Genomic DNA, 54,795 nt, shown 5'->3' with positions numbered 1-54,795 from the left:
AACATCACCGAGGCGAGCCAACAACTCCAAAAAGCGAGGCTGCGCATTCGGCAACTTTTCTTCCTCACCTGCGCGGGTACGCAGCATCTCACGATAATTCCAAAGAGCCTTGAGCGCCTTTATCGCCAATGCGTTGTCTTCGGTCCGAAAAAAGTAACGCAGGCGCTTACCCTTCGAGCCGCCCTCCGCGTAGTATTTCTCAGCGTTGATATTTACGTTCAACTCTTCCGCAAAGAACCGCGCGAATGTAGCGTCGGAAAAATTGAGTACATAGCCATCCTTGATGAAGAGGTCATCGACTGTCATCATATCAAGACTTCGGATCGTAGCCATGGTGTTGCGCTTTGCCGGAAGGTTACGTCACGCTTCGGTACGTCAATCGAATTTAGACTGAAACAGGATTTCAGGAGCTTTGGCGGGATTAAAACGCTTCGCTTCTACCGAGTAACCCTTATCCAGAAGCCTAATGACATTGTAGGAATTATCTCGCATCTCATCCGACAGACGAGTTGCGCCCGCACTTCCCGCGGCGAGAACGACCATCCCGCCATCCTCAGATAGCTTTACCTTGCCACCGACCGGAGAACCGCGATCAATTCGCGCAATGGCAGGCACATGCTGATGACCATGCAGGGCCAGCTTAAACCCGTTAGATTGCAGGCCTTCCACAACTGCGCCCGCATCCAGCGTCACGCTTATTGCAGCCTCTTTATAGTTCGGATCGGTCCGCTCTTCCCGTGAGGCTGGAATGAGGTGGTGATGCAGAACCGCAATGCGGAAATCGTCCGGATTTCTTTCGGTGAGCCGAAGGGCGTCATCGTACAAGCGCCACTGGACATAGCCAAATTGGCTCTCGGCCTTGTGCCGCAAGCGCACGGAGTTCATAGCCAGAAGCTCAACCGACCGCCCGTTAGGAAATCCAAATCTCCGCAACTCCGGGCACTTCATCTCACGCCCGAAGAACTCCTTGGTGAACAAATTGTATGCTGCTTCGTGCGAATAATCCGTCGGAGCATAATTCTGAAGAGCAATGTCATGATTTCCTGGAACGATAACGAAGCACTCCTTAGGCACCTTCAGAGCATCGGAGAGCGCCCTAAGAAACCGCAACCCCTCGTTTTGCAAAACATTAGCATCGGCTCGACTTGTGATGTCCCCCGAAACGACGATTAAGCCGGGAGGATCGTCCCTCAAGTCACGCTCAATAACGTCGAGCAATGGTGTCTGGCCGGGCCCAGACCGTTGCGGGAAACCGAAATCCGTCCCGAAGTGTATGTCGGACAGATGCAATATCGACGGTCGGCTTGCTTTGATCGGGTCAGAAAGTTTTAGAGACGCCCGCGAACGGTCTCTCCAGATGGGGAAGAATGTACCATCTCCACTTGGAGGCGGACCAAAGCGCTCTTCAAATTCTGCGGCCGTAATTTCCTCAATCGCCGCGAACCGAAACCAAGCAGGGCAACGCTTCTCGGAAGCATACTTAGGCGTCTGCCGCGCATCCGGCGACAACACCCTCTCACCCTTTGTCCCTACGCAATCGACCATGTTGGCGACAAAGAAACTCGCAGTGGAATAATCAAACAATCCAACCGAAAGCGCTTCCTTGCGAGCCTTCCCTTGCAGCTCTTCTATCTCCCGCCAACGATCAGGCTCGGCGAGCTTCTTCCACCACCCCCACCATACAGAGCCGGACGCACTTATTAGCTGCCGGTGCTTTTGGACGGTTTCATCACCTTCAATGTCACGAAAGCGCAGGACGCAAGTATCGGGCACGGCTATCTCCGGAATTGAAAACCTAAGTCTCTTGCAAGCTGGGACGCGGCCTGTAGGTCGGATTGCTCAACCGGGACTTCCCCTGATCTTTCGAGGATCGCAGCGAGCCTCTTCGTACCTCTGACAACTGCAGCGTAACTTCTTGAGGTCCATACTGTGTAAAGCGACCGCGCTGGATCACGCTGGCTCACAGTTTTGATGCATGATGGAAATTCGCTTGAGACTTGGATTTTTCCTTCGTCATCCGGGATATCCTGCACGGCAATGATCTGACCATCAAAACTATAGCGCTTCCACTTATGCGTAGGCCATTCGACCGGGTCGAAGACCGAGAGCTCCGGTTGCCGATGCAGGGTGATTTTGTAGATATCTGCGGCCCGCCAGCTCGGCAAATTTGGGAGCCCGAGACGGAGCAACACTTCCTGTTCGAACGGAGGAGTTGAATACACTGCTTCGAATGGCACGCCACTAACACGGCCAAGCTTTTCAAAGCGCTCAAGCAACTGAGCCCGTTCTTCCAGCGCTCCCGGCCGAGTGAACCCACGGAACATCGTCACAAATATTTCGGCACCAGCGCGCAACAATGGCTGCGTACGCGCAAGCCAAAGCCCGTAAGCCTCCGGATGCCACGGCGGATCGATTATAGCCGCATCAAACTTGTGGCCGAATTGCAGGTCCAGCATCTCTTCGGTCGAGACGTCTGCGATACAATATGTTCCGGGAGCGAGATTTCTGGCGAGCAATGGGTTGCGGTCTACCAGAAAGCCTTTTCCTCCGAGCGATCGGATTGCACCGTAAACCGTTGGTGCGCCAACGCAGAGAATTTCACGATTGCTTCGTCCTATCAGGGTCTCTGCCAAACGAAGTGCCGTTCGCTGATCAAACCGCCAGTCAAAGTCCACGGGACTGGGCTCAGGACCGCAAATGTCGAATTCGGCCCGCGAAGAAGAACTCGTAGCAGCACCGCCATGTTCGACTACGCCATTAAGGCTTCTTTGTACCAAGTCTGGAAAAGCGCCCTGCATGTCGCGACATAGCGCTTGAAACTGTTCCGCAGAAAGGACGGGGAGCTTCCCCAGCGAATGCGCGGCCACAGAAGCGAGGAGAGCTTCGTCCGGGACATCCCTATCGGTTCGTTTCATGCGATTTCCAGCTTGCTTGCGAACAACCACTATATGCGGACACGGGTCGAAGCAACTTTCATGAAGGCGAACACAACTGATCGTCGGTCAGTGATGCCCAGTAGACCGCGCTGCATCATGCCGCTTTAGCGCAGACCCATGATGAGAGCTGCTCCGGGGTGCTGACGCCAGCTGGGCGGCGGCCGCAGCCCTTTAAGCTCAGTTTCAAAACTGGTGGGTGTCCTGGTTTTCGATAGAGGCCCCCGGGATACAAGGGGGCCCATTGCGACAGCGCAGGGAGCGGTGAGGGTAGTCCAAAGTCGCCCTTTGCTCTGTTCGTAAATCGGCAGGTACGCGAACAGTTCTTCTGCGAGGAGGCCGAACACCTTGGCCTAAGCCCAGCTCCGCGATCCCGCCCAGCTAGTGATAAGAGAACAGCTACACTCAAGCGCAGCCCGAACGCCGGCCCGCGTGCCCCGGGAGTATCTGACGGAGGTGGCGCTGGAGCGTATGCGAATGGCCACGTCTGGTCCTGTATAAAACCTATCCGTCCATATTCCGCAGTGTTCGTGGTTCCGCGGAGAGCCGGGGCAGCTTCCGGAGCGTCACCGACTAGTCTGCGCATGGCCCGATGAATGTCGGCCCAGGCCCAAGGCGCGAGCCCCGGAATGACGGGGGAGTTCGGCCGTTTCCCCTTGAGCCCCACCCCGATTCGTGCGACCTCCGCCCCCAGCAAAACCCCTCATTCTGAGCCCTCGATGCACATTCTCCTGCTCGGTTCCGGCGGCCGCGAACATGCGCTGGCATGGAAAATCGCGGCCTCGCCCCTGGTGACCAAATTCTGGTGCGCGCCCGGCAATGCCGGCATCGCGCGGGAGGCGGAATGCGTGGCGCTCGACGTCGCCGACCACGCCGCGGTGATCGATTTCTGCAAGATGAATGCGGTCGAGCTGGTGGTGGTCGGCCCGGAGACACCGCTGGCGGCCGGCATCGTCGACGACCTCGCGGCCGCCGGCATCAAGGCGTTCGGTCCGAGCAAGATCCCTGCCCAACTCGAGAGCTCCAAGGGCTTTACCAAGGCGCTGTGCACCGAGTTCGGTATTCCCACCGGCGCCTACAAGCGCTTCACCAATGCCGGGGATGCCCGCGACTACGTCAACAGCCAGGGTGCGCCGATCGTCGTGAAGGCCGATGGGCTCGCCGCCGGCAAGGGCGTCGTCGTCGCCAAGACCGTGCGCGAGGCCGAGGACGCCATCGCCATGATGTTCGAGGGCGCCTTCGGCGAAGCCGGCGCCGAGGTCGTGATCGAGGAGTTTCTGCCGGGCCGCGAGATCAGCTTCTTCGCGCTCTGCGACGGCGACACGGCCATTCCGCTCGCCTCGGCCCAGGACCACAAGCGGGTGTTCGACCACGACGTCGGCCCGAACACCGGCGGCATGGGTGCCTATTCGCCGACGCCGCTGGTGACATCAGCGATCCACGACGCGATCATGGCGAAGATCATTTTGCCGACGGTGGCCGGCATGAAACAGCGCGGCACGCCGTTCCGCGGCATTCTCTATGCCGGGATCATGCTGACGACGCAGGGTCCAAAGCTGTTCGAGTTCAACGTGCGTTTCGGCGACCCCGAGTGCCAGGTCCTGATGCTGCGCATGATGTCCGACATCGTGCCGGCGTTCCTCGCCGCCTGCGACGGGCAATTGAAGAACTTCGATCTGCGCTGGCATCCGGAATCCGCGCTCACCGTGGTGATGGCCGCGAAGGGCTATCCCGGCGACTACCAGAAAGGCACGCGCATCGGCGGGCTAGAGGAGGCCGCGAAGGTGGACACCGTCGAGATCTTCCACGCCGGCACGGTGGCGAAGGATGGTGCGATCCTGGCCAATGGCGGCCGCGTGCTCAATGTCTGCGCGCTGGGCAAGACCGTGACGGAGGCGCAAGGCCGCGCCTACCAGGCCGTCGACCGCATCAGCTGGCCCGAAGGCTTCTGCCGCCGCGACATTGGTTGGCAGGCGGTGGAGGCGGAGAAGGCCAAGGCTTAGGCTTAGGCCGTGCTTCCGGACGGCGCGCAAAGTGCGCCAATCCGACATCCCGGGGTATCGGTGTCACCGCGCCGCCACATCTCCATTCCAGAATATGCAACAAGCCGTTGGGGTTAGTCGCCCCGCCGATAATACCGCTACTGTGCATGGGGTTGTTTTCCGACTTTTTGTTTGTCGGGACGACCTTTGGACTGACCATAAGGATGCAAAAAGATGTCCGATCTCGCCGACCTCTATCCGGGCTTTGCCGCTGAATGGATCGACACCTCCTTCGGCCGCATCTTCGCCCGCGTCGGCGGCAGCGGCCCGCCGCTATTGCTGTTGCACGGCTTCTCCGAGACCAACGTGATGTGGCACCAGGTGGCGCCGCAACTCGCCGATAAGTTCACGCTGATCATCGCCGATTTGCCGGGCTACGGCTGGTCCGACATGCCCGAGAGCGATGCGCTGCATATCCCCTACAGCAAGCGCGCGATGGCGAAGGCGATGGTGGAAGTGATGGAGCGCCTGGGTCACGTGCACTTCGCGCTGGCCGGCCACGACCGCGGCGGCCGCGTCTCCTATCGCCTCGCGCTCGACCATCCCGGCCGGCTGTCGAAGCTCGCCGTGCTCGATATCCTGCCGACCTATAATTACTGGGAGCGTATGAACCGCGCCTACGCGCTGAAGATCTATCACTGGACCTTCCTGGCGCAGCCTTATCCGCTGCCGGAGACGCTGATCTCGAGCAATGGCGAGTTCTTCCTGCGCTTCAAGATGGCGAGCCAGACCAGGTCGAAGACGCTGGATGCGATCGACCCGCGCGCGCTGGAGCACTACCTCGCCCCGTTCCGCGATCCCGCCCGTGTGCATGCGATGTGCGAGGATTACCGCGCCGGCGCCTATTTCGACTACGACCTCGACAAGGCCGATTTCGAAGCCGGCAAGAAGATCACCATCCCGATGCTGGCGCTGTGGGGCAATGCCGGCGTGGCACAAGCCGCGGCGACGCCGCTCGATACCTGGCGGCAATGGGCGACGAACGTGGTGGGCATGCCGGTGGATTCCGGCCACTTCCTCACCGAGGAGAATCCGGACGTCACCGCGAGCGCGCTACGCGAGTTCTTCCTCGCGGATTAGCGCCGCTCCCGAAAGAACTCCCGCAGCAGCCGCGCCGCCTCGCTCTCCCCGACGCCGGAATAGACGTCCGGCGCGTGATGGCAGGTCGGCGAGGCAAAGAACCGCACGCCGGACTCGACCGCGCCGCCCTTGGGATCGGCCGCGCCGTAATAGAGGCGCCTGACCCTTGCAAACGAGATGGCGCCCGCACACATGGTGCAGGGCTCCAGCGTCACGTAGAGGTCGCAGCCCACCAGGCGCTCGCTGCCGATCTTTTTCGCCGCCTCGCGCAGCGCGATGATCTCGGCGTGGGCGGTCGGGTCGTGGTCGGTCAGCGTCCGATTGGCGGCGGTGGCGATCACCTCGTGATCGCGGACCACCACGCATCCGATCGGAACTTCGCCCGATTTTCCGGCATTTTCGGCCGCCCGAAGCGCCAAATCCATGAAAGAAGGGGCTTTCATGCCTCGTATCATCGCCAGAAACCTGCTACTAGCTCCGCCTTCAGCAAGAGTGGATACCGATTTTGCCTGAGCACGCGGCTCGGAACGAGCGCGCACAATGCTTTCCGGCTACCCCACGTAAGTGAGATTATTCATGCCTCGCGACAGCGACAAAGACAACGATTCCCGCGGCCGGCGAGGCCCTCCCAAGGGACCGCCCAAAGGACGGTCCGGCAAGCCGCGTGGTCCTGAGAAGAAATTCGCCAAGCGCGGCCCTGAGGGCAGGAGCGACGCCCGCCCGCCTCGTGGCGACCGCGACAGCCGCCCGCCTCGCGCCGACCGCGGGGATCGTCCGTTCCGCCGTCGCGAGGAGGGCGATGCCCCGCGCCGCGATTTCAGCGACCGTCCGAAATTCAAGCGCGATGACCGTGGTGGTGAGGGGCGCGGCGAGCGCAGCTTCAAGCCGCGTGGCGACCGTCCGTTCTCCGATCGCTCCTCGCGCGACGGCGAGAAGCGGCCCTTCAAGCCGCGTGGTGATCGCCCGTCTTTTGGCCGTGACGACCGTCCGCCGCGTCGGGATCGCGATGATTCCCGCCCCGCCGGCCGGAGCAGTGATCGAAAGTTTGGCGACAAGAAGCCCTACGCGCCGCGCGGCGATCGGCCGGAGCGCAAGTTCGACGGTGAGCGGAAGTTTTCGCGGGGCGGTCCCGATCGCGGGCCGCGTGAGGATCGTGGCGAGCGCAGCTTCAAGCCGCGCGGCGACCGTCCGAATTTCGATCGCGGTGATCGCGCGCCGCGCAGCGATCGCCCGGAGCGCAAGTTCGACGGCGAGCGAAAGTTTTCGCGTGGTGCACCGGATCGCGAACGCGACCGTGGGGATCGTGGGCCGCGCAAGGATTTTGGTGGTCGTGACCGAGGCGAGGACAAGCCCTGGCAGAAGCGCGACGACCGTCGCGATGGTGGCCGCAGCGAGGACCGTCCGCGCTTTTCGCGCTCGCGCGACGACCGTCCGTCGGGTGATCGTCCGTTCCGTGACCGTCCGAAATTCGATCGTCCGCGCGAGCGATCGGAAGGCCGCTCCGACTGGCACGAGCATCCGCGCAGCGAGGGCCGTTTCGGTGATCGCCCGCGTCGTGAAAACGAGGACGACAGCAGGATCTTCGAGAAGCGTCCCGCCTTCGGCGGCCGCGGCGCCTATCGCGAGCGCGATCGTGATTTCGACCGGCGGCCGCGCCGGGAAGAAGAGCCGAAGCCGAAGAAGGCCGGCGAGCGCATTGCCAAGGCGCTGGCGCGTGCGGGGCTTGCCTCGCGCCGCGATGCCGAGGAAATGGTCACGCAGGGCCGCGTCACCGTCAATGGTCGCGTCATCAACTCGCCCGCGCTCGACATCACCAAGAACGACGTCGTCCTGGTCGACGGCAAGCCGTTGCCGGAGCGCGAGCGCACGCGGTTGTTCCTCTATCACAAGCCGCGCGGGCTGATGACCACGCATGACGACCCCGAGGGGCGTCCGACCGTGTTCGACAATCTGCCGGAAGGCCTGCCGCGGCTGATCAGCGTCGGCCGGCTCGACTTCAACACCGAAGGCTTGCTGCTGCTCACCAACGATGGCGGGCTCGCGCGCACGCTCGAGCTCCCCGATACCGGCTGGCTGCGCCGCTACCGCGTTCGCGCCCATGGCGATGTCACGCAGGCGCAGCTCGACGAACTCAAGAATGGCATCGAGGTCGAGGGCGTCAAATACGGTCCGATCGAAGCGACGCTGGAGCGCGATCAGGGCGCCAATGTCTGGCTGGTGTTTGCGATCCGCGAAGGCAAGAACCGCGAGGTACGCAATGTCTGCGCCCATCTCGGGCTCGAGGTGAACCGGCTGATCCGCGTCTCCTATGGCCCGTTCCAGCTCGGCGAAGTCCCCGAAGGCCAGGTCGAGGAGATCAAGTCGCGGGTGCTGCGCGACCAGCTTGGCGACAAGGTGATCGAGAAGTCGGGTGCGCAGTTTGACGTGCCGCAGAAGTCTGCTTCGAGTGATGACGATGCGCCGCGTGAGAAGAAGCCCGCCAGCAAGCGCGGCGTGATCAACGATCGCAAGGGCCGCCGTGTGCTGGTGCAGCGCACGGGGAGCGAGGAGGCGCGCGAGCGCAACGAGGAAGAGGCCAACGGCTACGGCCCGCCGCGCCGTCCCAAGCGCGGCTATCACGGCAAGCGCGATCTGACGCCGCGGGAGGACTGACGTTGCGCGTCGTCGGCGGCAGGTTGAGGGGGCGCAATCTCGCCTCGCCGTCCTCGCGCGACATCCGCCCCACGGCGGACCGGCTGCGCGAGTCCGTGTTCAACATCCTCATGCACGCCTATGACGATCCGATTGAAGACGCGCGCGTGCTCGATCTCTTCGCCGGCACCGGCGCCCTCGGCATCGAGGCGTCATCGCGGGGCGCGAAGTTCACGCTGTTCGTGGACAACGGCGCTGAGGCCCGGGCGCTGCTGCGCAACAATGTCGAATCACTGGGCTTGGGTGGCGTCACCAAGGTCTATCGCCGCGATGCGACCGATCTCGGCCCCGCGCATCCCGTCGAGCCGTTTTCGCTGGTGTTCCTTGATCCGCCCTATGCCCAGGGCTTTGCGGAGAAGGCGCTCGTGAGCTTGCGCGATGGCGGCTGGCTCGCGCCCGGGGCGTTGCTCGTGGTGGAAGAGGCGAGGGCCGCGCAGTTCGTCACGCCTGAGGGTTACGAGGAATTGGAGCGGCGGGCGTATGACGACACGGAGTTCGTGTTTTTGAAGAGGCCGTAGTCCAGCTCTCGTAGTGCTGCCGTAGGGTGGGCAAAGGCGCAACGCGCCGTGCCCACGTTCTCTGCATGATCGAGAGAGGTGGTGGGCACGCTTCCGCCTTCGCTCTTCGAGCTACGGCGGACAAGTCGCTTTGCCCACCCTACGGTACCTTCACTACCGCACCGTCACCTCCGCCCGAACAGCTTCTCCACATCGCTCAGCTTCAGCTCGACATAGGTCGGCCGGCCGTGGTTGCACTGGCCGGAGTTCGGGGTGTCCTCCATCTCGCGGAGCAGGGCGTTCATCTCCTCGGGCCGCAAGCGGCGGCCGGCGCGCACCGAGCCGTGGCAGGCCATGGTGGCGGCGACGTGCATCAGGCGGCGCTCTAGCGGCAGCGCCTCGTCCCACTCGGCCATGTGCTCGGAGAGATCGCGCAACAGCCCGCCCGCATTGGTCTTGCCCAGTAGCGACGGTGTCTCACGCACCGCGACCGCGCCAGGGCCGAAGGATTCGATCGCGAGGCCGAACGAGGCCAGCTCCTCGCTGCGCTCCAGCAGGCGCTCGACCGTCGCTTCGTCCATCTCGACGATCTCGGGAATGAGGAGGATTTGCCGCTGCACGCCGTTCGCAGCCAGCGAGGCCTTCAGCCGTTCATAGACAATGCGCTCATGCGCGGCATGCTGGTCGACGATGATCAACCCGTCGCGGGTCTGCGAGACGATATAGGTTTCGTGGATCTGCGTCCGCGCCGCGCCAAGCGGGCGATCGACGAGATCCCCGGCGGGCTGCGCCTCGAACCGCACGTCAGCACTGGGCGCGCCGACGTCGAAGGCGGCTTGAGCGCGCTCGGCGAAGGCGGGCGCGGCGGCGCCATCGAATGACGGCATCGGCGTAACCGGGGCGGCCGGCGAGGCTCGCCAGTCCCAGCTCGCGGGACGCGGCGTGAAGGCGGGACGGAACGCGGACAGCGCGCTCTCGCCACTGTTGGCGGCGGTGCGGCGGCCCTCGCGTGCGAGCGCCTCCTTCAATCCGTGCACGATCAGCGCGCGCACCAGGCCGGCATTGCGGAAGCGGACCTCGGTCTTGGCCGGATGCACGTTGGCGTCGACCTCGCGCGGATCAAGCGTGACGAACAGCGCCAGCACCGGATGGCGGTCGCGCGGTAGATAGTCGGAATAGGCCCCGCGCACGGCGCCTAAGATCAGCTTGTCGCGCACCGGGCGGCCGTTGACGAAGAGATATTGCCCGAGTGCGTTGGCCTTGGTCAGCGCTGGCGCCGCGGCATAGCCGGCGACGACGATGCCGTCGCGCTCGGCATGGACCTCGATGGCGTGGCTGCGGAATTCTGCCCCCAGGATGTCGCCGAGCCGCGTCAGGCGTCCCGCGGCGCCGGGCAGCGCGGCGGCCCAGGTCACCGGCGCGCGCTCCTCGCCGGCGAGCGTGAAAGCGATATCGGGCCGCGCCATGGCGAGCCGCCGCACCACCTCGCGGATCGCTTCGGCCTCGGTGCGGTCGGTCTTCAGGAATTTCAGCCGCGCCGGCGTCGCATAAAAGAGATCGCCAACCTCGACCCGCGTGCCATGCGCCAGCGCCGCCGGCATGATCTCGGATTTCTCGCCGCCCTCGACTGACAGCGCCCAAGCATGCGGCTCGCTGGCATGACGCGTGGTGATCGACAGACGCGCCACCGAGCCGATCGAGGGCAGCGCCTCGCCGCGGAACCCGAGGGTGCGGATCTGGAGCAGGTCTTCGTCGTCGAGCTTGGATGTGGCGTGACGCTCGACCGCGAGCGCGAGATCTTTCGCCGTCATCCCGCCGCCGTCGTCGGTGATGCCGATCCGGCGCCGCCCGCCGCCATCGGTGAAGACGTCGATTCGGCTGGCGCCGGCGTCGATCGCGTTCTCGACCAGTTCCTTGACCACGCTCGCCGGGCGCTCGACCACCTCGCCGGCGGCGATGCGGTTGACGACCTGTTCTGGCAATTGGCGGACGGGCATGAGGCTCTGACTTGGGCTTACGATCTGGATTCGCTGACAGCGCTATTCTAGGCCGTGTTGCGTCAAAAGCATGTGTTGGGCAACAGTGGCGTGAGGGCCTGGGGAAGAAGGCCTCCTATCACATTGAAGACATTGGGCGTTCGATAAAATCCCGCGGCGTCGATGGGCCGCCTTTCCGCCGTGGTCGTGATTGTGAGGCGCCGGGCAGCGGTGTAGCATCGTGAAAAAACGGCAACAGGACGGGAGGACGCCATGTGCCATCTCTTCGCGCATCAGCCCCAACGCGACTACGAATCCCAGACCCGCTCCTTGCGGATCGACGGCCATTGCACCTCGATCCGGCTGGAAATGGCGTTCTGGGACACGCTGGAGGAGATCGCGGCCAAGGAGGGCATGAGCGTGGGCAAGTTCCTGACCACCCTCTATAACGAGGTGCTCGACCATCACGGCGAGGTCAACAATTTCGCCTCGCTGTTGCGCTGCTCGTGTTTGATCTATCGCTCCAGGAGCATGGCGCCGGTGCAGGAGTTCAAGGTGGCGCCGATTCTCGACGCTGCCGAGTAGCGGCTCCAATAGCCCGGATGGAGCGCAGCGCAATCCGGGAATTCGTGCCACAAGTGACAGCCGCCCGGATTACGCTGCGCTGCATCCGGGCTACGGGACACCATCCACCGTCATTGCGAGCGCAGCGAAGCAATCCAGAGTCTTTCCGCAGAGGCAGTCTGGATTGCTTCGTCGCATCAGCGCAAAATTGCTACGCAATTTTGTCGCGAGCTCCTCGCAATGACGAGGAGGCAGCCTACCCTCAAATCTCCTTCTTCTGCATCGCACCCGCAATGTGGTCCGCCTGCCGGATCGCCAGCGCGACGATGGTCAGCGTTGGGTTGCAGGCCGCGCCGCTGGTGAACTGGCTGCCGTCGGAGACGAACAGATTCTTGACGTCGTGGCTCTGTCCGAACTTGTTGACCACGCCGTCTCGCGGCTTCTCGCTCATTCGGTTGGTGCCGAGATTGTGGGTGCTCGGATAAGGCGGCGTCGGATAGGTCACGGTGGCGCCGACAGCGTCGTAGACCGCGGCGCCCTGCTTGTAGGCGTGGGCGCGCATCGCGAGATCGTTGGGATGGTCGTCGAAATGCACGCTCGCGACCGGCTGTCCGAACTTGTCCTTGACGACAGGATCGAGCGTGATCCGGTTGGTCTCCTGCGGCATGTCTTCGCCGACCAGCCACATTCCGGCCATCCTGGGATAGCCGTCGAGCGCTGCCGTGAACGGACGCCCCCAGGCGCCGGGGTTGAGGAACGCCGCCATGAACGGCAAGCCGATCGACAGCGTCTCCATCTCGTAACCGCCGACGAAGCCGCGCTTCGGGTTATTGGCGGCCTCGTCGCGGATGATGCCGGCCATGGTGGTGCCGCGATACATGTGCACGGACTTTTCGAACACGGCGTAGACGCTGCCCGTCATGTGGCGCATGTAGTTGCGGCCGACCTGGCCCGACGAATTGCCAAGGCCGTCGGGGAACATGGTCGAGGCGCTGTTGAGCAGCAGCCGCGGGCTTTCGATCGAGTTGCCGGCGACCGCGACGATGCGCGCCTTCTGGCGCTGCATCGCGCCGCTCTCGTCGGCGTAGACGACGCCGGTCACCTTGCCGCCGGCATCGTGCTCGATCTTGACCGCCATGCTGCCGGGGCGGACTTCCAGATTGCCGGTCGCCTCGCCCTTGGGGATCTCGGTGTAGAGCGTCGACCATTTCGCGCCGGATTTGCAGCCCTGGAAGCAGAAGCCGATCTGCTGGCAGGCGCCGCGTCCGTCGCGCGGCTGGCTGTTGATCGCCATGTTGCCGGTGTGCACGGTCTTGTAGCCCAGTTTCTTCGCGCCGGCCTCGAGCACCTTGAAGTTATTGTTGCCGGGAAGTCCGGGAATGCCGTTGGTGCGGGTCACGCCCATCTTGTTCTCGGCCTTGGCGTACCACGGCTCCATCTCGGCGAGCGTGACCGGCCAGTCCAGCAGATTGGCGCCGGGAAGGTTGCCGTAGGTGCTCTTGACCCTGAACTCGTGCTCGTCGAAACGCAGCGAAGCGCCGGCCCAATGGGTCGTGGAGCCACCGACCGCCTTGACGATCCATGCAGGCAGCCCCGAAAAATCCTTGGCGACGCGCCATGTTCCCGACGTGGTGCGCGCATCGGTCCAGGCGAGTTGCGAGAAGCTCTCCCACTCGTCGTTGACGAAGTCGTGGTTCTCGATGCGGGGACCCGCCTCGAGGATGACCACCTTGACGCCCTTCTGCGCGAGCTCGTTGCCAAGCGTGCCGCCGCCGGCACCGGAGCCGACGATCACCACAACGCTGGAATCGTTCAGATCGAATTTTGCCATATGCGTTCTCCTGAACCGTTGGGGTGGTGATCTAAGCCTTCGGCAGCCAGTCGATGTCGGCGAAGCCACGGTTGATGTAGCCGCCGTGCTCGGCCGAGGAGCCCTCGTAGCCGAACCGCGGCCAAACCTCTTTCTGGTTGTAGAGCGAGACAATGAGATCGCCGCGGACCTTCTGGAAGAAGTCGCTCTGCTCGATCTCTTTCAGCAGCACCACGCGATCTGCCTCCCAGGGCACTTGGGCGTAAGCCACCTTGTGACGATCCCGCGCGTTCTGATCGAGCCGCGTGATGCCGTCGCTGATCAGCGATTTGACGGCGGGATCCTTGGCCGCCTTGCCGTCCCACGGCTTGATCGCGGTGATGTAGTAGCTGTCACCGAGAACGTCGTGCGGATAGATGTCGCGTGCGACCTTCAGCAGCGTCTTCATCGTCGCGGGCGAGAGCGCGCTCGCATCATCGGCCCACGCATCTTCGATGCTGACGGCGACGCTTGTCGCGACTGCTACGACCGGCACAGCGGTCGCCGCGCCCTTGAGAAAGACACGGCGGCTGTGCTTGCTTCGACGATCGACTTCTCTCATGGCATCCTCCGTCAATTTTGGTTTTATGATTGAATCAGTTGAAACGTCCGCCCCGCTGGATCACCTCGATCTTGTAGCCATCGGGATCACTGACGAAGAAGAAGCGCGCCAGCGTCCTGCCGTCATGCTTGAAGTCGCGTAAGGGTCCTGGTGCGAGCTTCTCGCGCTCGAAGCGGGCATGCTCGGTATCGAGATCGTCCACCACCACGGCGAGATGACCGTAGCCGTCGCCGAGCGCGTACGGCTCCTTGCGATCGAAATTCACCGTCAGCTCGACTTCGAAAGGTGAGGAGGGGTGACGCAGGTAGATCAAGGCAAAGTCTGCGAATTTCAGATGGTCGGCGACTTCGAGGCCGAAGGCGTGCCGGTAGAAGTCGAGCGAGCGCGCTTCATCCAGCACCCGGATCATGGAATGGACGGCCTTTGCCATTCAGTTTTGCTCCTTCAGATAAGCGATGATGGCAGCGCGCGTTTCCGGCTTGGCCTGTCGATAGGCCATGACCACGCCGGGAATGACGGCTTGTGGATTGGTCAGCCAGGCGTCGAGCCGGGCATCGTCCCAGGCGAAGTCTGCGTTCGCGAGGCCTTGCGAATACCGAAAGCCTTCGACCTTGCCGGCGGGCCGGCCCACGAGCTTGAACAGCGGCGGCCCCTGTCGTGCCGGCTCTGACAGGCTTGTGGTGTGGCACACCGCGCATTGCTGCTTGAAGAGCGTCGCGCCATCCGGCGGCTTTGCGGCCGGCAAAGGCATTTGCGCGTCCGCCATCCGCCCCACCAGCACCATCGCGGTGCACAATCCCAGCACGACTGTGCGCATCACCGAGAGCCCGCCCATCCGCATCAAAGTAACCTGCGCAAACTCTAGGCGGCGTCAGATGGGCGGTGGTAGTAGCGGGCTGTTTCGCCGCGCGCGGAGATGCCTGCGGCGTGTGGCGTTCCGCGCTGCCTTATATGCGGAGCACAATTCCGCGAAACCGCCGTCAAATCCCTAAACGTTCACCACACCATGCGCATTGCATGAGGATTGCGCCGCTTGATTTCTTTACGCGATGCGATGGGTCGGCGCAGGCAAGCGGCGTCGGGAACGGCCGGGCCATGCATCGCGGAAAAATCCAGGAGAAATGGATGAAGTTGGTGAAGACCTCGATGATCGCATGCGCTCTGTCGGCTCTCATTGCCACGCCCCTTCTTGCGCAAAGTGCGCCCCCCACCGCGAAGTCAGGCGGCACCGTGCAGAGCAAACCCATGCAAGGCAGCACGATGGGCAGCGGCGATGACGAGATGAACGCTCAGCCGGGCGCAGCGGGCGAGAAGACCGGCATGAAGTCAACCAAGGGCACTAAAGGCACGGTCGGCACCACGGGCAGCGCTGCGCACAAGGGAACGGCCGACGATCCCACGACGGGCGGTGCAGCTCCATCCAAGCGTTACTAGTCCCGCCGGGAGAACGGCAAGACTCCGGTCGCTTGGCGACCGGAGTTTTTTCGGCTGTGTTTGCTAGTCGTCGAAGCGGCCGCCGCGTCCGGCCTTGACGTCGCCGCGGCGCTTCTTGCCGTCGAGCCTGCGCTGCTTGGAGGCAAAGGTCGGCCGCGTCGCACGCCGCGGCGTCGGCCTTATCATGGCCTCGCTCAGGATGTCGACCAGCCGGTCAATGGCGTCCTGTCGATTGCGCTCCTGAGTGCGGAAGCGCTGGGCGTGGATCACGATCACGCCATCCTTGGTCATGCGCTGGCCGGCGATGCGGGCGAGCCGGATCGCCGCATCCTCGGGCAGGGTCAGCTTGCGCGTGTCGAAGCGCAGCTGGGCCGAGGTCGAGACCTTGTTGACATTCTGCCCGCCCGGGCCGGAGGCGCGGACAAAGCCGATCTCGATATCGTCCTCGTCGATGACGAGATCGCGGGATATCCGCAGCATGGCAGCACCATTCGTGATGTCCGGACATATCGCGGACGTCTACGTTCGGCAATGGTGCTTCTGAAACGCAAATGGCCGGGCGAGCCCGGCCATTTCAGCAAACGAGAGCGGAACGTCAGTTCGACTTCGGTGCCGCCGCGGCCGGCTGCGCCGCGGCCTGCGGGGCGCGGCCGACGACGACGGTCAGCAGCCCCTGGCCCCAGAGGCGCTTGGCGGCGGCTTTGGCGTCGTCCAGCGTCACGGCATCGACGATGGCGTTGCGCTTCTCGATATAGTCGATCGGCAGCTTGTCCTGCTGGTACTGCAGCAGCGCTTGCGCCAGCTTCGAGGAGGTGTCGAGCGCAAGCATCTGCGAGCCCTTCAGGTAGGACTTGGCCTCGTCGAGCTCCTTCTGCGTCGGGCCTTCCTCGGCGATGCGGCGTACCTCCTTGTCGATGGCATCGATGGTGTCGCCGGCGCGGTCGGCGCGGGTGCCGGTATTGCCGATGAACACCGCCGAATGCTCCATCCAGAGCAGCGATTCGAACACCGAATAGGCCAGCCCGCGCTTCTCGCGTACATCGCGATAGAGCCTGGAGGATAATCCGCCGCCGCCGAGGATGTGATTGACGACATAGGCCGCCATGAAGTTCGGGTCGCTACGCTTCACGCCGGGGCCGCCGAACGTGATCACGGTCTGCGGCACGTCGAGCGTGACGAAGGCGCGCTGCGGCGGCTTGGCGGCCTCGACATCGGGGACCGGCGTGAGGTTGGCCTTGGCGGGCAGGCTACCGAAGGTGTGGTCGAGCAGCTTGCCGAGGGTTGCCGGATCGACGTCGCCGACGACTGCGACCTTCAGCCCATCCTTCGCAAGCACGCGGCCGACATAATCCTTCATATCGGGAACCGTGATGGTCGGCACGCTATCGAGGTTGCCGTTGCTCTGCCGGCTGTAGGGGTGATCGCCAAAGGCGACCTCCAGGAATTTGCGGCTCGCCAGCGATGTCGGGTTGGTGGTCTCGCGGCGCAGGCCCGAGATGACCTGCGAACGAATGCGCTCGACATCGGTGGGGTCGAAATGCGGCGAGGTCAGCGCGCTCCGCAAGAGATCGAAGGCCTCGTCCTTGTTGTCGCGCAGCATGCGCAGGCTGCCGCGGAACGTGTCGCGGGTGGCGCTGAAGGAGAGCTCGATGGCGCGGCGGTCGAGCCGCTCATGGAAGGTCTTGGAGTCGAGATCGCCGGAGCCTTCGTCGAGGAGGTCGCCGACCAGATTGGCGACGCCCGGCTTGTCCTTGGGATCCTGGGCCGAGCCGCCGGCGAAGGAATATTCCATGGCGATCAGCGGCACGGTTGCGTCCTGCACGAACCAGGCCTCGATGCCGCCCGGCGAGACCAGGTGCTGGATCTTTGCCGCTGCCTGCGAGGGCGAGACCGCGGCAAGCGTGAGTGCCGCGCCGGTGGCGAGGGAGAATGCAACGCGTCGAAGGAAAGGATAGGTCACGAACGCTTCTCCTCGCGCTTGGTGGTCGCGGTGTCCTTGATCAGATAACCCGTCACCGAGCGTTTCTTCTCGAGCCATTTCTGCGCGACTGCGCGGACCTGCTCGGCGGTGACCGCGCGGATGCGGTCGGGCCAGCTTCTGATGTCTTCGATCGACAGGCCCGTGGTCAGCGCGCCGCCATACCAGCGTGCCAGCACCGCTTGGTTATCCTGGGCGTAAATCGCTTCCGCGATGAGCTGGGTCTTCACGCGTTCCAGATCCTCGGCGCGGATCGGGTTCTGCGCGACATTGGCGATGACGCCGTCGACCGCCTGCTCGACCTCAGCGAAGCTGACGCCGGGTTTCGGCGCGGCCGAGATCGCGAACTGCGTCGGGTCGAGCGAGATGCTGGAATAACTGGCGTTGGCGGAGACCGCGAGCGGCTTGTCGACGACGAGGGCGCGGTAGAGATAGGAATTGCTGCCGCTGCCCATCAGCTGCGCAAGTACGTCGAGGGCCGCGCTTTCACCGGCCGCAGCCGTGGTCGCCGAGGGCACCAGATAATAGCGCCGCATGCTCGGCTGCTCGACGCGCGGATCGGCCAGCGTGACGGTGCGCGGCGCGGCCGGCTCAGGCTCCTGCGGACGGACGCGCCGCGCCGGGATCGCGGATTGCGCCGGGATCGAGCCGAAATTGCGCTCGACCAGCGGGCGTATGTCGGCGGCCTCGACATCGCCGGCGATCACCAGGATCGCGTTGTTCGGCGCATAGAAGCGGCGATAGAAGGCGAGCGCATCCTCGCGATCGAGCTTCTCGATCTCCTGATGCCAGCCGATTACCGGCCGGCCGTAGGGATGATTGAGATAGAGCGCGGCCATGATCTGCTCGTTCAGCCGCGCGTCCGGGTTGTTGGCGACGCGCATATTGTATTCTTCGAGCACCACGTCGCGCTCGGGCAGCACGTTCTCGTCCTTGAGGATGAGGCCGGTCATGCGGTCGGCCTCGAACTCCATCATGGTCGGCAGCTGCTCTTTCGGCACACGCTGGTAGTAATTCGTGTAGTCGATCGAGGTCGAGGCGTTCTCATTGCCGCCGACGCGGAGCACGGTCTGGGAGAATTCGCCGACGGGATGCTTCGAGGTGCCCTTGAACATGAGGTGCTCGAGGAAGTGGGCGAGGCCGGACTTGCCCGGCGTCTCGTCGGCCGAGCCGACCTTGTACCAGATCATCTCCGTCACCACGGGCGTGCGGTGATCCGGGATCACCACGACCTGCATGCCATTGCCGAGCGTGAAGCTGGCGGGCGGGGCCGATGTTACCGTGGTCTGGGCGAGGGCCGCGCCGGCCGTCAGGACACTGGTCGAGAGCAGCGCGGCAAGGAGGCAGGCAGCCGATCGGTTTACGGACATCGTGATCCTTATCAAGGGCCGAGGTCCGGATGTCCGGCTCGGAGGCACGGCATGGTACACCGTGCGGCTGAGGCTTCGCGTCACGAAGCAGAGAACTCAACGCGGTGGCAAGTTACTGATAAGCAATCATGACCGGCATCGGGCGGACATGAGCCCGCCGGCACTCGGTTCGCTTCTGCAAAGCAACGCGGCAGGACAGGAACGCTATTGTTCCTTGTCCTTGCCCGACATGATGTCGAAATAAGTCCGCCGCGTTTTGTCCTGTCCGGCGCCATAGGAGTAATTCGGCGACGGCGTCTGATAGCCCGGGGGCGGCTCGACCAGCGACTGGCGCGGCGGCTCGCTGGTGAATTTCTTCTCTTCGGCGCTGTTGCCGCCCTTCATCATGTTCCACAGACCACCGGAGAAGCCGAGCTCGGCGGGGCTGAGCGACGGGTTGCCGTTGGTGCCCGGCTGGATCGGGTCGTTGCTCGTCCGGGGCGCCGCGGCGACCTGACCGGCCTTCATCTCGGCGGGCGTCAGAGGTCGGGCGGCCTGCCAGTTCTCCGTTTCCTTGGTCGCCTTCTTGCGTGCGGCGATGGCTTCCTTGCGGCGCTTTTCCTCGGGGTCCTTGGGCCAATTCGGGGCATTCTTGGCCTGTGTCGCCGGGGGCGGCAGATCTAGCTTGGGCGGCACGACCAGCGGCGAGCGCTCGCGGTACTCAATGCCGGGCTTTTCCATGCTCTTGGCGCCAATGCCGGACATCAGATTGTCGATGATCTTCTCTTCGAAAGTCATCCCGTCATCTTCATCGTCGTCGTCACCGGCGCGGGCCGCGCCAGCCGACAGGACGAGACCGATGCCGAGCGCGACAGCGGACAATTTCAACGCCTGCCAGAACCCCCTTTGGGGGTCTCGAACCATCGAACCGCTGGTCTTCGAGCTGCGCATTACTGTACCTGTTCCATATTGTGGCAGATTGCCACTCAAACGCGGCCTAACCCTCGCAAAAGCCGGGTTCCACCTGCCGGTCCGTATCGGCCGGGATCAGGGCGCTTTTGCGGCGGGTACCCCCAGGAAGGAATCATACAATAGGGCTGCGACCCCAGCAACGATGGCTACGTCCGCGAGGTTAAACACATACCAATTATAGGTATTTCCGCCGATCTCGATGTGGAGCAGGGCGAAATCGACCACCGCGCCGTAGGCTAGGCGGTCGATGCCATTGCCGATGGCGCCGCCGATGATCAGGCCCAGCGCGACCGTGGCGAGAAGGGTGTGCGAGCGGGCCATCCAGATCGCCAGCGCGACCACGGCGAGGGCCTTGACCGCCATCAGCGCGAGCTGCGCCGCCTGGCTGTCGTTCTGGAGCCAGCCGAAGCTGATGCCGATGTTCCAGGCCAGCACCAGGTCGAAGAACGGTGTCACCGTCACCGCGCCGCGACGGGCGAGGTCGAACACGTTCAGCAGCCACAGCTTTGAGGCCTGGTCGGCCACGAGCGTGACCACGGCCGCGAAGATTCCGGCGCCAAGCGGGGTCATGCCGGGGATCAGACCGCCACCCCCAACGCCTTCCATTCGCGCAACGCCTTCGCGTCGCGCGGGGTGACGTCAGGGTATTCAGCGTCCTCGCCGACCATCGGGGAGATCTTCCAGGAGCGGGCGCATTTGGTGCCGACCGCCTTCTCCACCACGACCGCAACGCCGGGCACCGCATCGAGACGGAAGGCAGCTTCCGGCGCCTCGCCCTCACGCACCTCGTAATTCGAGGTGATGCAGATCTCGGCGAGATCGACGTCGAACAGCGTCGCCAGCATGTCGCGGTCGGCGACATAGATCACCGGCGATGCTTCCAACGACGAGCCGATGTTCTTGGCGGCGCGTTCGAGCTCGAGCGCGCCGGTGACGACGCGGCGGACGTTGCGGATCGCCTCCCATTTCGCGGCGAGATTGTCGTCGCGCAAGCCGTCGAGATCGGCCGGGAACAGCGTCAGATGTACCGACGGTTCGGCCTTGGGCCGGTACATGCGCCAGCCTTCCTCCGCGGTGAAGCTGAGGATCGGCGCCAGCCATTTCAGGATCGAGGCGCACAGCAGGTCGATCGTCGTCAGCGCCGCCTTGCGCGTCAGCGAGGACGGCGGATCGCAATACAGCGTGTCCTTGCGGATATCGAAATAGAACGCCGAGAGCTCGCTGTTCAGGAACGCGGACAGGATCGCGACCACCGTCTTGAAGTCGAACTCGCGATAGGCCTTGTCGACGGCGGCGGCGCGCACCGCGAGCTCGTGCAGCATCAAGCGCTCCAGCTCCGGCATCTCGGCGGGCGCGACCGCCTCGGTCGGCTTGTAATGATGCAGCGTGCCGAGCATCCAGCGCACGGTGTTGCGAAGCTTGCGATAGGTCTCGACGGTGTTCTTCAGGATCTCCGGCCCGATGCGCTGGTCGTCGGTGTAGTCGCAGGACGCAACCCACAGTCTCAGAATGTCGGCGCCGGATTCCTTGATGACAGCCTGCGGCTCGATGGTGTTGCCGAGCGACTTCGACATCTTGCGGCCGTCCTCGGCCTGGGTGAAGCCGTGGGTCAGCACGACGTCGTAGGGCGCGCGACCGCGGGTGCCGCAGCTCTCCAGCAGCGAGGAGTGGAACCAGCCGCGATGCTGGTCCGAGCCTTCGAGATACATCACCGTGTCGGTGCCGCCGTCGACCTTGCGCTTGATGCCGGCGAGCCCGGGAAACTGCACGGGGTCTTCGAGCACGAAAGCGTGGGTCGAGCCGGAATCGAACCAGACGTCGAGAATGTCGTCGACCTTCTGCCAGTCTTCATTGGCACGGGCGCCAAGGAAGCGTTCGCGCGCGCCGTTCGCGTACCAGGCATCGGCGCCTTCCTTCTCGAAGGCCTCGCCGATACGGGTATTGACGGCCTCGTCCTGGAGGATCTCGGCGGAGCCGTCGCCCTTCTCGCGCACGAACACGGCGATTGGCACGCCCCAGGCGCGCTGTCGCGAGATCACCCAGTCCGGGCGCGCCTCGATCATGCCGTTGATGCGGTTCTCGCCCGACGGCGGCACCCATTGCGTCACCGAGATCGCGTGCAGCGCGCGGGCGCGCAGCGTGTCGCCGCTCCTGGTCTTGCCGCTCATCGCCACATCCTTGTCCATCGCGATGAACCATTGCGGCGTGTTGCGGAAGATCACCGGCTTCTTGGAGCGCCAGGAGTGCGGATATTGATGCTTGAGCCGGCCGCGCGCGAGCAGCATGTCTCGTTCGACGAGCGCCTTGATCACGGTCTCGTTGGCGTCGCCCTTCTCGCCCTTGTCGTTGATGACACGCTTGCCGGCAAAGCCCGGCGCATGGTCGGTGTAGGCGCCGTTCTCGTCGACGGTGTAGGGGATTGTCGTGTTGATGCCGCGCGCGTCGAGGTCACGCGCCTGCGCCATCCAGGCATCGAAGTCCTCGCGGCCGTGGCTCGGCGCGGTGTGCACGAAGCCGGTGCCGGTGTCGTCGGTGACGTGATCGCCGGGCAATAGCGGCACGATGAAGTCGTAGCCGCCGGCAAGCCCCTTGAGCGGATGCGCGCATTCGATCGCGTCCATGGTGTCGCCGGGGATTTCGCGGACTTTCTCATAGGCCGTCACGCGCGCCTGCTTGAAGACCGCTTCAGCGAGCGCGTCGGCGAGGATGAGGAGATCGCCGGTCTTGGCCCAATTGTCGGCGGGCGCGTCCGTCACCTTGTACAGGCCGTAGGCGATCTTCGGCGAGAACGAGATGGCGCGGTTGCCGGGCAGGGTCCAAGGCGTGGTGGTCCAGATCACGACGCTTGCGGCGGCAAGCGCGCCGTGCGCGGGCGAGGTGACCGGGAATTTCACCCAAACCGTATCGGAAGTGTAGTCCTCGTACTCCACCTCGGCTTCGGCGAGCGCCGTCTTCTCGACCACGCTCCACATCACCGGCTTGGAGCCGCGATAGAGCGTGCCGTTGGCGGCGAACTTCATCAGCTCACGCGCGATCTGGGCTTCGGCCGGATAGCTCATGGTGGCGTAGGGATGATCCCAGTCGCCGATGACGCCGAGGCGCTTGAACTCCTCGCGTTGCACGCCGAGCCAATGCGTGGCGTAGGCGCGGCACTCCCGGCGGAAATCGATCATCGCGCCACTGTCGCGGAAGTCGGGCTTCTGCTTGCCCTTCTTGCGATAGTGCTCTTCCTCGACCTTCCATTCGATCGGCAGGCCGTGGCAGTCCCAGCCGGGCACGTAGTTGGAATCGAAGCCGAGCATCTGCTGGCTCTTGGTGACGAGATCCTTGAGGATCTTGTTCAGCGCGGTGCCGATATGGATGTTGCCATTGGCATAGGGCGGGCCGTCATGCAGCACGAACTTGGCGCGGCCCTTCGCACTCTCGCGCAGCTTCTCGTAGAGGCCGATCTCGTACCAGCGCTTGAGGATCTCCGGCTCGCGCTGCGGCAGGCCGGCGCGCATCGGGAATTCCGTCTGAGGCAGGAACAGGGTCATCGAATAGTCTTTGGCTTCAGACTTTTGGGACTTTTGCGGCTTTTCGGACATGAGGTTGACTGGCTCGGAAGGGCGCGGGAACGAATGGCGATGCGGAATCGCGGGGTGAAACGACAAAATCCCGGTCTTGCGCCGAGCCGAAGGCTCAGGCGGAAGCCGGGCCGCTAATCCCTATGATGCGCCGCGCAAACATGGGCTCTCCATAGCAGGGGGCCAAGGGAAGCGCAAAGGCTGAGATGTTGGACAGGGCGCAGTTGCGGTTTTCTTCAAAGGGGCTAATTTATTGAAGCAAGGAGAGAATTTCATGAACGCCGCGCCGCTTGCCGAGGTGTTGGAAGAGCTGAAAGAGCTTCGAAGGCATGGGGGAGCCGATAATGATGTGCTCTCCAAGGCTGAGCAGCGTCTTCGGGTCTTTTCGGTTGAGATGGCTTCCGCCGTGGGCGGTCCGGGGCGTGAGGCGCTGGTCCGGCTACTCGATATCAGCACGCTCGCGACCCGCGTTTTCGGTGACGCGGAGAGAGCCGAAGCCTGGCTGACCAGGCCAAATGCCTCCCTCTCGAGCCAAAGGCCGCTCGATCTAGTGAAGGATGAGCTTGGCGCCTCGGTCGTGCGGGAAATGCTCGAGCAGATCGATCACGGAATTTTTGCCTGAGCCCGCAAGATGGAGCTCTGGCGAATTTCCAACTACGTCGATCTTTCCGGAATTGGCGGCCTGAGGGCCGCAGGCCGATGGCATTCGCAGGCAGGCGGATCGTCTATCTCGCCGATCATCCATCGAGCGCATTGTTGGAGATGCTGGTCCATATAGACCGGGATCTCATCCCGCTGACCTATCAATTGCTACGTATCGCCATCCCTGACGACATGGTCGCTGAGACAGTTGAGGTGGAGCTGCCCTCGCATTGGCGGTCCTCAACGATGGCCAGCCGTGAGATCGGGGATCGATGGCTGGATCGATCGACGAGCGTGCTCTTGCAGGTGCCGTCTGCGATCAGCGCGCAGGGGTCCAACTTTCTCCTGAACCCCGCACATCCAGACGCGGCGCGCATTGGGGTGGCCGAGGTGATCCAGGCGCCATTCGATCCGCGGCTGCTCCCTTAGTCCGATTGATCAATCGATCACGCCCAGCCTCGGAAACGCGTCCGGGGCGGCGGCCAGGATGGCGCGGGCGCGGGCGGAATCGTCGTCCATCTGGCGGATCAGGGCCTCCAGGCTGTCGAATTTCAGCTCCTCGCGGATGAAGCCGACGAAGGCGCAGTCGAGAGCCTGCCCGTAAAGGTCGCCTTTGAAATCGAACAGGAAGATCTCGAGCAACGGAGTGCCATTATCAAAGGTCGGGCGGCGGCCGAAGCTTGCCACTCCGTCCATCCGCTCAGGCCCACGGCCGACCCGCACCGCATAGATGCCGTGCTTTAGACCGCAATTGGCATCCAGGCGGATGTTGGCGGTGGGATAGCCGAGATCGCGGCCGCGCTTCTCGCCGTGAATGACCTCGCCGGTGACGAACCAGGGCGCGCCCAGCATGGTGGTCGCCTCATCCAGTTGGCCCTCGGCGAGCGCGATCCGGATGGCGCTGGAGGACACCGGCCGCTCGTCGATATCGACATGCGGCTGCACGTCGACCTCGATGCCGAGCCGGGGCGCCTCGTTGACCAGCAGGCTCGGCGAGCCGACGCGTCCTTTGCCGAAATGGAAGTCGTAGCCCACCGCGATGCCGCTGACGCCAAGGCGCCCGATCAGGTCATGGTGAATGAAGTCTTGCGCGCTGGTCCCGGCGCGCGCCTTGTCGAAGGTCATCACCACGGCGCCGGCCAGCCCGGTACCGGCCAGAAGCCGCAGCTTGGCCGGCTCGTCCGTCAGACGGAATTGCGGGGTGTTGGGGCTGAAAAACCGCCGCGGATGCGGCTCGAAGGTCAGCGCCAGCGCGGGGCGGCCCTGCGCCCGGCCCATTTCCAGCGCTGCGGCGATCACGGCGCGATGGCCGAGATGAACCCCGTCGAAATTGCCCATGGCGACCACGGCACCCTTTGGAATGGCGGAGTCCGGCGTGGTGTCACGGATAACGGTAAAATGCGGGGCCATCAGGGGAATTCTCGAACCGGCGGGACCGGCCGGGACCGTGGCGCGACCGGCCGGATGAAGTCAAGCGGGAGGGGCGGCCGCATCGAACGCGATTTTCAGTCCTTGGGGGGCGTCCCCAATTAACGCGCTGTTTAACGCCTTGGTGTTAGTCCTTGAGTGTGGAACCGCCGGGCTCCGGCCTGGCAGGTCCGATCGTAATATTCCTGGGTTTGGGTTGGGGGAGTCGAGATGGCGGTTGATTTGTCGATGCCGGTTCTGGTGGTGGATGACTACAGCACCATGATCCGTATCATCAGGAATCTGCTGAAGCAGCTTGGCTTCGAGAATATCGACGATGCCAGCGACGGTTCGGCAGCGCTGAACAAGATGCGCGGCAAGAAGTACGGGCTCGTGATCTCCGACTGGAACATGGAGCCGATGACGGGTTACGACCTGCTGCGCGAAGTGCGCGCGGATCCGAACCTCGCCACCACGCCCTTCATCATGATCACGGCGGAATCCAAGACCGAGAACGTGATCGCGGCCAAGAAGGCCGGCGTGAACAACTACATCGTCAAGCCGTTCAATGCGGCGACGTTGAAGACCAAGATCGAGGCGGTCTTCCCGGACATGGCGAGCGCGTAAGGCGTTCTTCGCCGGATAAACAATTTTCCAATGGGGAACGTCATGCCCGGGCTTGTCCCGGGCATCCACGTTTGTGGATGCGCATGAAGACGTGGATGGCCGGGCCTTCGCCTCGCCGAAGCGGCTTCGGCCGCGCAGGCGGGTCAAGCCCGGCCATGACGGCGTCTAGCACTTAGCCATTGGTCTATATCGGCGCCGTTTCGAAGTGAGGCCCTTACCACTTCAACTCGCGCATCAGCGCCTTCGGCGGGTGGCCGAATAATTCCATCACCGATGGCGGGTCGAGCTGGTCGAGGCCCTCGAACTCCTCGGCATGGATGCCGCGGGTCACGAACAGGCAGTCGATGCCGAATTCGCGCGCGCCCGTTAAGTCGGTGCGGACGGAATCGCCGATCGCCAGCACCTTTTTCCGGTCGATCGGGTGGCCCTGGCGCTCACCGGCCAGCGCCATGGCGCGCTCGTAGATCGGGCGATGCGGCTTGCCGTAGAAGATCACTTCGCCGCCGAGCTCGCGATAGAGCTCCGCGATGGCGCCGGCGCAATAGATCAGCCGGTCGCCGCGTTCCACCACGATGTCGGGGTTGGCGCAGACCAGCGTCAGCTTGCGCTCGCGCGCCTTCAGCATCATGCCGCGATAGTCTTCCGCCGTCTCGGTTTCGTCGTCATACAGGCCGGTGCAGACGATGTAATCGGCTTCCTCCAGCGGAGCGGTCACGGCATCGAGGCCGCGATAGATCGAGTTGTCGCGCTCGGGGCCGAGCCAGAACATCTTGCGGCCGGGATGCTCGGCGACATAGAGCCGCGTCAGGTCACCCGAAGACACGATCGCGTCATAGGTCTCGTCGGCAACGCCGAGCTTGCGCAATTGCCGCTGCACGGAGTCGGCCGGCCGCGGTGCGTTGGTGATCAGGATCACCGTACCGCCGCGGCTGCGATAGGTGTGCAGCGCCTCGCAGGCTTCGGGGAAGGATTCGAGGCCGTTATGGACCACGCCCCAGATGTCGCTGAGCACGACATCGACGCCCCCCACGAGCTCGCGCAGGCTTTCGGCGAAATGCAGCGTGGTCATGATGCGCGCGGCCGGTCAGATGCGGCGCGCGAGTGCCGCGTTGCCGGTGATGCGTTGTGCCGGAGTTGCGGTTGACGTCGCGCCAGATGTCGTGCCTTGGCTGGGGGGAACAGAGCCATTGGATCCCTGAATGTCCTGCGCCTGGTTCGGCGCGGCCCCGCCGGTAGCAGATGCCCCCTCCGGCCGCAATGGCCGGGGCGGCGCGAACAGGAAGCCCTGGCCGAACCGGACGTCATAGTCGAGCAGGTCGACGACCGCGCGCTCGCCTTCGATCCTTTCGGCGATCAGGTCGATGCCGAAGCGGCCGAGCAGGTCGGAGAGGTCGGAGGGATGGATATCCGAGGCCGAGGCCTGCCTGGGGTCGAGCAGCAGCGTGGCCGGCACCTTGATGAAGCGCACCCCGCGGTCGGCCAGCTCGCGCGGCTCGATCCTGAGATCCGTGACATGGTCGATTGAGAAACGGAAGCCGCGCTGGGCGAGCGCCGCGAGATTCTCGGTCTCGGCCGGGCCGAGATTGCGGAATGTCGATTGCTTGAACTCCAGCACCAGCGAGGGCGCCAGCGCCCGGTTGGCTTCGAGGAAGTCGAGGCATTGTGCGAAGGTGGTGGAATTGCCGAGCGTGGAAGCCGCGACGTTGCAGAACACGCCGACGTCCTTGTTGCGCACCATCAGGCGCCGCAGCACCTGCACGCAGCGCAGCATCACCATGTTGTCGATGCGCCCGATTAGCCCGGACGCCTCCGCAATACCGATGAACTCCTCAGCCGCGATCAGCTGGTCGCGCTCATCGCGCAGGCGCGTCACCGCTTCGTAGAACCGCACCTTGCGCTGCGGCAACGTCACCATCGGCTGGAGGAAGATGTCGATGCGGTTCTCGTCGATGGCGTTGCGCATCGTCGCCAGCAGTTGAGTCTGGTTGCGCCCGGAGGCGGTCTGAATCGGGTTGGTGGTCTGGGTCTGGGCCGACGGCGCCGGCCGCGGCTGCGCCAGCGGAGGCGGAGGTGCTGCGGGAAGCGGGGGAGGGGCAGCCGGCCGCTCTTCGAACGGCGCAACCAGATCGATCGGCGGCTCCGGCTCGGACCAGGCCGCCGGGGCGGGAGCCGGCGTCGGCGCGCCGCCGGCCAGCAAGTCCTCATGGGCCGACACGGTGGTCGCGAGCTGCCGAACCAACCCGCCGAGCTCGTTGATCTCGCCGACCACCGACTGGATGCGGTCGGAGTTGGTCGAATTGGACGAGGCGATGCGTCCCTCGACCGCAGCTAACCGGCGGCCGAACTCGGCCACCTGGCGGGCGAGATCGGCAGTGCCGCGCGACAGATCGGCGATCTGGCCGCCGACGTCGCTGCGGTCGCGCAGCCGCATCGACACCGCGTTGTAAAGGATCAGGAAGGTCAGCGCCGTCAGCGCCACGATCGCGGATTCGGTTCCGCTGATGCCGGCGACGGCGTAAAGCACAAGCCCGAGCGAGGCCGCGACCAGAACCATGCAGAAGGCGATGAAGATCGTCGAAATGCGAATCATGCCGCGCGTTACGCCTCAAGAGCTGAATGCCTCACCCGGGAAAACACGGGTCGCTGTGCGATCCCGTCACGCCTCATGCTCCCCCAAGCCGCATGACCTTAACATCATTGTTGATTCGAGGGGATAGCGGGCCTGGTCGGCCGTCAAGTCAGCCCAGCGCGGCGAAAGCCTTCGAGGTAGCGTTCGCGGTCGGCCGCAAGTTTAATCGGCATGAACTTGGCGATCCAGGCCAGACTGACGTTCGGCTGGGCGCGGCGAAGTTCCTGCAGCGCGGTGCGGGCAATCTCGGTGTGTCCGCCCATGCCGGCTGCAGCCGTCAGCACCCGGTGTCCGCCGACGAAGTCGCTGCGCTGGCGCAGCGACTCCTGCGCCAGCCGGATCGCTTCGGCGTAGTCCTCACCGAGGAAGCGGGCGTAGGCGGCGATGCCGTAATAGACCGGCGCATAGGGATCGCGCGGGCTGAGGCGGATCGCCCGCCGTGCGGCCTCATCGGCGTCACGCCAGCGGCCGCAATAGCCCAGTGCCAGGCCATAATAGCCTTGTGCCATCGCGAAATTCGGATTGAGCCGCAGCGCGGTTTCAAATCCGGCCAGCGAGTCATCGAACCGGCGCGCGAACAGGTCGACGTGGCCGAGCGCGTTGTGAGCCCAGGCGTCGCCGTCGTCGGCGCGGATCGCGGCATGTGCGGCGCGCTCGGCCAATGGGATGGCGGTCGCCATCTCCATCCAGCCCATATGCGCTGTGAACATGTAGCTGGTGCCGAGTAGCCCTAGCGCCTTGCCGTAGGTCGGATCGAGCGCGATGGCCTTTTCGAGCAGGGCCTGCGCCACGACATGATCCTGCCGTGTCACTCGCCAGTAATGAGACAGCGCACGCATTACGAGATCCCAGGCGTCCATGCTATCAGGCGGTTTGCGCTGGGCGCGAAAGCTCTCGGCAGCATAGAGCTGCGGCTCGATTGCGGCAACGATCGCCTCGGTAATCTCGTCCTGGACGGCGAAGACGTCGGCGAGCTCGCGGTCGTAACGTTCAGCCCAGAGATGACTGCCCGTGGCGACGTCGTTGAGTTGCGCCGTAATGCGGACGCGCTCGCCATCCTTGCGGACGCTGCCCTCGACGACGTAGCGCACGCCGAGTTCTTCCGCGATCTGCCGCAAATGAACCGGGCGGCCCTTATAGATGAAGGAGGAGTTGCGCGCGATCACGAAGAACCAGCGCAGCTTCGACAGCGCGGTGATGATGTCTTCGCTAATGCCGTCGGAGAAATAGTCCTGCTCGGCCTCTCCGCTCATGTTGGTGAAGGGCAGCACCGCGATCGCGGGACGATCGGGCAGCGCTAATTCAGCCGATGGTTTGCCAGCCTTTGCGGGCGCCGCCGTGCCGGCCGGCTCTGTCACCACGCCGACGAACCGCACGCCCTTGCGCGCGATGGTCCGGATCAGCCGCTGTTCGTCGCCATTGTCGTTGACAGCGCGGCGCGCTGCATTGATCCGGCTGGTCAGTGTCGATTCCGAGACGACACGGCCGTTCCAGACCGCATCGAGCAGGTTGTCCCGCGTCACCACGCGTTCGCGGTTGCGGACAAGGTAGGTCAGGAGATCGAACACTTGGGGCTCGAGCGCAATAAGGGTGTCCGCCTGGCGCAATTCGCGGCGCTCGGGATCCAGCAAGAAATCCTCAAACTGAAAAGTCACACTTCGCCTCGGCTCTCCCGTCGGAAATCAAGGTGCTCTCAGCGTAAAATAACGCTGGTCTCAAGGCCAGCGGGCCGCATGCGCTTTATCGTCCCGGCGTTTTCAACCGCAGGAGATTGCCCATGTCGACCGCCGCCGCGCTCAAGCCAGCCGTAGCCCAGCCCGACCTCACCGCCCTCAAGCAGCGTCAGCACGGCGCCTGGTCGTCGGGCGACTACGCCGTAGTCGGAACCACCTTACAGATTGTCGGCGAGCAGCTCTGTGAGGCAGTTGACATACGCGCCGGCAGCAAGGTGCTGGACGTCGCCGCCGGCAACGGCAACGCGACGCTGGCCGCGGCACGGCGCTGGTGTGACGTCACATCTACCGACTACGTGCCGGCATTGCTCGAGCGTGGGCGCGAGCGCGCAGCGGCCGAACATCTTCCGGTCGAGTTCCGCGAGGCGGATGCCGAAGCGCTGCCGTTCGCCGACGCCAGCTACGATTTCGTGCTCTCGACCTTCGGCGTGATGTTCACGCCGGATCAGGACAAGGCGGCGTCCGAGCTCGCGCGGGTCTGCCGGTCCGGCGGCAAGATTGGCCTCGCCAACTGGACGCCGCAGGGTTTCATCGGTCAGCTGTTCAAGACCATCGGCAAGCATCTGCCGCCGCCGGCCGGGGTGAAGTCACCGGCTATGTGGGGCACCGCGGCACGGCTTGAGGAGATGTTCGCAAACCAGGCAGCCGAGATTGTCGCCGAGCCGCGCATGTTCGTGTTTCGCTACCGTTCGCCGGATCACTGGCTTGAAATCTTCAGGACCTTCTACGGTCCGACCCTGAAGGCGTTTGCCGCGCTCGACGAGAGCGGCCAGGCGGCGTTGAAGCGCGATCTGCTGGCGCTGCTGGGAGAGTTCAACCATGCCGACGACGGCACGATCGTCGTGCACAGCGAATATCTGCAAGCCGTGATTACCAAGCGCTGAGATGCCACTCATTCAGGCCGGATGAACTCCGGCCTGATTGTCCATCAGGATGGCGCGGCGGCGCCTACCGTGTCGGCCGAGACGGCCTGGCGGGTGCCGAGCGGCTTCGATGGTCCGGTGGTGGTATCACGCAGGGTCTGCCGCTCGATCTCAGAGTTCAGCTCGGCGCCGAACATGATGACGATCGCCGACATCCACATCCATGTCATCAGGCCGATCGCCGCGCCGAGCGAGCCGTAGGTCGCGTTGTAATTGGCGAATTCCGAGAGATACCAGGACAGGAGGGCCGAGCCGGCGATCCAGAGAAGGGCGGCGGTTACCGCGCCGAGGCTGAGCCATTGCCAGCGCGGCGCGTCGCGACTGGGCGCGAAGCGGTACAGGATCGCCAGCGCCACAAGCAGGATGAGGAACAGCAGCGGCCATCGCGCCAGCGCCACGATCAGCTTGCTTTCGGGCCCCATGCCGATATGATTGAGCGCGAGCGGGAAGGCGACGACGGCACCCACCATCAGCAGCAGCGCCACGATGCCGCCGATCGTGAAAGCCAGCGATACCATGTTGAGCCTGATGAAGCTGCGCTTCTCGCGCTCCTCATAGGCAACGTTGAGGGCGTCGAAGATTGCCTTTACGCCTGCATTGGCGCTCCAGATCGCAAGCAGCAGGCCGAGCAGGAAGGTGGCCCCGAGCGTCGTGCTGCCATGCGACACCACGCGCGCGACCTGGTCCTCGACGATCTGGAACGAGCCCTCGGGCAGCATCGTCGCAAGCGTCTGCAGATTGGCGCTGATCGTCGCGGGATCGGCGAACAGCCCGTAGGAGGAGACCACCGCCGTGACGGCGGGGAAAACCGCGAGCAGCCCAAAGAACACGACGCCGCCTGCGGTCGCCAGCAGCCGATCCTCGTCGATGCGCTGATAGGTGCGCCAGAAAATATCCTTCCAGCCCGCCCAGGGGATCGTTAACGGGCTCTTCGCGTGACGGCCGCGGCCGGGCTCCACGGCCGCCCTCGCCGGATGCGTTTCCGGTGAATTCGCCTCGACTTTGCGGTGGTCTTGGGGAGGTCCCGACGGGACCAAGCCGGAGTCCTGAAAGTAGCGCTCCGCGGTCAGCACGAAGACGGCCGTTGCCGCCACCAGCAGCCAGGAGTCGATCTGCTCGGAGCGCCGCACCAGCATTCAAGCGTCCAATCTATGGCTGTGACGCCTGCGGCGCGCCGCTGTGAACCCCGCCAGTCCAATCGCGGCGAGCATCAGGCCAAGCTGCACGGGCCGGTTGGTGCGAACGGGCCGGGCCTTTCTGCCATGGCCGCGCTCACCCGGCGCGAGCGGCACGAGCGGGATCGTCGTCGCGACCTCCTTCACCGCCTGCTTGACCGTTCCGCGCGGGATCCGCGGGGTGGCGATCGCAACGCGCATGCGGCTCGCGAGCGGTACGATCGCCTTGGTCGGCCGCCTCATCATGGCCATGGCGACGCCGGCGCAGATCGCGGCCAGCACCAGCAGCACGGCGGCGACGGCACCAAAGCCCCAGAATTGCCCGTAGCTGATCGCAACCCAGCGGTAGAGGGCGATCAGGCCGACGAAGAAGGTCGCGATCACGAACAGTCCGGCCACCGCGAACAGACCAGCCGCGACCGCGTAGGACGTCGCGCGTCCCGTGGCCTGACTGGTGCGGTCCCGCAAATACGATTGCGCGGCGCGCTTGAGGTGGTTGAGCTTCAGCGCCATGCCGGCGCGCAACAATTCGCCCGATGGCGCGAGCATGCGGACATCCTCCAAGAGCAAGAACAATCGTCGGGGGATGAACGTGGCGATATTTGACTTGTTCCGACGGAGCTTGATCCGTCGTGATGAATCAGCCGAGATCGGCGGCCGCGATCCAGAACACCTCGCCCTCGGAAGCCTCGGTGTCGAGCCAGAGCAGCGGCAGTTCCGGAAAGGCCTCGTCGACCAGTTCGCGGCCGCGGCCGATCTCGCAGATCAGCCCGCCATCCGGCGTGAGGTGATCGGGCGCCTCGCGCAGGATCCGGCGCACCACGTCGAGACCGTCGCGGCCGCCATCGAAGGCGAGCTTCGGCTCGGCCCGGCATTCCGGCGGCAGCGCCGCCATGCCTTCGGCATCGACGTAAGGCGGGTTGGTGATGATCAGGTCGTATCTGTTGTCGCCGAGCGGCGCGAACAGGTCGCCGCGATACAGGCTGATCCGGTCCTCGAGCCCGTATTCGCCGACGTTTCGTGTGGCGACCTCGAACGCGCCCTTGGAGATGTCGACGGCATCGACGGCGGCGTTCGGAAAATGATGCGCGGCGAGAATGGCAAGGCATCCCGATCCCGTGCAGAGATCGAGCACACGCTCGACAGCCGTGGGATCGTCCATCAGCGCGCCGGCGCCTTCTTCGCCGCCGAAATGCGACTCCAGCAGCTCGCCGATGAATGAGCGCGGAACGATGACACGCTCGTCGACATAGAAGGGCAGGCCGCGCATGTAGATCTTGTTGACGAGATAGGCGGCCGGTTTGCGCGTGGTGACGCGCTGATGGATGAGATCGAGGACGGTCTTGCCCTCCGCGGCCGTGACGCGCGCGTTGGCGAACATCTCGAACTGTTCGGGATTGAGATGCAGCGCCTCGCTGACCAGAAAGGCTGCTTCGGCAACCGGATCGGTCGTGCCATGGGCAAAGGCGAGCTCGGCTTCGACAAAGCGGCTCACCCCATAGCGGACGAAATCGGCCAGCGTGAGAAGCTCGCCCGGACCGACCTTGGCAGGTTTTGGCGCGGCGCGGCCGCGCACGGTCTTTTTGGATGCTTTTGCCATCAGGATCGGGTCCAGCGTGCGGCGGCTTCGTCGTCGCGGGCCTGGGCCTCGACCCAGCCGGTGCCGGCTTCGCTTTCTTCCTTCTTCCAGAACGGCGCGCTGGTCTTGAGGTAATCCATCAGGAACTCGGCCGCTAGGAAGGCGGCCTGGCGATGCTGCGATGCGGTCAGCACCAGCACGATGTTGTCGCCCGGCATGAAGCGGCCGACGCGGTGGATGACCGTGACACCGTTCAACGGCCAGCGCGAGATCGCCTCGTCGACGTGACGCCTGATCTCTTCCTCGGCCATATCAGGGTAATGTTCCAGCGTCAGCGCGGCGATGTTCGCGCTGTCCTCGTCGGCTCGGCAGATGCCGGAAAAGCTCACGACGGCCCCGATGTCGGTGCGGCTCTTGGTCAGGAGCGCGATTTCGCGGGCGATATCGAAATCGTCCTCCTGGATACGAATCGTGACGGAGCAGGTGACAGGGGAGGCCATGGTCTAGCCGCCGGTCATCGGCGGGAAGAACGCGATTTCGCGAGCGCCGGTGATCGTCGCGTCCGATTTGACATGGGCGCGGTCGATCGCGGCGCGGATCACCTTCGGCTTCTCGAACGCGTAGGCGTAGGCCTCGCTTCGGCTGGACAGCCAGGCGATCAGCTCCGCAACGGTGTGCACGGTCGCAGGCGGCTCGATGGTCTCCTCCGCCTTACCGACGCGTTCGCGCACCCAGGCGAAATACTTCACCTTCATCCCTCATCCTCCTTGATGAGGTGATGGATGCCGGCGCGGAAATAGTCGTAGCCAGTGTAGATGGTCACGATCGCCGAGGCCCACAGCAGCGCCAATCCTATCATCGAGACGACGGGCACCACCTCGTCGCCGGCCGGGCCAGCGAGTAGAAAGCCGATCGCAACGAGCTGGACCGTGGTCTTCCACTTGGCAAGCTTGGTCACGGGCACGCTGACGCGGAGCGCGGCAAGATATTCGCGCAGGCCCGAGACCAGGATCTCGCGGCACAGGATCACGATGGCGGCCCACAGCGACCAGCCATGGATGATGCCGTCGGCGGCCAGCATCAGCAGGCAGGAGGCGACCAGCAGTTTGTCGGCGATCGGATCGAGCATCCGGCCGAACGCCGATTGCTGATTCCAGATCCGCGCATAATAGCCGTCGAGGTAGTCGGTCACCGCGGCGCCGATGAAGATGGCCACCGCCACCCAGCGCAGCCACAGCGGCTGATCCAGAATCGACTGCGCATAGATACACCCGACCACGACCGGGATCGCGGCGATCCGGCCATAGGTCAGGATGTTCGGGAGGGACATCGCGCGGCTGGTCGTCCCTCGTGTCGTGGCGATGTTCATCCGTCCTACCAATACCGCTGCGGCCTGAAGGTCAACCGTTCCGCTCCACAGATGGGGTGCGGGATGCGACGACCATATGACCCCTAGCTCTTTTTTGGCCCCTTTAGTTCATCCCGCCTGGGGATGGAAATACTCGAAAATCCTGCGAGCGCTCTCGGCGCTCACCCCCGGAACCTTGCCCAGATCGGCGATCGAGGCGCGTTCGATCTCCTTCAGGGTCCCGAAATGATGCAGCAAGGCACGTTTGCGTGACGGGCCAATGCCCGGAATCTCCTGCAAACCGGCCTCGCGGATGTCCTTCTTGCGCAGCTTGCGGTGCGAACCGATGACGAAGCGGTGAGCTTCGTCGCGCAAACGCTGGATGAAATAGAGCACGGGGTCGCGCGGCTCCAGCTTGATGGCCTCGCGTTCGGGCATGAACAGGGTCTCGCGGCCGGCATCCCGGTCCGGTCCCTTGGCGACCGACATCAGCGACACCTGGGTCAGGCCGAGATTTGCGAAGATCTCACGGACGGCGTTGAGCTGGCCGCGGCCGCCGTCGATAATGACGAGATCGGGCCATTGCGGGAAATCGTCGTCCTTCGCCTTGACCGTGCCCTCCTCGGGCGGATTGATCAGGCGTTTGAAGCGCCGCTCGAGGACCTCGCGCATCATGGCGAAGTCGTCGCCGGGCGTGATCCCTTCCGACTTGATGTTGAACTTGCGGTACTGGTTCTTCACGAAACCATCAGGGCCGGCGACGATCATGGCGCCGACCGCATTGGTGCCCTGAATGTGGCTGTTGTCGTAGACTTCGATGCGCTTGGGCGAATGCGGCAGGCTCAGCGTTGCGGCTATGGCGTCGAGCAGGCGGCTTTGCGTGGCGGTATCGGCGAGCTTGCGGCCGAGCGCCTCGCGCGCATTGGTCAGCGCGTGGGCGACCAGTTCCTTTTTCTCGCCGCGCTTGGGCGCGGTGACTTCGACCTTGTGGCCGGCCTTGATCGAGAGCGCATTGGCGAGCAGCTCGCTCTCCTCGATCTCGTGCGAGAGCAGGATGTTCCTCGGCGGCGGCTTGTCGTCGTAGAACTGGGCGAGAAAGGAACCGAGCACCTCTTCCGGGGTGAACGACTTTTCCGCGCGCGGAAAATAGGCGCGGTTGCCCCAGTTCTGGCCGGTGCGGAAGAAGAACACCTCGACGCAGGAGAAGCCGCCCTCCTGGTGGATGGCGAACACGTCGGCTTCCTCGACCGTGCGCGGGTTGATGCCCTGCTGCGACTGGATCGCCGACAGCGCGGCGAGGCGGTCGCGGTAGAGCGCGGCGCGCTCGAACTCGAGCTCACCCGCCGCCTTCTCCATCTCGCCGGCAAGCTCCTGCTTCACCGCATGGCTTTTGCCGGACAGGAAGTCGCTCGCCTCGCGCACCAGCGTCGTATAGCCGGGGAAGTCGATCTCGCGGGTGCAGGGGCCGGCGCATCGGCGGATCTGGTAGAGCAGGCAAGGCCGGGTGCGGCTCTCGAAGAAGGAATCGGTGCAGGAGCGGATCAGGAACGCGCGCTGCAAGGCCGTGATGGTGCGGTTGACCGCGCCGGCGGAGGCGAACGGACCGAAATAGCGTCCGGGCCGGCTCTGCGCGCCGCGATGTTTCAGGATCTGCGGCGCCCAATGGTCGCCGGTGATCAGGATATAGGGAAACGATTTGTCGTCGCGCAGCTGCACGTTGAAGCGCGGCCGAAGCTGCTTGATGAGGTTGGCTTCCAGCAGCAGCGCTTCGGTCTCGGTATTGGTCGAGACGATTTCCACGGTCACCGTGGCGGCGATCATGCGCAGGATGCGCGCCGGCTGCGGCGCATTCTGGCGCGCATAGTTGGAGAGGCGCTTTTTGACGTTCTTGGCTTTGCCGACATAGAGCACGTCGGCATTCGCATTGAGCATGCGATAGACGCCGGGCGAGGTGGGGGCGAGGCGGACCGCGTGTTCGATTGCCTCGTGACCGCTCGCCAGCGGGCCTTCGCCGACAGCGCCGCTCTCTTCCAGGATATCAGGCAGCCGCGCATCGTCCTCGTCGTCGCCGCCGCTGGTGGCGGGATCGAGGTCCGGAGGCGTCTCGGCTGGAACGTCCGGCGCGGCACCACGCACGGGTTTGCGCGCGCGGTCGTCCGGATTGTCGGTGGAATCGTGAACCATGGAGCGAATTTAGGCGCTGGGGGTGCCGATTTGAAGTTCCGGCCGCGCGGCACGCACAGGATCGCGACCCAGTTCCCGGTAACCCTTGCTTAAGCCTGTTAACAGCGCGGTAACCCGGCTTAACAGGCCTTTAACTTAAAACTCTCGATAAATCTTACGCGAAAAGGTCGTGGTTCCGTAACCATGCGGTTTGCCTCGCGCGGCGGCGCGGGCATCGCACCGGTTGCAACAGTTGCGTTGGAGTGTGTGATGAAGAGGCTCGTTGTGGGCGCGGCCGCGTTGGTTGCAGCCGGCTGGACAGCTTCGGCAGAGGCCGCCGATCTCAATTACGGGCAGCGAGCGCCCTATACGGTCAACCAGCCGCTCAATGCGTATAGCTGGGCCGGTCCCTATCTCGGCGGCAACATCGGCTATGAATGGGGCTCGGTCGACAACAATCCCTCAAAGCCGTCCGGCTTCGTCGGCGGCGTGCAGGCCGGCTACAACTTCCAGAACGGTCCGTTTGTGTTCGGCGTCGAAGGCGACGTCCAGGCCGCCGGTGCCGACGACACTTTCGCGCCGTGGAAATTCTCCAATCCCTGGTTCGGCACCCTGCGCGGCCGCGCCGGCTACGCCTTCAACAACGTGCTGTTCTACGGCACCGCCGGCCTCGCCTTCGGCGAGCTGCGCGCGCAGACCTTCGGTTGGACGGAATCGCACACCACCGCCGGTTGGACCATCGGCGCCGGCGCGGAAGTCGGCCTTGCGCCGAACTGGAGCGCCAAGCTCGAATATCTCTACATCGATCTATCGACCAGTCAGTTCGCAATTACGGGCGTGTCAAACGGCTATAGCGCCAGCGTTGTGCGCGCAGGCGTGAACTATCGCTTCTGATAGCTGAAGAAGAAAATACCGGACAACAACTCCCGGCCGCTCGCGGCCGGGATTTTTTGCGTCAGATGTTGCGCCGAATGTTGCTCGTCAGGCCCGCTAGGAGACGATGACCAGATTGACCGCCTTCGGCCCCTTCCCCTTCTTGTCCGGTTCGACTTCGAAAGTAATACGCTGTCCTTCCGCAAGGTCCTTCAGTCCGGCCCGCTCCACAGCAGTAATGTGCACGAAGACGTCGCGGCCGCCGTCGTCAGGCTTGATGAAACCGTAGCCGCGTTCGCCGTTGAAAAACTTAACCGTTCCCGTCATGGCCATCGGGAAACTCCCCCTCATTGCTCCTCCGCCGCGACGCAGACTCACGTCACGACATGACCGGGCGTTACGAAGCCCGGGAGAGCTGGCCATCCTTGGGCGGACCTCAATGGTCCGGCCGGATCTTTCTTAGGCCTTCACTCCGCCGCAACCATTCGCGGAAGCGGAACGTAAAGCCAGTCACGGAAACAGCATAATACGGTTCTCTGCAGATTGACTACCGCTCCTGCATATTTTTCCCAAGAATGCCGGAGTGTTACGGCCTCGGGACCTCCAATCGGAATCTGGCAGCGCCGCCCTGGCCGAGCGGCATTTCCAGCTCCGGCAGAATCGTCTTGAGTTCGCTCTGCAGCGTGTAGGGCGGATTGACGATCAGGAGTCCGGTGGAGGCGAGAGCCCCGCCATCGAGCTGGGGCGCGACACTGAACTCGAGGCGCAGACACTTTCCCGGAGGTTTTGCTGCAGCTGCGAGCCGCGCCACCGTTTCGGCCAGCGTGTCGGTGGCACGCCGGTTCTTGGCCGGATACCAAATGACATAGATGCCGGTCGGCCATTTCGCGAAGGCCGTCGAGAAGGCTTCACCAAGCCGTTCGAACTCGTCCTTTGCCTCGAAGGGCGGATCAATCAGCACGAGGCCGCGCCGCTCCTTTGGCGGCACGAAGGCCGGCAGCGCCACCCAGCCGTCGAGGTCGACCACGCGGGCCTGTTCGTCGCGGCGCAGCACACCGATCAGTGCTTTTCGCGCCTTCGGCTCGAGCTCGCAGGCGACGAGTCGGTCCTGCGGCCTGAGCAGGCCGCGCGCGATCAACGGGGAGCCCGGATAGGCCTTGAGCTCACCCTTCGGATTGAAGGCGCGGACGATGTCGAGATAGGGCTTGGTCAGCGCCGCGCTCTCGTTCGACAGGCGGGCCTGCATCAGCCGCGCGATGCCGGTCAGCCATTCACCGCTCCGGCGCGCCTCGTCGCTGTCGAGATCGTAGAGGCCGGCCCCGGCATGGGTGTCGATGACGCGGAACGCCCCCGGCTTGTCCTGCAGATACGTGATGATGCGCGCCAGCACGATGTGCTTGATGACATCGGCGAAGCTGCCGGCATGGAAGGCGTGACGGTAATTCATGGCGAAGATCTACGGCTCACGGGAGAGAATGCGCAGCATCTTCTACTCGTCATGCCCGGGCTTGTCCCGGGCATCCACGTCCTTCGTGATGCGTCGTGAAACGTGGATGGCCGGGACAAGCCCGGCCATGACGTGCGGCGGCCTGTTTCGTGAAGCTACCCGCCCCTGATCGGCGGCATGGTGACCTGATCGCGGCGGCAGGCGCGGCGTTCGATCTCGTCGCAGGCGCGGAATTGCAGGTCCTTGCTGAGGCAGATGCGGACCTCGGAGAGCCGAGTCCGGTTGCAGGTGACCGAGACGGCGATATTGCTCAGCCCCGGATTGGCCTTGATGAAGGCCTCCTCGACCTCCGCCGGCGCCACGGTCTTGGCCTGCGACAGCTCGAGATATTCGGCCGGAATCTTGATCGCGGCGCGCGCTTTGCGGATCGTCTCGAAATAGCTGCGCCCTTCGAGGCCGGAGCAGGTGCCGTGCTTGTCCCATTCGTTGAAGATCAGGCCCGGCGCCGGCATCAAATCGAGCATCGAGGAAACGATGCTGCGGTTCAGTCGCGGCGCGGGACGCTGGCAATATTCCGGAAAGCCATTCTCATATTGCGGCCAGAGCCCATGCACCACGAAGGCGTAAGGCCGTCCGCCGCACTGGATCTGGGAGCGGCCGCCACGCTCGGCAGCCTCCTCGCAGAACGAGGGCGACCACGACAGCGACAGCACATAGAAGTCGAACTCGCCCGGCGCGTTCTGCCGCTTGTCCTGGGCCTTTGCGTCACCGGCGAACGAGGCCAGGCCCGCTGCAAGGATCAGGGAAAGGGCCAGCGAGATCACCAGGCGGGAGAACGAATGCAATCTGGAATGAAACATGGCAACGCCCCTCAACTAGACTGTGCACTGAAGCCTAGCAGGCAGCAAGAACATTTCAAGAACAAAATTCAGGCGGCGGTTGCCGACCGCCCTGACAGGCCCGAATCAGGGCTCGTCGAATTAAGGCTCTTAGAATTAGGGCTTGGCGGCGCGGCAGGCCGGATTATAGGCCCAGTTGCTGTCGAGCCCGACCACGCACCATTCGACGCCGTTGCCGTAGCCGGCGAAGCCGCCATCCTCGATGATCGAGAAATGCACCTTGCGCACCTTGCCGTCATTGAGCATGGCCTCGCCGGTACAAAAGCGGCGCGGGATGTTGTCGGACTGCCAGGGCCGGAACGCGGTCTCGCGAACGGCGGAGAAGCCGGTGATTTTCAGCGAGGAATTCCAGAACGAGCTTTCCTTTTCCCAGAACTGGGTGGCGATCGTCGGCAGCGCCCTGTCGCACTCGGCGACGGCGCCGTCATAGCGCGGTCCGCTCAGCCAGAAATTCAGCTCGAGGGGATTGGCAGCCCTGGCCTCACCGAGCGACAGCGCCCCGAACATGAGGCCGAGCACGGCGGCAAAGCGGAGCGATTTCGGGGAGGGCGTGCGCATGGGTCATCCGGACAGCTAAAGTCTTGCGAAGGTCGAACGGTGCCGCGAAGGCCGGGGGAGGTCAAGTGCAGCGCGGCAACACTTCGCCAGGAGTTGCCCCCAACGTCGCGGTCGGCAGGGTTTCCGTTCTTTTCACTTCCATCCCGGCACCGTAGACTGGAGGTCAGCCAATTGGAGATGACGGGAATGCGAATCATTGCGGCCGCGGGCCTTCTTGCCCTGGGTATGATGGCGAGCCAGTCGGCGCGCGCCGACATCCTTCCGGTGCCGCCTTTCAAGGGTAACGACACCGGCGGCATCATCGCCTATTCCATGGCCACCCAGGTCGATGCGCGACAGGCCGCGGTCGATCACTGCGCGCGCTACGGCAAGGTGGTCAAATTCCTGGCGGTGCAGGCCTATGAGGGCGGCTACATCTCGTTCTCCTGCCGCTGGGTGCCTTATGGCGCCGCCGACCAGCCGATCCGCACGCTGTACTGAGGCGTTGTCGTAACGCCGCATTCTCTTAGCCGGGAGCCTCCCTCATGACGCGCAAACTCGCTTTGCTCGGCTCGGCCGCTTGTCTCGTGGTGTCGGCAGCCAGCGCCAGCGCCGACGATTTGCCGGTGCGCAAGGCCGGCCTTTGGGAAATGAAGCTGGTCACATCAGGCTCGCCGGTGCCCGAGATGACCATGCAGCACTGCACCGACGAGACCGTCGACAAGGAGATGAGCAACAACGTCTCCCCGATGGCCAAGCAGATTTGCGCCAAGCAGGAGATCAAGAAGACCGCGACCGGCTATGTCAGCGATTCCGAGTGCAACGTCGCCGGCGTCAACACGACCTCGCATGCTGAGATATCAGGCGATTTCAACTCGGCCTACACGGTGAAGACCTCCTCGCACGCGCAAGGCGGCGTCGCAGGCGCGGCCGGCCGCGATAACACCATGACGCTGCAAGCCAAATGGCTAGGGGCCTGCAAGCCGGACCAGAAGCCCGGCGATATCGTGATGCCCGGCGGCTTCAAGATGAACGTGCGCGACATGGACAAGCTGAAGGCGCTGTTGCCGAAGTAATGCGGCAACTCGGACGGTTCTCCCCCTCTCCCCTACACCGGAATCCGCACGCTCGCCCTTAGTCCTCCCATCGGACTGTCGCCGAGGGTGATGTCGCCGCCGTGCGAGCGGGCGATGTCGCGGGCGATGGCGAGGCCAAGGCCCGTGCCGCCTTCGTCCTGGTTGCGGGCATTGTCCAGCCGCAGGAACGGCTTGAACACTTCTTCGCGCAAATGCGCGGGGATGCCCGGTCCGTCATCGTCGACCGTGACGGTCAAATAGCGGTGATCGCGCTGGCCGGTGATGGCGATGCTCTTGCCGTAGCGTGCCGCGTTGGTGACGAGGTTGGCGAGGCAGCGCTTGAACGAGGCCGGCTTCACTGTCACGACGGGCAGGCCGTGGAAGGCAACGGTCGCGGTATGACCGTGGCGTTCGGCGTCGCCGCGCAACTCCTCGAGCGCCTGCGCCATGTCGGTCGGCTGCGACTGCTCACCGGAATCGCCGCGCGCAAACGCGAGGTAATCCTCGAGCATCATCGACATCTCGTCGACGTCCTTGCGCATCCCCTCGAGCTCGGGACTGTCGCCGATCAGCGCCAGCTCCAGCTTGAAGCGGGTCAGGATGGTGCGCAGATCGTGGCTGACGCCGGCGAGCATCGCGGTGCGCTGCTCCATCGTGCGCTCGATGCGCGATTTCATCTCGAGGAAGGCGACCGAGGCGCGTCGCACCTCGCGCGCGCCGCGCGGCCTGAAGTTCGGCGCCTCGCGGCCCTTGCCGAAACTTTCGGCGGCATCCGCAAGCCGCAGGATCGGCTTGATCTGGTTGCGCAGGAACAGCACGGCGACGATCAGCAGGATCGACGAGGTGCCGACCATCCAGAACAGGAAGATCTCCGAGTTGGAGGCATAGGCGGCGCTGCGCTGCGCGAACACGCGCATCACGGCATCGTCGAGCTGGATGCGGATCTCGACCAGATTGGAGCGGCCGACCGTGTCGATCCAGAACGAGCGCCCGATCTGGCGGCCGAGCTGCACCGACAGCGTCTGGTCGAGCAGCGAGAAGAACGGCTTCGGTCCCGGCGGCGGCATGTCGCCGGCGGGAAGGAAATCGACGACGAGGCCGAGGCGCTGCTGGGCAATGCGGCGGATCTGGTCGCGGTCCCGGTCCTGCGGATAACCCTTGTAGACGTCGATCAGCGCGGCGATGTCCTGCACCACCGCGGCGGACAATCTGCGCGTCACCGTGTTCCAGTGCCGCTCCATGAACACGAAGGCGACCACCGATTGCAGCACCACCATCGGCACGATCATGATGAGGAGCGCGCGGGCGTAGAGGCCGGTCGGCATCCAGCCCTTGAACGCATTGCCCATCCAGCCATTGACGGCGGAGACGCGGCCGGCGGCGCTTCGGAGCAGCGTCAGGCCGGTATCGATCGTGCTCATCTAGCGCGCTTCACTTGCGTTATGGCGAGGCCACCAGCCGGTAGCCGATGCCGCGTACCGCCTGAAGGAACAGCGGATTGGCCGGGTCGGTCTCGATCTTGCGCCGGAGGCGGTTGATCTGCACGTCGACGGCGCGTTCATTGACGCTGCCATTGCCGGTCAGCGCGCTGCGCGGCACGGTCTCGCCCGGCGTCTCCGAGAGAATGCGCAGCATCTCGCGCTCGCGGTCGGTGAGGTGGATGACCTCCTCGCCCTGGCGCAGCTCTCCGCGATCGAGATGGTAGATGTAGGGACCGAAGGCGATCTTCTCCACGGTCGCGGCCTGCGGCGGCGGGGCGGCGCGCTTGAGGATGTTGTTGATGCGCAGCGCAAGCTCGCGCGGCTCGAACGGTTTGGCCACGTAGTCGTCGGCGCCGATTTGCAGGCCCTCGATGCGGGCCTCAGCTTCATGGCGCGCCGTCAGCATCACGATCGGCACCGAGGAGGATGTCCGGATGAAGCGGGCGAGATCGAAGCCGGTCTCGCCGGGCATCATCACGTCGAGGATCAGCAGGTCGAAATGCAAACCCAGCAATTTCGATCGTGCATCCCCGGCGCTTGCGGCGGTGGTGACGCGGTAGCCCTCTGCCGCGAGGAAGCGCGAGAGCAGATCGCGGATGCGGCGGTCGTCGTCGACGAGCAGCAAATGCGGCGCGTCATCGGCGGGGCGCGCCGGCGGGCGGGCGAGAGTGGCAGCGAGCGGCACGGTCACTCCTTGGCGTTGTTGACGGAAGCGAAGATCGTCTCGAGCACCTTGTCCGGATCGTCCCGATCGATCATCGCGCGCAGGAAGCGCTTGACGGTCTCGGCATCCTGCGGGCTGATCTCGGCGAGCGCCTTGGTGATCCGCGTGGTCTGCAGCCCGGCCAGCTTCTGCACCAGCGCTTCGCCCTTCGGCGTCGCGTAGAGCAGGCGCTGGCGGCGATCATTGTCGCCGGTCTTCTGCACGATGTAGCCTTCGTCCAGGAGCTGCTTGAGCACGCGGCCGAGCGACTGCTTTGTGATGCGCAGAACGTCCAGCAGATCGGCGACCTTGAGGCCGGGATAGCGGAAGACGAAGTGCATGACCCGGTGATGAGCCCGGCCGAAGCCGAAAGCCTCCAGCTCCTGGTCGGGATCGCCGACGAAGTCGCGATAGGCGAAGAACAGTAGCTCGATGATATCCCAGCGCAAATTGCCTCCATCGTCTGCGGCCGGCTTGGGCTCGGCGGCGTCGTGAGAGGAAGTCGCGAAATTTATGTCAGGCATATTGACGTATCTTGGGTTCAATGTTACAAAACGATCGACCCGCACGAAATTTTAGATCGTTTCGCGACGGGTGGCGTCGAAGCAGGGACGGCGGAAAGAGCCGGACAGGCGACGACGGCCGAAGCAGGTCTACCGTGCGATTGTCGAGCGGCATTTCGGCAAAACATACTGGACTTCCGCGTTCCGCAAAAGCATGTCCTCGGCGACATGCTGGCCACGGGAAACCGGCCGTAACAAGGCTGGCGGTGGTTCAGCCAGACACCTAATGAAGCCAGCCGGCCCGAAACAGGGCGGGCCGGCGCCAGAACAGCGCCGATACCGGCAGCGGGAGCCAAGGACATGACCATGACATTCGACATCCAGCCCGCATCCAATCCGACTCCTGAGAAGGACCGTGTGGCCAAGCTGATGGATCCCGGCTTCGGGCGGGTCTTCACCGATCACATGGCGATCGTCCGCTACAATCAGGCCAAGGGCGGCTGGTACGAGGCGCGGATCGAGGCCCGCGCCAACTTCCAGCTCGATCCGGCCGGCGCGGTGCTGCACTACGCCCAGGAGATCTTCGAGGGTCTCAAGGCCTACAAGCGGGACGACGGCGGCGTGAACCTGTTCCGCCCCGACGCCAATGCGCGGCGCTTCAAGGATTCGGCGGATCGCATGGCGATGGCGCAACTGCCCGAGGACGTCTTCATCGAGGCGGTCGAGCAGGTCGTGCGCATCGACCGCGCCTGGATGCCGGGCGGCGAGGGTAGCCTGTACCTGCGTCCCTTCATGATCGCGAGCGAGACCTTCCTGGGCGTCAAGCCGTCCTCCGAATACATCTTTGCGGTGATCGCTTCGCCCGTGGGATCGTACTTCAAGGGCGGACCTGCGCCGGTCTCGATCTGGGTGTCGGAGAATTACACGCGCGCAGCAATTGGCGGCACTGGCGCCGTCAAATGCGGCGGCAATTATGCCGCGAGCCTGCGCGCGCAGGCTGAAGCGATCCAGCATGGCTGCGATCAGGTCGTGTTCCTCGATGCGGTCGAGCGCCGCTACGTCGAGGAGCTCGGCGGCATGAACGTCTTCTTCGTGTTCGACGACGGTTCGCTCTCGACACCGCCGCTCGGCACTATCCTGCCCGGCATAACCCGCGACTCCATCATCGCGCTGGCCAAGGATGCCGGCAAGACGGTGCGCGAGGAGCCGTACTCGCTCGACCAATGGCGCAAGGACGCGGCCTCCGGCAAGCTCAAGGAAGCCTTCGCCTGCGGCACGGCGGCCGTCATCTCGCCGATTGGCAAGGTGCGCTCGGTGAGCGGAGATTTCGAGATCAGCGGCGGTGCCGCCGGTCCCGTCGCCATGGGCCTGCGCAAGCAGCTCGTCGACATCCAGTATGGCCGCACCAACGATCCGCACAACTGGATCCGCAAGGTGTTTTGAGGCCTCGTGTCCCGGACGCGCAAAGCGCGAGCCGGGACCCAGAGTGCCAGTGGCTGGACCCCGGATCAGCAGCGCACCACGCCGCCAAGAGGCGGCGCGCTGCGCAGCATCCGGGGAACGTCGCGGCATCTAACTCCATGAACGCACCGCCATAACTCCGCGACAAAGCCAGGATACATCGAGTCATCCTGGATATCGCGATCATGGCAGCTAAGCTCTCCCCACCGATGAAATGGGTCGTTCTCGCCGCAATCGCCGGCGTCTCCGTCTTCGGCATCCTGACCATCGGCCCCACGCACGAGGTGGTCGCGCAAGACCGCTCCCCGGTCGTCGACGTGCGCACCGCCGATCCCGAGATGAATGCCGCGATCGCGCGCGCTCGCGGCACGATTCCGACCTTCTGGGCTTCCTATGACGCGCCAAAGCCGTCGGAGACCGGGCATTCCCTCAAAGCGCACTTTTCCACCCGCAAGGGCGGGGAGCACATCTGGATCGCCGAAATCAAGAAGCTGCCCAACGGCAGCTATTCCGGCGTGTTCGCCAATGAGCCGCGCGACCTGCCGGGCAAGCGGGCAGGCGAAGAGGTCAAATTCGTTGAGGCCGACATCTCGGACTGGATGTTCATGCGCAACGGCAAGATCGTCGGCGGCGAAACCATCAAGCCGCTGCTCAAATCCATGCCGAAAGCCGACGCCGACGCGCTCCGGGCGCGGATGGAGCAGCCGTAGGGCAGTTGCCGCCTCGTGCCCCGGCTGGTAAACGCCGCGCATGGCCGAGAAATCCAAAAAACCCCAGAAACTGAAGGCGCGCCTGCCGCGCGGGCTAGAGGATCGCGACCCCGCAGCGATCCGGGCGACGCGCGAGATGGTCGAGAAGATCCGCGCCGTCTACGAGCTCTACGGGTTCGAGCCCGTCGAGACGCCGGCGATGGAATACACCGACGCGCTCGGCAAGTTCCTGCCCGACCAGGATCGTCCGAACGAGGGCGTGTTCTCGTTCCAGGACGACGACGAGCAGTGGATCAGCTTGCGCTACGATTTGACCGCGCCGCTCGCCCGCTATGTCGGCGAGCGCTATGGCACCGACGCGCTGGTCTTGCCCTACCGCAGCTACCGCGTCGGCTACGTCTTCCGCAACGAAAAGCCCGGCCCCGGCCGCTTCCGCCAGTTCATGCAGTTCGATGCCGATACGGTCGGCTCGGCGACGCCGGCGGCGGATGCCGAGATCTGCATGATGGCTGCGGATACGATGGAGGCGCTCGGCATCGCGCGCGGCTCCTACGTTGTGAAGGTCAATAACCGAAAGGTGCTCGACGGCGTGCTGGAGGCGATCGGGCTCGGCGGCGCCGAGAACGCTGCACGCAGGCTCACCGTGCTGCGCGCGATCGACAAGCTCGACAAGTTTTCTGCCGATGAAGTGCGCAAATTGCTCGGCCCGGGACGATGGGACGGCGGCGAAGAAGGCAAGGGCGACTTCACGAAAGGCGCCAATTTGAACGCGGAGGAGGCTGATGTCGTTCTCGCCATCACCAAACCGCGCGACGATTGGAAAGAGGCCATCGCCGCCGCAGAGACTTACCTTGCTAAGAGCGAAGTCGGTCAGGCTGGCGTGAGCGAGCTGGAAGAGATTGCCAAGCTTGTCACGGCGTCGGGCTACGGTGCGGACCGCATCAAGATCGATCCGTCCGTCGTGCGCGGCCTCGAATATTACACCGGCCCCGTCTACGAGGTCGAACTCCTGCTCGAGACCAAGGATGAGAAGGGCCGCCCGGTGCGCTTCGGCTCGGTCGGCGGCGGCGGGCGCTACGATGGCCTCGTCTCGCGCTTCCGCGGCGAGCCCGTGCCGGCAACCGGATTCTCGATCGGCGTGTCGCGCTTGCAGGCCGCGCTGACGCTGCTCGGCAAGCTCGACACGCGGCCCGAATTCGGCCCCGTCGTCGTCACCGTGTTCGACCGCGACCGCGTCGCCGACTATCAGAAGATGGTCGCAAGCTTGCGCACCGCCGGCATCCGCGCCGAGCTCTATCTCGGCAATCCCAAGAACATGGGGAACCAGCTCAAATATGCCGACCGCCGCAACTCACCGTGCGTGATCATCCAGGGCTCGGATGAAAAGGCGCGCGGCGAGCTGCAGATCAAGGATCTGATCGAAGGCGCCAAGGCGGCGGCCGCGATCGCCTCCAACCAGGAATGGCGCGAGAGCCGCCCGGCGCAGTTCTCGTGCAGCGAAGCCGATCTCGTCGCCAAGGTGCGCGAGGTCTTGGCCCGCCATGACGTAAACTGGGGATAGCCATTCCGCCAAGCCGTCATGCCCGGACTTGTCCCGGGCAGCCACGTCTTGTTTGATGAGAAGAACGTGGATGGCCGGGACAAGCCCGGCCATGACGAGAACAGCAGGGAGAAGACGATGCCTGAGATCACTGTCAGCATGGCCGAAGGCCGCACCGACGAGCAGAAGGCCGGCATGATGCGCGACATCACCCAGGCGCTGGTGAAGAATCTCGGCGTCGATGCCGATGCCGTCGTCATCCAGATCAACGAAGCCCCGCTCCGCCACAAGATGAAGGGCGGCAAGACGTTCGTGGAGCGCGCGGCGGCTGCGAAGAAGTGACGCGTTAGCGTCATTCCGGGGCAGCCCATCAGGGCTGAACCACAATGCGCAATGGCGCATTGGGGAATCTCGATCGACAATCTCTGGATTCCGGGTTCGCGCTTCGCGCGCCCCGGAATGACGAGCAAGCACCATGGACGCACGCGACTTCATCACGATCGGCATGAGCGCAGAGCGCACGCTGGTGGTCCCAGTGGAGCGCACGGTCGGGCATTTCGTGTCCGGCATGCCTTTTGTTTATGCGACGCCGATGATGATCCTGGAGATGGAGATGACGTCGGGTGACGCGATCCGCGCCGCGCTTCAGCCGGGTTGGGTCACCGTCGGCACCGAGGTCGATATCCGCCATCTCGCAGCCGCGCTCGTCGGCGCGACGGTGCGGACCACCGCGAAGGTGGTCGCGGTCGAGCGCCTCGTCATCCGCTTCGAGGTGGAGGCGTTCGAGGGCACACGCAAGCTCGGCGAAGGCCGCCACGCGCGCGGGCTTGTCAATGTCGAGATGTTCAACAAGCGGCTGGGGGCTGGCTCGACATCGTAGGGTGGGCAAAGGCGCGGAGCGCCGTGCCCACCATCTCTCCGGAAACGCGAATGAATTGGTGGGCACGCTTCGCTTTGCCCACCCTACTGCACCGTCTTACTTCGCCAATTCCTGCGACCGCTTCGTCGCCGCCGCGATCGCGCGGATCATGAGATCGCGCAGGCCGGGCTCGCCCATCAGCACGCCGAGCGCTGCGGCCGTGGTGCCGCCGGGCGAGGTAACGTTCTGGCGCAGCGTCGCGGAGGGCAGCTCCGACTGGTGCAGCAGCTCGCCGGAGCCGGCAACGGTCTCGCGCGCAAGCTTCGTCGCCAGCGCCTCGGGCAGTCCGGCCTCGACGCCGGCGCGCGCGAGCTCCTCGGCGAGCAGGAACACATAGGCCGGGCCCGATCCGGAGACGGCAGTCACCGCGTCCATCAGGCTTTCATCGTCGACCCATTCGACCGAGCCGGTGGCGCGCAGCAGCGCATCGGCCACCGCGCGCTGTGCGCTGCTGACGGTCTTTGCCGCGACCGCAACGGTGATGCCGCGGCCGATCGCGGCCGGCGTGTTCGGCATCGCGCGCACCACGGCGCCGCCGCAGACCTCCTGGAGCGATGCGATCGTGGTTCCCGCCATGATCGAGACGACCGAGGTCTTGTCAGAGACGAACGCCTTCAATTTGGCGCCGGCCTCGCGGAACATCTGCGGCTTCACCGCGACGACCAGCGTCTCGACCGGGCCGACGGTCTTCATGTCTGGATTGAGCGCAACGCCCTTGGCGGCAAGCGCGGTGATCTCCGGCGAGATGAACGGATCGATCACGGCGAGGCGGCGCGGGTCGAGCCCGCCCGAAAGCCATCCGGTCAGCATCGCACCGCCCATCTTGCCGGCGCCGGCGAGCAGGATGGTGCCGGTGATGTTTTGGAGCGTGTTGTTTGTCATCGCTGCTACCACAAGCTCGGTGTCGTCCCCGCGAAAGCGGGGACCCATAACCACGAGTGGTCTTAACGGATGGAGGTGTTAGCAACAAGCCGCGTGCCACAAGCGGCATCACGCGGTATGGGTCCCGGATCTTCGCTTCGCTCGTCCGGGACGATGCTGGAGAGAGGCGATCCCTTACGCCTCTCCCACCGTGTCGAACATCGCCGCGTCCATCGCCTCGGTCGTGGTCTTGCCGGCCCACACCACGAACTGGAACGCCGGGAAGTAGCGCTCGCAGGCGTGGATGGCGCCGGCGAGCATGGCTTCGCATTGCGCGGTCGAGGCGGTAAGTCCGCCCGGCAGCACCAGTGCCTGGCGGTGCATGACCATGCCGGTGGTGGTCCACAGGTCGAAATGGCCGACCCACAATTGCTCGTTCACGGCGGCGACGAGCCGCTGCACCTCGCCGCGGCGCGCAGTCGGAATCTTCATGTCGAAGGCGCAGGCCAGATGCAGCGCCTCGATCTCGCCCATCCAGGTGAAGGAGAGCTGGTAGTCGGTCCATTGTCCCTTCGAGACAATCGTGAGTTCGTCTTCGCCGGAGCGTTCGAACGGCCAGTTGTTGCTGGCAGCGATATCCTCGACCACCGCGAGCGGATGGCTTTTGGAATCGATAGTGCCTTCGAGCAGGGACATGCCGTCTCGACCTCTTGCCTTCTTGTTGTCTTTGATACGCACGCGGCTGGCCCGGCGAACTCCCTCAACGTCGCTAGCAATCCCCTCGGAAACGCTGCTGCGATCCCTTGGTGTCGCTCTTGCGATCCCCTTGGATCAGCGCGGGCCTGTCGCGGATCAAGTGATGTGATTTGCGGAATCTGCGCAACGGGGTCCCGAGTCCGTCCACAAGCCAGGACTCGTTCGTCCACAGCTCATCTCCGCCACAATTCTTAACGCCGGGAGTCCCCAATCCGGATGGAGGAGAACAAACCGGAATCGGATCCAGGGGAGGGAGGCAATCGTTAATTCCGTGCGGCGAGGGCCACTCCCACGGCGATGGCATGGGACCATGCGATTTGCCCATGCGGAACACGCTTGCCGCGACCGCGCGAGGGCTGCATATTTCCCGGCAGGCCGTTCATCCCGGGCGGCCGATGTTCTCAGGGCGGGGTGAAAGTCCCCACCGGCGGTAAGGGCCGAAAGGCCTAAGCCCGCGAGCGCCTTCCCCCGGCTTTTTCCTGAGAAGGATTTTGCTGAAGGGAAGGGTCAGCAGATTCGGTGCAATTCCGAAGCCGACGGTCAAAGTCCGGATGAAAGAGAACGGTCGGTGGCAGACGCATCGCAAGATGCGGCTGTTTGTCGTTCCGTGTGCCCTGATTCTGGTCCTTAAACCGAGGAAAGCCATGAATCAGATGTTGCAAGATACCCAAGCCGAAACGTCCCAAGTCGTCCAACCGCCGGTTCCGCAGGGGCCGGCGACCGAGCACCCGCGCTTCGCAAAGCCGCAGCGGGTCGCTTTCGTGCAGGCCTGCTGGCATCGAGAGGTGGTCGAGGCGGCCCGCATTGCCTTCGTGAGAGAGGCCGAGGCGCGGCACCTCACCCATGTCGACGTTTTCGAGGTGCCGGGCTCGTTCGAGATCCCGCTGCACGCGCAGGTCCTCGCCAAGACGCGGCGCTACACCGCGATCGTCGCGGCGGGCCTCGTCGTCGACGGCGGCATCTACCGCCACGAGTTCGTCGCCGACACCGTGATCAAGGCGCTGATGGACGTGCAGCTCCGCACCGAGGTGCCGGTATTCTCAGCCGTGCTGACGCCGCAGCAATTCCACGAGACCGAGGTGCACTACGACTTCTTCCGCAAGCATTTCGCGATCAAGGGTGTCGAGGTGGCGGCCGCCTGCGCGGAGACATTGCTTGGCCTCGAACGTCTGCGCGGCCAGGTCGCTGCGGGGATTGTGGGCTAGGCAGACTGCCGTAGGGTGGGCAAAGCGCAAGCGTGCCCACCTCTTCTCGTGCAACAAAAAAAAGGTGGGCACGGCGCTTTGCGCCTTTGCCCACCTTACGAGACCGGAAACGAAAATCAGTCGAACAGGCTCGACACCGACTCTTCGGCCGCCGTGCGCGCGATCGCGTCGGAGATGAGGCTGGCGATTGGCAGCGTGCGGATGTTCGGCGCCTTGGTCACTGCCTCGGTCGGCAGGATCGAGTCCGTGATCACGAGCTCCTTCAGCCTGGAGTTCGTGATGCGGGCGGCCGCGCCGCCGGAGAGCACGCCGTGGGTGATGTAGGCGTAGACGTCCTTGGCGCCCTTGGCGATCAGCGCGTCGGCCGCGTTCACCAGCGTACCGCCGGAATCCACGATGTCGTCGATCAGGATGCAGGTGTAGCCGGCGACATCACCGATCACATTCATGACCTCGGACTCGCCCGCACGTTCGCGGCGCTTGTCGACGATGGCGAGCGGGGTGTTGATGCGCTTGGCAAGGCCGCGCGCGCGGGCCACGCCGCCGACGTCGGGCGAGATCACCATCGTCTTGGAGAGATCGAACTTGTCCTTGATGTCGCGCACCATCAGCGGCGCGGCGTAGAGGTTGTCGGTCGGGATGTCGAAGAAGCCCTGGATCTGGCCGGCATGCAGGTCGAGCGTCATGACGCGGTCGACGCCGGCCTGCGTGATCAGATTGGCGACGAGCTTGGCCGAGATCGGCGTGCGCGAGCCCGATTTGCGGTCCTGCCGCGCGTAGCCGAAATAGGGCAGCACCGCGGTGATGCGGCGCGCCGAGGAGCGGCGCAGCGCGTCGGTAATGATCAGCAGCTCCATCAGATGGTCATTGGCGGGGAACGAGGTCGACTGGATGATGAAGGCATCCGAGCCGCGGACGTTCTCCTGGATCTCGACGAAGATCTCCATGTCGGCGAAGCGCCGCACCACCGCCTTGGTCAGCGGCAGGTCGAGGCCTTGCGCAATGGCTTGGGCGAGGGCCGGATTGGAGTTGCCGGCGACGAGCTTGATAGAGCCGTTTTTGGCCGACATGGACGCTTCCTCCCGCGCTTTGCTGGACACGACGTTCAACATCTCAGATCCCACTGGAAGCACGGTTACGACGGGCGAGGAAATATCAGGCGCGAGGCTGCAATGGCAACCCGGGATGATACGTTTTCCCTCCGAAAATCCTGAGTCGGGCCAACGGCTTGGCCGCGACTTGAGGCCGTGGTTTAGCGGGGGTTAGCGCTCGGCATAGCCGAGGGCTGAGGCCGGCATGTCCGGCGCGGGCGCGGCCGGAATAACGGTCGCCACCGCCGGTCCCCGCAGGCCTGGAGCTGCGCCAGGAGCATCCGGCGTTCCGTTGATCATGTTGGAAAGGCCGCTGAATCCGGCCTGGGCGATCTTCCGCAGCACCAGATCGTCGGCTGCCGCCCATGCATCCCGTCCAGCCTTCGCCGAGGTCGGTTCCTCGCCGGAGAGGCGCAACGCCCGCTGCTGGTTGGCGTCGTAGACGTCCCAGACCCAGGCGATCACGGTCTTGCCGCGCACCACCTGGGCGGAAAGGTAGCTGCGCACGCGGTAGGCGGCCGTGCCCTCGCGGGAGACGACGGACAGGCTGCGCAGCTTGGATTCGCTGTCGAGCACGCCGACCATGCGGTCGAATACCTGCGGTGGCGGGCCGTCGATGGATTCGAAGGCGACCGTCGCCCCACTGCCGGCGCTCGGCGCCATGGCATAGGAGTTGGCTGCGCCGCCGCCGCCGGCGCAGCCGCCGAGCGCGGTCGCAGCCGCCAGCAGCATGACCGCCAGCACGCGCGAGCCCGCGCGGCGCAAGATGGATGACGCGTCCCTCATTATGGAGGGCAGCGATATCGTTAAAATCGATTAAGGTCTAGGGCGGGGGCGACACAAACGGGGGACCACAGGAATTCGGGCGTTGCTGCCTGGGTATGCGTCACATCGGAGGTTTCGTGTCCCGGGCGCGCTGCGGCGCGTAGTGCCGCTGCGCTGAACCGGGACCCAGAAGGCCGGTGAGATCGAGATCGCGGAGACGTGGGCCCCGGCTCTGCGGCGCATCACTTA

56 protein-coding genes and 1 riboswitch (1 of these 57 running past the window's edge) are annotated in these 54,795 nt (G+C 64.4%); of the genes, 19 read left to right on the top strand and 37 right to left on the bottom strand.

All coding sequences use genetic code 11. The features are described from left to right. From IVA81_RS17270 to IVA81_RS17260, 3 genes are all read right to left on the bottom strand, one after another. A protein-coding gene (locus IVA81_RS17270) for a restriction endonuclease (RefSeq protein WP_247320130.1) crosses the window boundary here: on the bottom strand, positions 1–309 show its 5' portion. It extends 528 nt beyond the left edge of the window; 309 of the gene's 837 nt are visible here — the first part of the coding sequence; the start codon lies at positions 307–309; the stop codon falls past the left edge of the window. A 66-nt stretch (positions 310–375) separates the two neighbouring features. Beyond that, positions 376–1,773: a metallophosphoesterase gene (locus IVA81_RS17265; RefSeq protein WP_247320128.1), complete on the bottom strand. Its 1,398-nt coding sequence runs from the start codon at positions 1,771–1,773 to the stop codon at positions 376–378. A 2-nt stretch (positions 1,774–1,775) separates the two neighbouring features. Beyond that, positions 1,776–2,915 carry a protein-lysine N-methyltransferase gene (locus tag IVA81_RS17260; protein WP_247320126.1) on the bottom strand — a complete coding sequence of 380 codons (1,140 nt, stop codon included), beginning with the start codon at positions 2,913–2,915 and terminating at the stop codon, positions 1,776–1,778. Between the two features lie 737 nt (positions 2,916–3,652). Here IVA81_RS17260 and purD point away from each other — a divergent pair. Then, complete coding sequence (gene purD, locus IVA81_RS17255) at positions 3,653–4,936, top strand: phosphoribosylamine--glycine ligase (protein WP_247320124.1); 1,284 nt, start codon at positions 3,653–3,655, stop codon at positions 4,934–4,936. Between the two features lie 213 nt (positions 4,937–5,149). Beyond that, positions 5,150–6,055, top strand: coding sequence for an alpha/beta hydrolase (locus tag IVA81_RS17250; protein WP_247320123.1), 906 nt, complete (start codon positions 5,150–5,152; stop codon positions 6,053–6,055). Here IVA81_RS17250 and IVA81_RS17245 read toward each other — a convergent pair. Further along, on the bottom strand, positions 6,052–6,510 hold the full coding sequence (locus IVA81_RS17245) for a nucleoside deaminase (protein ID WP_247320122.1): 459 nt from the start codon (positions 6,508–6,510) through the stop codon (positions 6,052–6,054). The two genes, IVA81_RS17250 and IVA81_RS17245, sit on opposite strands and share 4 nt — an antisense overlap. A 121-nt stretch (positions 6,511–6,631) precedes the next feature. Here IVA81_RS17245 and IVA81_RS17240 point away from each other — a divergent pair, with 121 nt between their 5' ends. Both IVA81_RS17240 and rsmD read left to right on the top strand, forming a co-directional pair. Then, positions 6,632–8,707, top strand: a complete 2,076-nt coding sequence (locus IVA81_RS17240) for a pseudouridine synthase (protein WP_247320121.1) — start codon at positions 6,632–6,634, stop codon at positions 8,705–8,707. Between the two features lie 2 nt (positions 8,708–8,709). Beyond that, on the top strand, positions 8,710–9,264 hold the full coding sequence (gene rsmD, locus IVA81_RS17235) for a 16S rRNA (guanine(966)-N(2))-methyltransferase RsmD (RefSeq protein ID WP_247320120.1): 555 nt from the start codon (positions 8,710–8,712) through the stop codon (positions 9,262–9,264). A gap of 164 nt (positions 9,265–9,428) precedes the next feature. Here the strand turns inward: rsmD and mutL are convergent, their stop codons facing one another. After that, positions 9,429–11,240, bottom strand: a complete 1,812-nt coding sequence (mutL, locus tag IVA81_RS17230) for a DNA mismatch repair endonuclease MutL (RefSeq protein ID WP_247320119.1) — start codon at positions 11,238–11,240, stop codon at positions 9,429–9,431. A 252-nt stretch (positions 11,241–11,492) separates the two neighbouring features. Here mutL and IVA81_RS17225 point away from each other — a divergent pair, with 252 nt between their 5' ends. Continuing rightward, entirely contained in the window at positions 11,493–11,804 is a 312-nt protein-coding gene (locus IVA81_RS17225; protein ID WP_247320118.1) for a ribbon-helix-helix domain-containing protein, read from the top strand. Between the two features lie 241 nt (positions 11,805–12,045). On the opposite strand, the gene IVA81_RS17220 is transcribed toward IVA81_RS17225, so the two are convergent. From IVA81_RS17220 to IVA81_RS17205, 4 genes are read right to left on the bottom strand one after another with little or no spacing between them, the layout of a single operon-like run. Further along, on the bottom strand, positions 12,046–13,614 hold the full coding sequence (locus IVA81_RS17220) for a GMC family oxidoreductase (RefSeq protein ID WP_247320117.1): 1,569 nt from the start codon (positions 13,612–13,614) through the stop codon (positions 12,046–12,048). Positions 13,615–13,645: 31 nt separating this feature from the next. Then, positions 13,646–14,194, bottom strand: coding sequence for a gluconate 2-dehydrogenase subunit 3 family protein (locus IVA81_RS17215; RefSeq protein WP_247320116.1), 549 nt, complete (start codon positions 14,192–14,194; stop codon positions 13,646–13,648). Positions 14,195–14,228: 34 nt separating this feature from the next. Beyond that, positions 14,229–14,624 carry a VOC family protein gene (locus IVA81_RS17210; RefSeq protein WP_247320115.1) on the bottom strand — a complete coding sequence of 132 codons (396 nt, stop codon included), beginning with the start codon at positions 14,622–14,624 and terminating at the stop codon, positions 14,229–14,231. After that, positions 14,625–14,978 (bottom strand): c-type cytochrome, encoded by a 354-nt coding sequence (locus tag IVA81_RS17205; protein ID WP_346659394.1) that lies wholly within the window; start codon positions 14,976–14,978, stop codon positions 14,625–14,627. A 341-nt stretch (positions 14,979–15,319) separates the two neighbouring features. On the opposite strand from IVA81_RS17205, the gene IVA81_RS17200 reads away from it, so the two are divergent. Next, entirely contained in the window at positions 15,320–15,628 is a 309-nt protein-coding gene (locus IVA81_RS17200; RefSeq protein ID WP_247320114.1) for a hypothetical protein, read from the top strand. 63 nt (positions 15,629–15,691) lie between these two features. Here the strand turns inward: IVA81_RS17200 and arfB are convergent, their stop codons facing one another. The 6 genes from arfB to ileS form a co-directional block, all read right to left on the bottom strand. After that, positions 15,692–16,108, bottom strand: a complete 417-nt coding sequence (arfB, locus tag IVA81_RS17195) for an alternative ribosome rescue aminoacyl-tRNA hydrolase ArfB (RefSeq protein WP_247320112.1) — start codon at positions 16,106–16,108, stop codon at positions 15,692–15,694. A 115-nt stretch (positions 16,109–16,223) separates the two neighbouring features. Continuing rightward, complete coding sequence (locus IVA81_RS17190) at positions 16,224–17,588, bottom strand: pitrilysin family protein (protein WP_247320110.1); 1,365 nt, start codon at positions 17,586–17,588, stop codon at positions 16,224–16,226. Further along, positions 17,585–18,976, bottom strand: coding sequence for a pitrilysin family protein (locus tag IVA81_RS17185; RefSeq protein WP_247320107.1), 1,392 nt, complete (start codon positions 18,974–18,976; stop codon positions 17,585–17,587). The genes IVA81_RS17190 and IVA81_RS17185 overlap by 4 nt, the downstream gene beginning before the upstream one ends. A gap of 204 nt (positions 18,977–19,180) precedes the next feature. After that, positions 19,181–19,906: a hypothetical protein gene (locus tag IVA81_RS17180; RefSeq protein WP_247320105.1), complete on the bottom strand. Its 726-nt coding sequence runs from the start codon at positions 19,904–19,906 to the stop codon at positions 19,181–19,183. 96 nt (positions 19,907–20,002) lie between these two features. Continuing rightward, positions 20,003–20,497 carry a signal peptidase II gene (lspA, locus tag IVA81_RS17175; RefSeq protein ID WP_247320173.1) on the bottom strand — a complete coding sequence of 165 codons (495 nt, stop codon included), beginning with the start codon at positions 20,495–20,497 and terminating at the stop codon, positions 20,003–20,005. Positions 20,498–20,505: 8 nt separating this feature from the next. Continuing rightward, entirely contained in the window at positions 20,506–23,514 is a 3,009-nt protein-coding gene (gene ileS / locus IVA81_RS17170) for an isoleucine--tRNA ligase (RefSeq protein WP_247320104.1), read from the bottom strand. A 253-nt stretch (positions 23,515–23,767) separates the two neighbouring features. Between ileS and IVA81_RS17165 the strand changes: the two genes are divergently transcribed. Further along, positions 23,768–24,115: an MbcA/ParS/Xre antitoxin family protein gene (locus IVA81_RS17165; protein WP_247320101.1), complete on the top strand. Its 348-nt coding sequence runs from the start codon at positions 23,768–23,770 to the stop codon at positions 24,113–24,115. A 77-nt stretch (positions 24,116–24,192) separates the two neighbouring features. Continuing rightward, entirely contained in the window at positions 24,193–24,564 is a 372-nt protein-coding gene (locus tag IVA81_RS17160; protein ID WP_247320099.1) for an RES family NAD+ phosphorylase, read from the top strand. A gap of 9 nt (positions 24,565–24,573) precedes the next feature. Here the strand turns inward: IVA81_RS17160 and IVA81_RS17155 are convergent, their stop codons facing one another. Beyond that, positions 24,574–25,545 carry a bifunctional riboflavin kinase/FAD synthetase gene (locus IVA81_RS17155; RefSeq protein ID WP_247320096.1) on the bottom strand — a complete coding sequence of 324 codons (972 nt, stop codon included), beginning with the start codon at positions 25,543–25,545 and terminating at the stop codon, positions 24,574–24,576. 228 nt (positions 25,546–25,773) lie between these two features. On the opposite strand from IVA81_RS17155, the gene IVA81_RS17150 reads away from it, so the two are divergent. After that, positions 25,774–26,169 (top strand): response regulator, encoded by a 396-nt coding sequence (locus IVA81_RS17150; RefSeq protein ID WP_008567674.1) that lies wholly within the window; start codon positions 25,774–25,776, stop codon positions 26,167–26,169. A 214-nt stretch (positions 26,170–26,383) separates the two neighbouring features. Here IVA81_RS17150 and IVA81_RS17145 read toward each other — a convergent pair whose 3' ends face one another. The 3 genes from IVA81_RS17145 to IVA81_RS17135 form a co-directional block, all read right to left on the bottom strand. Continuing rightward, complete coding sequence (locus IVA81_RS17145) at positions 26,384–27,238, bottom strand: TIGR01459 family HAD-type hydrolase (protein ID WP_247320094.1); 855 nt, start codon at positions 27,236–27,238, stop codon at positions 26,384–26,386. Positions 27,239–27,253: 15 nt separating this feature from the next. Beyond that, a complete protein-coding gene (locus IVA81_RS17140) occupies positions 27,254–28,759 on the bottom strand; it encodes an EAL domain-containing protein (protein ID WP_247320092.1) in 1,506 nt (501 codons plus the stop codon). Positions 28,760–28,902: 143 nt separating this feature from the next. Then, positions 28,903–30,453 (bottom strand): winged helix-turn-helix domain-containing protein, encoded by a 1,551-nt coding sequence (locus tag IVA81_RS17135; RefSeq protein WP_247320090.1) that lies wholly within the window; start codon positions 30,451–30,453, stop codon positions 28,903–28,905. A 122-nt stretch (positions 30,454–30,575) separates the two neighbouring features. Here IVA81_RS17135 and IVA81_RS17130 point away from each other — a divergent pair, with 122 nt between their 5' ends. Beyond that, positions 30,576–31,415 carry a class I SAM-dependent methyltransferase gene (locus IVA81_RS17130; RefSeq protein ID WP_247320088.1) on the top strand — a complete coding sequence of 280 codons (840 nt, stop codon included), beginning with the start codon at positions 30,576–30,578 and terminating at the stop codon, positions 31,413–31,415. Positions 31,416–31,459: 44 nt separating this feature from the next. Here IVA81_RS17130 and IVA81_RS17125 read toward each other — a convergent pair whose 3' ends face one another. From IVA81_RS17125 to uvrC, 7 genes are all read right to left on the bottom strand, one after another. Then, the gene (locus IVA81_RS17125) at positions 31,460–32,590 is read right to left on the bottom strand and encodes a YihY/virulence factor BrkB family protein (protein ID WP_247320086.1); all 1,131 of its coding nucleotides are present in this window, start codon (positions 32,588–32,590) and stop codon (positions 31,460–31,462) included. Then, positions 32,591–33,178 (bottom strand): phage holin family protein, encoded by a 588-nt coding sequence (locus IVA81_RS17120; RefSeq protein ID WP_247320084.1) that lies wholly within the window; start codon positions 33,176–33,178, stop codon positions 32,591–32,593. Positions 33,179–33,269: 91 nt separating this feature from the next. Beyond that, a complete protein-coding gene (prmB, locus tag IVA81_RS17115; RefSeq protein WP_247320082.1) occupies positions 33,270–34,229 on the bottom strand; it encodes a 50S ribosomal protein L3 N(5)-glutamine methyltransferase in 960 nt (319 codons plus the stop codon). Continuing rightward, the gene (locus IVA81_RS17110) at positions 34,229–34,708 is read right to left on the bottom strand and encodes a molybdenum cofactor biosynthesis protein MoaE (protein WP_247320077.1); all 480 of its coding nucleotides are present in this window, start codon (positions 34,706–34,708) and stop codon (positions 34,229–34,231) included. The genes prmB and IVA81_RS17110 overlap by 1 nt, the downstream gene beginning before the upstream one ends. A gap of 3 nt (positions 34,709–34,711) precedes the next feature. Beyond that, a complete protein-coding gene (gene moaD, locus IVA81_RS17105) occupies positions 34,712–34,963 on the bottom strand; it encodes a molybdopterin converting factor subunit 1 (protein WP_247320076.1) in 252 nt (83 codons plus the stop codon). Beyond that, the gene (pgsA, locus tag IVA81_RS17100) at positions 34,960–35,577 is read right to left on the bottom strand and encodes a CDP-diacylglycerol--glycerol-3-phosphate 3-phosphatidyltransferase (RefSeq protein ID WP_025033832.1); all 618 of its coding nucleotides are present in this window, start codon (positions 35,575–35,577) and stop codon (positions 34,960–34,962) included. Before pgsA ends, moaD begins: the two co-directional genes overlap by 4 nt. 108 nt (positions 35,578–35,685) lie before the next feature. Continuing rightward, entirely contained in the window at positions 35,686–37,740 is a 2,055-nt protein-coding gene (uvrC, locus tag IVA81_RS17095; protein WP_247320075.1) for an excinuclease ABC subunit UvrC, read from the bottom strand. Between the two features lie 249 nt (positions 37,741–37,989). Between uvrC and IVA81_RS17090 the strand changes: the two genes are divergently transcribed. Next, the gene (locus IVA81_RS17090; protein ID WP_247320074.1) at positions 37,990–38,613 is read left to right on the top strand and encodes an outer membrane protein; all 624 of its coding nucleotides are present in this window, start codon (positions 37,990–37,992) and stop codon (positions 38,611–38,613) included. 96 nt (positions 38,614–38,709) lie between these two features. On the opposite strand, the gene IVA81_RS17085 is transcribed toward IVA81_RS17090, so the two are convergent. The 4 genes from IVA81_RS17085 to IVA81_RS17070 form a co-directional block, all read right to left on the bottom strand. After that, positions 38,710–38,925: a cold-shock protein gene (locus IVA81_RS17085; RefSeq protein WP_063986700.1), complete on the bottom strand. Its 216-nt coding sequence runs from the start codon at positions 38,923–38,925 to the stop codon at positions 38,710–38,712. Positions 38,926–39,178: 253 nt separating this feature from the next. Continuing rightward, positions 39,179–40,039 (bottom strand): 23S rRNA (adenine(2030)-N(6))-methyltransferase RlmJ, encoded by an 861-nt coding sequence (gene rlmJ / locus IVA81_RS17080; protein WP_247320073.1) that lies wholly within the window; start codon positions 40,037–40,039, stop codon positions 39,179–39,181. 155 nt (positions 40,040–40,194) lie between these two features. Then, positions 40,195–40,899, bottom strand: coding sequence for a ribonuclease T2 (locus IVA81_RS17075; protein WP_247320072.1), 705 nt, complete (start codon positions 40,897–40,899; stop codon positions 40,195–40,197). A gap of 135 nt (positions 40,900–41,034) precedes the next feature. Further along, positions 41,035–41,445, bottom strand: a complete 411-nt coding sequence (locus IVA81_RS17070) for a hypothetical protein (RefSeq protein WP_346659395.1) — start codon at positions 41,443–41,445, stop codon at positions 41,035–41,037. A 237-nt stretch (positions 41,446–41,682) separates the two neighbouring features. On the opposite strand from IVA81_RS17070, the gene IVA81_RS17065 reads away from it, so the two are divergent. Further along, complete coding sequence (locus IVA81_RS17065; protein WP_247320070.1) at positions 41,683–41,976, top strand: hypothetical protein; 294 nt, start codon at positions 41,683–41,685, stop codon at positions 41,974–41,976. A gap of 44 nt (positions 41,977–42,020) precedes the next feature. Continuing rightward, the gene (locus tag IVA81_RS17060) at positions 42,021–42,551 is read left to right on the top strand and encodes a DUF3617 family protein (protein ID WP_247320069.1); all 531 of its coding nucleotides are present in this window, start codon (positions 42,021–42,023) and stop codon (positions 42,549–42,551) included. A 32-nt stretch (positions 42,552–42,583) separates the two neighbouring features. On the opposite strand, the gene IVA81_RS17055 is transcribed toward IVA81_RS17060, so the two are convergent. Genes IVA81_RS17055 through IVA81_RS17045 form a run of 3 tightly spaced genes read right to left on the bottom strand, consistent with a single transcriptional unit; the run spans position 42,584 to position 45,259 of the window. Beyond that, positions 42,584–43,972: an ATP-binding protein gene (locus IVA81_RS17055; protein ID WP_247320068.1), complete on the bottom strand. Its 1,389-nt coding sequence runs from the start codon at positions 43,970–43,972 to the stop codon at positions 42,584–42,586. A 19-nt stretch (positions 43,973–43,991) separates the two neighbouring features. After that, a complete protein-coding gene (locus IVA81_RS17050) occupies positions 43,992–44,723 on the bottom strand; it encodes a response regulator transcription factor (protein WP_246922018.1) in 732 nt (243 codons plus the stop codon). Further along, positions 44,720–45,259, bottom strand: a complete 540-nt coding sequence (locus tag IVA81_RS17045) for a MarR family transcriptional regulator (protein WP_247320067.1) — start codon at positions 45,257–45,259, stop codon at positions 44,720–44,722. The genes IVA81_RS17050 and IVA81_RS17045 overlap by 4 nt, the downstream gene beginning before the upstream one ends. A 339-nt stretch (positions 45,260–45,598) precedes the next feature. Between IVA81_RS17045 and IVA81_RS17040 the strand changes: the two genes are divergently transcribed. The 5 genes from IVA81_RS17040 (at position 45,599) to IVA81_RS17020 (ending at position 49,829) form a co-directional block, all read left to right on the top strand. Beyond that, positions 45,599–46,681: a branched-chain amino acid aminotransferase gene (locus tag IVA81_RS17040; protein ID WP_247320066.1), complete on the top strand. Its 1,083-nt coding sequence runs from the start codon at positions 45,599–45,601 to the stop codon at positions 46,679–46,681. 203 nt (positions 46,682–46,884) lie between these two features. Continuing rightward, positions 46,885–47,409 carry a DUF2314 domain-containing protein gene (locus IVA81_RS17035; RefSeq protein WP_247320065.1) on the top strand — a complete coding sequence of 175 codons (525 nt, stop codon included), beginning with the start codon at positions 46,885–46,887 and terminating at the stop codon, positions 47,407–47,409. A 40-nt stretch (positions 47,410–47,449) separates the two neighbouring features. Next, positions 47,450–48,970 (top strand): histidine--tRNA ligase, encoded by a 1,521-nt coding sequence (gene hisS, locus IVA81_RS17030; RefSeq protein ID WP_247320064.1) that lies wholly within the window; start codon positions 47,450–47,452, stop codon positions 48,968–48,970. A gap of 18 nt (positions 48,971–48,988) precedes the next feature. Beyond that, a complete protein-coding gene (locus IVA81_RS17025; RefSeq protein ID WP_256469343.1) occupies positions 48,989–49,291 on the top strand; it encodes a tautomerase family protein in 303 nt (100 codons plus the stop codon). A gap of 133 nt (positions 49,292–49,424) precedes the next feature. Next, positions 49,425–49,829 carry a hotdog domain-containing protein gene (locus tag IVA81_RS17020; protein WP_247320063.1) on the top strand — a complete coding sequence of 135 codons (405 nt, stop codon included), beginning with the start codon at positions 49,425–49,427 and terminating at the stop codon, positions 49,827–49,829. Between the two features lie 96 nt (positions 49,830–49,925). Here the strand turns inward: IVA81_RS17020 and proC are convergent, their stop codons facing one another. Next, the gene (gene proC / locus IVA81_RS17015) at positions 49,926–50,750 is read right to left on the bottom strand and encodes a pyrroline-5-carboxylate reductase (RefSeq protein WP_247320062.1); all 825 of its coding nucleotides are present in this window, start codon (positions 50,748–50,750) and stop codon (positions 49,926–49,928) included. 174 nt (positions 50,751–50,924) lie between these two features. Beyond that, positions 50,925–51,425 (bottom strand): YbjN domain-containing protein, encoded by a 501-nt coding sequence (locus tag IVA81_RS17010; protein ID WP_247320061.1) that lies wholly within the window; start codon positions 51,423–51,425, stop codon positions 50,925–50,927. 453 nt (positions 51,426–51,878) lie between these two features. After that, positions 51,879–52,052: riboswitch (FMN riboswitch) on the top strand. 77 nt (positions 52,053–52,129) lie between these two features. Here IVA81_RS17010 and IVA81_RS17005 point away from each other — a divergent pair. After that, positions 52,130–52,690, top strand: a complete 561-nt coding sequence (locus IVA81_RS17005; protein WP_247320059.1) for a 6,7-dimethyl-8-ribityllumazine synthase — start codon at positions 52,130–52,132, stop codon at positions 52,688–52,690. 116 nt (positions 52,691–52,806) lie between these two features. Here IVA81_RS17005 and IVA81_RS17000 read toward each other — a convergent pair whose 3' ends face one another. Both IVA81_RS17000 and IVA81_RS16995 read right to left on the bottom strand, forming a co-directional pair. Further along, the gene (locus IVA81_RS17000; RefSeq protein ID WP_198963774.1) at positions 52,807–53,760 is read right to left on the bottom strand and encodes a ribose-phosphate pyrophosphokinase; all 954 of its coding nucleotides are present in this window, start codon (positions 53,758–53,760) and stop codon (positions 52,807–52,809) included. A 192-nt stretch (positions 53,761–53,952) separates the two neighbouring features. Then, entirely contained in the window at positions 53,953–54,567 is a 615-nt protein-coding gene (locus IVA81_RS16995; protein WP_247320056.1) for a hypothetical protein, read from the bottom strand. Positions 54,568–54,795 lie beyond the last annotated feature (228 nt).

Source organism: Bradyrhizobium sp. 141, from assembly GCF_023074055.1.
Classification (GTDB): Bacteria; Pseudomonadota; Alphaproteobacteria; order Rhizobiales; family Xanthobacteraceae; genus Bradyrhizobium.
Note: the sequence above shows the minus strand (reverse complement) of the source record. Positions and strands in the feature narration are given on the sequence as shown.

Bases quoted from the DNA above. Each gene is read 5' to 3' on its own strand.
- IVA81_RS17140 (WP_247320092.1), bottom strand. From the start codon at position 28,759: ATGATTCGCATTTCGACGATCTTCATCGCCTTCTGCATGGTTCTGGTC.
- IVA81_RS17060 (WP_247320069.1), top strand. From the start codon at position 42,021: ATGACGCGCAAACTCGCTTTGCTCGGCTCGGCCGCTTGTCTCGTGGTG.
- IVA81_RS17250 (WP_247320123.1), top strand. From the start codon at position 5,150: ATGTCCGATCTCGCCGACCTCTATCCGGGCTTTGCCGCTGAATGGATC.
- IVA81_RS17110 (WP_247320077.1), bottom strand. From the start codon at position 34,708: ATGGCCTCCCCTGTCACCTGCTCCGTCACGATTCGTATCCAGGAGGAC.
- IVA81_RS17000 (WP_198963774.1), bottom strand. From the start codon at position 53,760: ATGTCGGCCAAAAACGGCTCTATCAAGCTCGTCGCCGGCAACTCCAAT.
- IVA81_RS17130 (WP_247320088.1), top strand. From the start codon at position 30,576: ATGTCGACCGCCGCCGCGCTCAAGCCAGCCGTAGCCCAGCCCGACCTC.
- IVA81_RS17010 (WP_247320061.1), bottom strand. From the start codon at position 51,425: ATGTCCCTGCTCGAAGGCACTATCGATTCCAAAAGCCATCCGCTCGCG.
- arfB (WP_247320112.1), bottom strand. From the start codon at position 16,108: ATGCTGCGGATATCCCGCGATCTCGTCATCGACGAGGACGATATCGAG.
- IVA81_RS17125 (WP_247320086.1), bottom strand. From the start codon at position 32,590: ATGCTGGTGCGGCGCTCCGAGCAGATCGACTCCTGGCTGCTGGTGGCG.
- rlmJ (WP_247320073.1), bottom strand. From the start codon at position 40,039: ATGAATTACCGTCACGCCTTCCATGCCGGCAGCTTCGCCGATGTCATC.
- purD (WP_247320124.1), top strand. From the start codon at position 3,653: ATGCACATTCTCCTGCTCGGTTCCGGCGGCCGCGAACATGCGCTGGCA.
- IVA81_RS17045 (WP_247320067.1), bottom strand. From the start codon at position 45,259: ATGCCTGACATAAATTTCGCGACTTCCTCTCACGACGCCGCCGAGCCC.
- IVA81_RS17065 (WP_247320070.1), top strand. From the start codon at position 41,683: ATGCGAATCATTGCGGCCGCGGGCCTTCTTGCCCTGGGTATGATGGCG.
- IVA81_RS17040 (WP_247320066.1), top strand. From the start codon at position 45,599: ATGACCATGACATTCGACATCCAGCCCGCATCCAATCCGACTCCTGAG.
- IVA81_RS17185 (WP_247320107.1), bottom strand. From the start codon at position 18,976: ATGTCCGTAAACCGATCGGCTGCCTGCCTCCTTGCCGCGCTGCTCTCG.
- ileS (WP_247320104.1), bottom strand. From the start codon at position 23,514: ATGTCCGAAAAGCCGCAAAAGTCCCAAAAGTCTGAAGCCAAAGACTAT.
- proC (WP_247320062.1), bottom strand. From the start codon at position 50,750: ATGACAAACAACACGCTCCAAAACATCACCGGCACCATCCTGCTCGCC.
- lspA (WP_247320173.1), bottom strand. From the start codon at position 20,497: ATGACCCCGCTTGGCGCCGGAATCTTCGCGGCCGTGGTCACGCTCGTG.
- IVA81_RS17240 (WP_247320121.1), top strand. From the start codon at position 6,632: ATGCCTCGCGACAGCGACAAAGACAACGATTCCCGCGGCCGGCGAGGC.
- IVA81_RS17090 (WP_247320074.1), top strand. From the start codon at position 37,990: ATGAAGAGGCTCGTTGTGGGCGCGGCCGCGTTGGTTGCAGCCGGCTGG.
- IVA81_RS16995 (WP_247320056.1), bottom strand. From the start codon at position 54,567: ATGAGGGACGCGTCATCCATCTTGCGCCGCGCGGGCTCGCGCGTGCTG.
- IVA81_RS17070 (WP_346659395.1), bottom strand. From the start codon at position 41,445: ATGTTCGGGGCGCTGTCGCTCGGTGAGGCCAGGGCTGCCAATCCCCTC.
- IVA81_RS17055 (WP_247320068.1), bottom strand. From the start codon at position 43,972: ATGAGCACGATCGATACCGGCCTGACGCTGCTCCGAAGCGCCGCCGGC.
- IVA81_RS17225 (WP_247320118.1), top strand. From the start codon at position 11,493: ATGTGCCATCTCTTCGCGCATCAGCCCCAACGCGACTACGAATCCCAG.
- IVA81_RS17145 (WP_247320094.1), bottom strand. From the start codon at position 27,238: ATGACCACGCTGCATTTCGCCGAAAGCCTGCGCGAGCTCGTGGGGGGC.
- IVA81_RS17260 (WP_247320126.1), bottom strand. From the start codon at position 2,915: ATGAAACGAACCGATAGGGATGTCCCGGACGAAGCTCTCCTCGCTTCT.
- IVA81_RS17215 (WP_247320116.1), bottom strand. From the start codon at position 14,194: ATGAGAGAAGTCGATCGTCGAAGCAAGCACAGCCGCCGTGTCTTTCTC.
- prmB (WP_247320082.1), bottom strand. From the start codon at position 34,229: ATGGCAAAAGCATCCAAAAAGACCGTGCGCGGCCGCGCCGCGCCAAAA.
- hisS (WP_247320064.1), top strand. From the start codon at position 47,450: ATGGCCGAGAAATCCAAAAAACCCCAGAAACTGAAGGCGCGCCTGCCG.
- IVA81_RS17160 (WP_247320099.1), top strand. From the start codon at position 24,193: ATGGCATTCGCAGGCAGGCGGATCGTCTATCTCGCCGATCATCCATCG.
- IVA81_RS17165 (WP_247320101.1), top strand. From the start codon at position 23,768: ATGAACGCCGCGCCGCTTGCCGAGGTGTTGGAAGAGCTGAAAGAGCTT.
- IVA81_RS17200 (WP_247320114.1), top strand. From the start codon at position 15,320: ATGAAGTTGGTGAAGACCTCGATGATCGCATGCGCTCTGTCGGCTCTC.
- mutL (WP_247320119.1), bottom strand. From the start codon at position 11,240: ATGCCCGTCCGCCAATTGCCAGAACAGGTCGTCAACCGCATCGCCGCC.
- IVA81_RS17150 (WP_008567674.1), top strand. From the start codon at position 25,774: ATGGCGGTTGATTTGTCGATGCCGGTTCTGGTGGTGGATGACTACAGC.
- IVA81_RS17205 (WP_346659394.1), bottom strand. From the start codon at position 14,978: ATGGTGCTGGTGGGGCGGATGGCGGACGCGCAAATGCCTTTGCCGGCC.
- pgsA (WP_025033832.1), bottom strand. From the start codon at position 35,577: ATGAACATCGCCACGACACGAGGGACGACCAGCCGCGCGATGTCCCTC.
- uvrC (WP_247320075.1), bottom strand. From the start codon at position 37,740: ATGGTTCACGATTCCACCGACAATCCGGACGACCGCGCGCGCAAACCC.
- IVA81_RS17025 (WP_256469343.1), top strand. From the start codon at position 48,989: ATGCCCGGACTTGTCCCGGGCAGCCACGTCTTGTTTGATGAGAAGAAC.
- IVA81_RS17120 (WP_247320084.1), bottom strand. From the start codon at position 33,178: ATGCTCGCGCCATCGGGCGAATTGTTGCGCGCCGGCATGGCGCTGAAG.
- IVA81_RS17035 (WP_247320065.1), top strand. From the start codon at position 46,885: ATGGCAGCTAAGCTCTCCCCACCGATGAAATGGGTCGTTCTCGCCGCA.
- IVA81_RS17210 (WP_247320115.1), bottom strand. From the start codon at position 14,624: ATGGCAAAGGCCGTCCATTCCATGATCCGGGTGCTGGATGAAGCGCGC.
- IVA81_RS17180 (WP_247320105.1), bottom strand. From the start codon at position 19,906: ATGCGCAGCTCGAAGACCAGCGGTTCGATGGTTCGAGACCCCCAAAGG.
- IVA81_RS17020 (WP_247320063.1), top strand. From the start codon at position 49,425: ATGGACGCACGCGACTTCATCACGATCGGCATGAGCGCAGAGCGCACG.
- moaD (WP_247320076.1), bottom strand. From the start codon at position 34,963: ATGAAGGTGAAGTATTTCGCCTGGGTGCGCGAACGCGTCGGTAAGGCG.
- IVA81_RS17005 (WP_247320059.1), top strand. From the start codon at position 52,130: ATGAATCAGATGTTGCAAGATACCCAAGCCGAAACGTCCCAAGTCGTC.
- IVA81_RS17155 (WP_247320096.1), bottom strand. From the start codon at position 25,545: ATGGCCCCGCATTTTACCGTTATCCGTGACACCACGCCGGACTCCGCC.
- IVA81_RS17220 (WP_247320117.1), bottom strand. From the start codon at position 13,614: ATGGCAAAATTCGATCTGAACGATTCCAGCGTTGTGGTGATCGTCGGC.
- IVA81_RS17075 (WP_247320072.1), bottom strand. From the start codon at position 40,899: ATGTTTCATTCCAGATTGCATTCGTTCTCCCGCCTGGTGATCTCGCTG.
- IVA81_RS17085 (WP_063986700.1), bottom strand. From the start codon at position 38,925: ATGGCCATGACGGGAACGGTTAAGTTTTTCAACGGCGAACGCGGCTAC.
- IVA81_RS17245 (WP_247320122.1), bottom strand. From the start codon at position 6,510: ATGATACGAGGCATGAAAGCCCCTTCTTTCATGGATTTGGCGCTTCGG.